The 55070-nt window shown below is 35.9% G+C and carries 54 protein-coding genes, 1 tRNA gene and 1 pseudogene; 26 read left to right on the top strand and 30 right to left on the bottom strand.

Translation table 11 applies throughout. The features are described 5' to 3' along the window. The 3 genes from PLI06_03315 to PLI06_03325 form a co-directional block, all read left to right on the top strand. A partial coding sequence (locus PLI06_03315; protein ID HOI76625.1) for a hypothetical protein occupies positions 1-491 on the top strand: 491 nt, incomplete at its 5' end. A gap of 101 nt (positions 492-592) precedes the next feature. Next, positions 593-1639 (top strand): hypothetical protein, encoded by a 1047-nt coding sequence (locus PLI06_03320; protein HOI76626.1) that lies wholly within the window; start codon positions 593-595, stop codon positions 1637-1639. A 70-nt stretch (positions 1640-1709) separates the two neighbouring features. Continuing rightward, positions 1710-2723 carry an AI-2E family transporter gene (locus tag PLI06_03325; GenBank protein ID HOI76627.1) on the top strand — a complete coding sequence of 338 codons (1014 nt, stop codon included), beginning with the start codon at positions 1710-1712 and terminating at the stop codon, positions 2721-2723. 8 nt (positions 2724-2731) lie between these two features. On the opposite strand, the gene PLI06_03330 is transcribed toward PLI06_03325, so the two are convergent. The 4 genes from PLI06_03330 to ppsA form a co-directional block, all read right to left on the bottom strand. Then, entirely contained in the window at positions 2732-3091 is a 360-nt protein-coding gene (locus PLI06_03330; protein HOI76628.1) for a hypothetical protein, read from the bottom strand. Positions 3092-3135: 44 nt separating this feature from the next. Next, positions 3136-4323: an aminotransferase class I/II-fold pyridoxal phosphate-dependent enzyme gene (locus tag PLI06_03335; GenBank protein ID HOI76629.1), complete on the bottom strand. Its 1188-nt coding sequence runs from the start codon at positions 4321-4323 to the stop codon at positions 3136-3138. Positions 4324-4480: 157 nt separating this feature from the next. After that, on the bottom strand, positions 4481-5104 hold the full coding sequence (locus PLI06_03340) for a cytochrome c biogenesis protein CcdA (GenBank protein ID HOI76630.1): 624 nt from the start codon (positions 5102-5104) through the stop codon (positions 4481-4483). 3 nt (positions 5105-5107) lie between these two features. After that, positions 5108-7549 carry a phosphoenolpyruvate synthase gene (gene ppsA, locus PLI06_03345; protein HOI76631.1) on the bottom strand — a complete coding sequence of 814 codons (2442 nt, stop codon included), beginning with the start codon at positions 7547-7549 and terminating at the stop codon, positions 5108-5110. Positions 7550-7699: 150 nt separating this feature from the next. Between ppsA and PLI06_03350 the strand changes: the two genes are divergently transcribed. Then, the gene (locus PLI06_03350) at positions 7700-9037 is read left to right on the top strand and encodes a hypothetical protein (GenBank protein ID HOI76632.1); all 1338 of its coding nucleotides are present in this window, start codon (positions 7700-7702) and stop codon (positions 9035-9037) included. Here the strand turns inward: PLI06_03350 and PLI06_03355 are convergent, their stop codons facing one another. Next, the gene (locus tag PLI06_03355) at positions 9038-10618 is read right to left on the bottom strand and encodes a hypothetical protein (GenBank protein HOI76633.1); all 1581 of its coding nucleotides are present in this window, start codon (positions 10616-10618) and stop codon (positions 9038-9040) included. It abuts the gene before it with no gap. A 51-nt stretch (positions 10619-10669) separates the two neighbouring features. Here PLI06_03355 and PLI06_03360 point away from each other — a divergent pair, with 51 nt between their 5' ends. After that, positions 10670-11785 carry a CARDB domain-containing protein gene (locus PLI06_03360; protein ID HOI76634.1) on the top strand — a complete coding sequence of 372 codons (1116 nt, stop codon included), beginning with the start codon at positions 10670-10672 and terminating at the stop codon, positions 11783-11785. Here the strand turns inward: PLI06_03360 and PLI06_03365 are convergent. Then, positions 11782-12828 carry a 4Fe-4S cluster-binding domain-containing protein gene (locus PLI06_03365; GenBank protein HOI76635.1) on the bottom strand — a complete coding sequence of 349 codons (1047 nt, stop codon included), beginning with the start codon at positions 12826-12828 and terminating at the stop codon, positions 11782-11784. The two genes, PLI06_03360 and PLI06_03365, sit on opposite strands and share 4 nt — an antisense overlap. Positions 12829-12913: 85 nt before the next feature. On the opposite strand from PLI06_03365, the gene PLI06_03370 reads away from it, so the two are divergent. After that, positions 12914-14029 carry a polyprenyl synthetase family protein gene (locus PLI06_03370; GenBank protein HOI76636.1) on the top strand — a complete coding sequence of 372 codons (1116 nt, stop codon included), beginning with the start codon at positions 12914-12916 and terminating at the stop codon, positions 14027-14029. Positions 14030-14034: 5 nt separating this feature from the next. Here PLI06_03370 and PLI06_03375 read toward each other — a convergent pair whose 3' ends face one another. Continuing rightward, the gene (locus tag PLI06_03375) at positions 14035-14541 is read right to left on the bottom strand and encodes a KH domain-containing protein (protein ID HOI76637.1); all 507 of its coding nucleotides are present in this window, start codon (positions 14539-14541) and stop codon (positions 14035-14037) included. Positions 14542-14710: 169 nt separating this feature from the next. Between PLI06_03375 and PLI06_03380 the strand changes: the two genes are divergently transcribed. The 6 genes from PLI06_03380 to PLI06_03405 are packed head-to-tail and all read left to right on the top strand — an operon-like array spanning position 14711 to position 20826. Continuing rightward, positions 14711-15727 (top strand): homoserine dehydrogenase, encoded by a 1017-nt coding sequence (locus tag PLI06_03380; protein HOI76638.1) that lies wholly within the window; start codon positions 14711-14713, stop codon positions 15725-15727. A gap of 12 nt (positions 15728-15739) precedes the next feature. After that, a complete protein-coding gene (locus PLI06_03385; protein ID HOI76639.1) occupies positions 15740-16492 on the top strand; it encodes a fumarylacetoacetate hydrolase family protein in 753 nt (250 codons plus the stop codon). 13 nt (positions 16493-16505) lie between these two features. Next, a complete protein-coding gene (asd, locus tag PLI06_03390) occupies positions 16506-17588 on the top strand; it encodes an aspartate-semialdehyde dehydrogenase (protein ID HOI76640.1) in 1083 nt (360 codons plus the stop codon). Positions 17589-17596: 8 nt separating this feature from the next. After that, positions 17597-18142, top strand: coding sequence for a hypothetical protein (locus PLI06_03395; GenBank protein ID HOI76641.1), 546 nt, complete (start codon positions 17597-17599; stop codon positions 18140-18142). A gap of 32 nt (positions 18143-18174) precedes the next feature. Continuing rightward, positions 18175-18966, top strand: coding sequence for an energy-coupling factor transporter transmembrane component T (locus PLI06_03400; protein HOI76642.1), 792 nt, complete (start codon positions 18175-18177; stop codon positions 18964-18966). 57 nt (positions 18967-19023) lie between these two features. After that, positions 19024-20826 carry an AAA family ATPase gene (locus PLI06_03405; protein ID HOI76643.1) on the top strand — a complete coding sequence of 601 codons (1803 nt, stop codon included), beginning with the start codon at positions 19024-19026 and terminating at the stop codon, positions 20824-20826. Here PLI06_03405 and PLI06_03410 read toward each other — a convergent pair. Beyond that, entirely contained in the window at positions 20820-21494 is a 675-nt protein-coding gene (locus PLI06_03410) for a metallophosphoesterase (protein ID HOI76644.1), read from the bottom strand. The genes PLI06_03405 and PLI06_03410 overlap by 7 nt on opposite strands. Before the next feature lie 59 nt (positions 21495-21553). Here PLI06_03410 and PLI06_03415 point away from each other — a divergent pair, with 59 nt between their 5' ends. After that, on the top strand, positions 21554-24328 hold the full coding sequence (locus PLI06_03415) for a DEAD/DEAH box helicase (GenBank protein ID HOI76645.1): 2775 nt from the start codon (positions 21554-21556) through the stop codon (positions 24326-24328). Here the strand turns inward: PLI06_03415 and PLI06_03420 are convergent. From PLI06_03420 to PLI06_03460, 9 genes are all read right to left on the bottom strand, one after another. After that, entirely contained in the window at positions 24314-26254 is a 1941-nt protein-coding gene (locus tag PLI06_03420) for a hypothetical protein (protein HOI76646.1), read from the bottom strand. The genes PLI06_03415 and PLI06_03420 overlap by 15 nt on opposite strands. A gap of 21 nt (positions 26255-26275) precedes the next feature. Then, the gene (locus PLI06_03425; GenBank protein ID HOI76647.1) at positions 26276-27775 is read right to left on the bottom strand and encodes a hypothetical protein; all 1500 of its coding nucleotides are present in this window, start codon (positions 27773-27775) and stop codon (positions 26276-26278) included. After that, a complete protein-coding gene (locus PLI06_03430; GenBank protein HOI76648.1) occupies positions 27762-28841 on the bottom strand; it encodes an MMPL family transporter in 1080 nt (359 codons plus the stop codon). The genes PLI06_03425 and PLI06_03430 overlap by 14 nt, the downstream gene beginning before the upstream one ends. A 1-nt stretch (position 28842) precedes the next feature. After that, positions 28843-29925 (bottom strand): MMPL family transporter, encoded by a 1083-nt coding sequence (locus PLI06_03435; protein ID HOI76649.1) that lies wholly within the window; start codon positions 29923-29925, stop codon positions 28843-28845. Further along, positions 29922-30269 (bottom strand): PadR family transcriptional regulator, encoded by a 348-nt coding sequence (locus tag PLI06_03440; GenBank protein ID HOI76650.1) that lies wholly within the window; start codon positions 30267-30269, stop codon positions 29922-29924. The genes PLI06_03435 and PLI06_03440 overlap by 4 nt, the downstream gene beginning before the upstream one ends. A gap of 72 nt (positions 30270-30341) precedes the next feature. Next, positions 30342-31652 carry a 3-hexulose-6-phosphate synthase gene (hxlA, locus tag PLI06_03445; GenBank protein ID HOI76651.1) on the bottom strand — a complete coding sequence of 437 codons (1311 nt, stop codon included), beginning with the start codon at positions 31650-31652 and terminating at the stop codon, positions 30342-30344. Then, positions 31642-32400 carry a phosphopantothenate/pantothenate synthetase gene (locus tag PLI06_03450; GenBank protein ID HOI76652.1) on the bottom strand — a complete coding sequence of 253 codons (759 nt, stop codon included), beginning with the start codon at positions 32398-32400 and terminating at the stop codon, positions 31642-31644. Before PLI06_03450 ends, hxlA begins: the two co-directional genes overlap by 11 nt. An 8-nt stretch (positions 32401-32408) precedes the next feature. Next, the gene (locus tag PLI06_03455) at positions 32409-33296 is read right to left on the bottom strand and encodes a pantoate kinase (protein HOI76653.1); all 888 of its coding nucleotides are present in this window, start codon (positions 33294-33296) and stop codon (positions 32409-32411) included. A gap of 9 nt (positions 33297-33305) precedes the next feature. Then, positions 33306-33839 carry a flavodoxin domain-containing protein gene (locus tag PLI06_03460; GenBank protein HOI76654.1) on the bottom strand — a complete coding sequence of 178 codons (534 nt, stop codon included), beginning with the start codon at positions 33837-33839 and terminating at the stop codon, positions 33306-33308. 57 nt (positions 33840-33896) lie between these two features. Here PLI06_03460 and coaBC point away from each other — a divergent pair, with 57 nt between their 5' ends. Further along, entirely contained in the window at positions 33897-35129 is a 1233-nt protein-coding gene (coaBC, locus tag PLI06_03465; protein HOI76655.1) for a bifunctional phosphopantothenoylcysteine decarboxylase/phosphopantothenate--cysteine ligase CoaBC, read from the top strand. Here the strand turns inward: coaBC and PLI06_03470 are convergent. The 3 genes from PLI06_03470 to PLI06_03480 are packed head-to-tail and all read right to left on the bottom strand — an operon-like array spanning position 35119 to position 38572. Continuing rightward, complete coding sequence (locus tag PLI06_03470) at positions 35119-36075, bottom strand: transglutaminase-like domain-containing protein (GenBank protein HOI76656.1); 957 nt, start codon at positions 36073-36075, stop codon at positions 35119-35121. The two genes, coaBC and PLI06_03470, sit on opposite strands and share 11 nt — an antisense overlap. Before the next feature lie 54 nt (positions 36076-36129). Continuing rightward, positions 36130-37617, bottom strand: a complete 1488-nt coding sequence (locus tag PLI06_03475) for a radical SAM protein (GenBank protein HOI76657.1) — start codon at positions 37615-37617, stop codon at positions 36130-36132. Positions 37618-37657: 40 nt separating this feature from the next. Then, positions 37658-38572, bottom strand: coding sequence for a hypothetical protein (locus PLI06_03480; GenBank protein ID HOI76658.1), 915 nt, complete (start codon positions 38570-38572; stop codon positions 37658-37660). 129 nt (positions 38573-38701) lie between these two features. Here PLI06_03480 and PLI06_03485 point away from each other — a divergent pair, with 129 nt between their 5' ends. Further along, a complete protein-coding gene (locus PLI06_03485) occupies positions 38702-38959 on the top strand; it encodes a hypothetical protein (protein ID HOI76659.1) in 258 nt (85 codons plus the stop codon). A gap of 29 nt (positions 38960-38988) precedes the next feature. Continuing rightward, positions 38989-40761 (top strand): ribosome biogenesis/translation initiation ATPase RLI, encoded by a 1773-nt coding sequence (locus PLI06_03490; protein ID HOI76660.1) that lies wholly within the window; start codon positions 38989-38991, stop codon positions 40759-40761. A 2-nt stretch (positions 40762-40763) separates the two neighbouring features. Here PLI06_03490 and PLI06_03495 read toward each other — a convergent pair whose 3' ends face one another. Together PLI06_03495 and PLI06_03500 are read right to left on the bottom strand one after the other, a co-directional pair. Next, entirely contained in the window at positions 40764-41153 is a 390-nt protein-coding gene (locus PLI06_03495) for a DUF126 domain-containing protein (protein HOI76661.1), read from the bottom strand. 4 nt (positions 41154-41157) lie between these two features. Continuing rightward, positions 41158-44007 (bottom strand): UPF0182 family protein, encoded by a 2850-nt coding sequence (locus tag PLI06_03500; GenBank protein HOI76662.1) that lies wholly within the window; start codon positions 44005-44007, stop codon positions 41158-41160. A 106-nt stretch (positions 44008-44113) separates the two neighbouring features. Here PLI06_03500 and PLI06_03505 point away from each other — a divergent pair, with 106 nt between their 5' ends. Beyond that, a complete protein-coding gene (locus tag PLI06_03505) occupies positions 44114-44305 on the top strand; it encodes a DUF2281 domain-containing protein (protein HOI76663.1) in 192 nt (63 codons plus the stop codon). Further along, a pseudogene (locus PLI06_03510) lies at positions 44290-44627 on the top strand (type II toxin-antitoxin system PemK/MazF family toxin). The gene PLI06_03505 and the pseudogene PLI06_03510 overlap by 16 nt, the downstream one beginning before the upstream one ends. 26 nt (positions 44628-44653) lie before the next feature. Here the strand turns inward: PLI06_03510 and PLI06_03515 are convergent. The 5 genes from PLI06_03515 to PLI06_03535 all read right to left on the bottom strand — a co-directional run bounded on the left by PLI06_03515 (position 44654) and on the right by PLI06_03535 (position 48508). Next, positions 44654-45601: a biotin--[acetyl-CoA-carboxylase] ligase gene (locus PLI06_03515; protein HOI76664.1), complete on the bottom strand. Its 948-nt coding sequence runs from the start codon at positions 45599-45601 to the stop codon at positions 44654-44656. Beyond that, positions 45598-46155: a hypothetical protein gene (locus PLI06_03520; protein HOI76665.1), complete on the bottom strand. Its 558-nt coding sequence runs from the start codon at positions 46153-46155 to the stop codon at positions 45598-45600. The genes PLI06_03515 and PLI06_03520 overlap by 4 nt, the downstream gene beginning before the upstream one ends. Next, positions 46148-46951 (bottom strand): OB-fold nucleic acid binding domain-containing protein, encoded by an 804-nt coding sequence (locus PLI06_03525; protein ID HOI76666.1) that lies wholly within the window; start codon positions 46949-46951, stop codon positions 46148-46150. Before PLI06_03525 ends, PLI06_03520 begins: the two co-directional genes overlap by 8 nt. A 43-nt stretch (positions 46952-46994) precedes the next feature. After that, positions 46995-47918, bottom strand: a complete 924-nt coding sequence (locus tag PLI06_03530; protein ID HOI76667.1) for a Fic family protein — start codon at positions 47916-47918, stop codon at positions 46995-46997. A gap of 125 nt (positions 47919-48043) precedes the next feature. Further along, on the bottom strand, positions 48044-48508 hold the full coding sequence (locus PLI06_03535; GenBank protein HOI76668.1) for a hypothetical protein: 465 nt from the start codon (positions 48506-48508) through the stop codon (positions 48044-48046). A 171-nt stretch (positions 48509-48679) separates the two neighbouring features. Here PLI06_03535 and PLI06_03540 point away from each other — a divergent pair, with 171 nt between their 5' ends. The 7 genes from PLI06_03540 (at position 48680) to PLI06_03570 (ending at position 53090) form a co-directional block, all read left to right on the top strand. Further along, the gene (locus PLI06_03540; protein HOI76669.1) at positions 48680-49123 is read left to right on the top strand and encodes a winged helix-turn-helix transcriptional regulator; all 444 of its coding nucleotides are present in this window, start codon (positions 48680-48682) and stop codon (positions 49121-49123) included. Beyond that, positions 49108-49713: a hypothetical protein gene (locus PLI06_03545; GenBank protein HOI76670.1), complete on the top strand. Its 606-nt coding sequence runs from the start codon at positions 49108-49110 to the stop codon at positions 49711-49713. Before PLI06_03540 ends, PLI06_03545 begins: the two co-directional genes overlap by 16 nt. Before the next feature lie 8 nt (positions 49714-49721). Then, entirely contained in the window at positions 49722-50132 is a 411-nt protein-coding gene (locus PLI06_03550; protein HOI76671.1) for a hypothetical protein, read from the top strand. Then, the gene (locus PLI06_03555) at positions 50132-50425 is read left to right on the top strand and encodes a hypothetical protein (GenBank protein HOI76672.1); all 294 of its coding nucleotides are present in this window, start codon (positions 50132-50134) and stop codon (positions 50423-50425) included. Before PLI06_03550 ends, PLI06_03555 begins: the two co-directional genes overlap by 1 nt. A gap of 10 nt (positions 50426-50435) precedes the next feature. After that, positions 50436-51179, top strand: a complete 744-nt coding sequence (gene gvpD / locus PLI06_03560) for a gas vesicle protein GvpD (GenBank protein ID HOI76673.1) — start codon at positions 50436-50438, stop codon at positions 51177-51179. Positions 51180-51194: 15 nt separating this feature from the next. After that, the gene (locus tag PLI06_03565; GenBank protein HOI76674.1) at positions 51195-53006 is read left to right on the top strand and encodes a PINc/VapC family ATPase; all 1812 of its coding nucleotides are present in this window, start codon (positions 51195-51197) and stop codon (positions 53004-53006) included. 11 nt (positions 53007-53017) lie between these two features. After that, a tRNA-Arg gene (locus PLI06_03570) sits at positions 53018-53090 on the top strand. 11 nt (positions 53091-53101) lie between these two features. Here PLI06_03570 and PLI06_03575 read toward each other — a convergent pair. The 3 genes from PLI06_03575 to PLI06_03585 form a co-directional block, all read right to left on the bottom strand. Next, positions 53102-53356: a type II toxin-antitoxin system RelE/ParE family toxin gene (locus PLI06_03575; protein ID HOI76675.1), complete on the bottom strand. Its 255-nt coding sequence runs from the start codon at positions 53354-53356 to the stop codon at positions 53102-53104. A 49-nt stretch (positions 53357-53405) separates the two neighbouring features. Beyond that, positions 53406-53642: a hypothetical protein gene (locus PLI06_03580; GenBank protein HOI76676.1), complete on the bottom strand. Its 237-nt coding sequence runs from the start codon at positions 53640-53642 to the stop codon at positions 53406-53408. A 115-nt stretch (positions 53643-53757) separates the two neighbouring features. Further along, positions 53758-53955 carry a hypothetical protein gene (locus tag PLI06_03585; protein ID HOI76677.1) on the bottom strand — a complete coding sequence of 66 codons (198 nt, stop codon included), beginning with the start codon at positions 53953-53955 and terminating at the stop codon, positions 53758-53760. Positions 53956-54348: 393 nt separating this feature from the next. Between PLI06_03585 and PLI06_03590 the strand changes: the two genes are divergently transcribed. Beyond that, positions 54349-55070: site-2 protease family protein (locus PLI06_03590; protein ID HOI76678.1), on the top strand; the 722-nt coding region annotated here is incomplete at its 3' end.

Below are 55070 nucleotides of genomic sequence, written 5' to 3' on the forward strand. Positions count from 1 at the left end.
CTTCAGGAGCCACAGTCTCCTCAACTGCAAACGCATCAAATGACGTTACAATACTAGGAAAAAATCCTTTACCTGAAAACATATTATTTCCTGGGGTAACTTTAGAAAGATTAATTCTTCCCTCTGGACCAATCCCAATAGATGGCTCGATTGGTGCTATAATTGACACTGGAACTAGTATTATTATAGATGGAAAGGAAATTCCTGTACTTGAATTATCTGAAGGAACAAAAATAATAATAGGGCAAGTCAATAATAAAGGATTTTTAACTCAAACTGATGCAACGATTAAATTTGAAAAATTGCCTCAAGGAATCTCCATCGGAATAGATCCACAATCTCAAAAGATTAAAGCACATAGTACAGGTAGTTACATACTTACAATAAATGTTTCACCTGAAGTTCCTGAAGGAGAATACTTGATTACTGTGATTGCTTCTACAAGAAGGGGCGTATTAGATACAGACACAATTAAATTCGTAATTAGTTAATTTGAATATTATTTCTATTATTTGTGAAATTCTCAATTTTATTTAAGTTATTTCTCAATTTAGTCAAAACATTTATATATTTCTTAATCTAAAAATTTTCGATGAAACAAACTTACATTATTTTGATTTCTAGTATAGTGATAATTTCACTTTTACTAGGTTGTGCCCAAACTCCAAAAGAAGTTAAAGATGAGCACGGATGCATTACGTCTTCTGGATACTCTTGGTGCAATGCTTTGCAGAAATGTATAAAGGCCCCAGAAGAATGTGTCCAGCCTTACGGTAGTGACAGAGATGAGCATGGCTGCATTGGTAGCGCCGGATACACTTGGTGCGATATTAAACAGAAATGCATCAGACCTTGGGAAGAAAACTGTTCTAAAGAAATACATAAAGATGTGCATGGATGTTTGATTGACGATGGAGAAGTATGGTGTGCATTAAAGAACAAGTGCATCAAACCTTGGGAAGAACACTGTTCTGAAACTAAACCTGTTGGCGGAGACAGGGATGAACATGGATGCCTAATTGCCGCAGGCTACCAGTGGTGCGAATACAAACAGAAGTGCTACAGGTCTTGGGAAGAGTCATGCACTCCAGATCCACCAACACCACCAATAGGCGGGGATAGAGACGCTCACGGATGCCTAATTGCCGCAGGCTACCAGTGGTGCGAATACACTCAGAAATGTTACAGGCCTTGGGAAGAATCCTGTACGGCGCCTAAACCAATAGGTGGCGACAAAGATGAACATGGATGCCTAATTGCTGCAGGCTACCAGTGGTGCGAATATACCAAAAAATGTTACAGGCCTTTTGAAGAAACATGTAGCATAGGTGGGGACAGAGATGAACATGGATGTCTCATCGCAGCAGGTTACCAATGGTGTGAATACACACAGAAGTGCTACAGGCCTTTTGAAGAAACTTGCACAATCGGTGGAGATGTCGACGAGCACGGATGCAAAGAATCAGCAGGCTACACATGGTGTGAGGTCAAAAACAAGTGCATAAGGACATGGGAAGAGTCATGCACAATCGGCGGAGACGTTGATGAGCACGGATGCCTTGTCGCAGCAGGCTACCAGTGGTGTGAAGGTCTTAAAAAGTGCATCAGACCTTGGGAAGAAGAATGCCCAACTGATTGATAAAATTATTTTATTTTTATTTTTTAAATTAATAAATAACTTTTTATAATGGCTATAGAATATAGTCTTAATGGATAAAATCTCATACATCAAGATTACAATATCTGTAATAGTCCTCCTTATGGGGCTCTACTTGATATATCCAATTATTCCGGGGCTTATAGGGGGGTTTGTATTTGCGTATGCATTCCTTCCAGTCTATAATCAGATATTTAACAAAACAAAAAGAAATGGCTTATCTGCCGCACTTACAACTCTTTTTATATCTGCCCCAATACTCATTACAATTCTTTATGCAGTTTTTAAAGCGCTCGCTGAGCTTAAAGTCATTACAGAAATAATAAAGAGTGGCTCTTCAGTTTCTATTCTTGGCATTTTTGGAATAAATATATCTGACTCTCCTTTTTATGGATTTATCACTGAAACTTTTCCTAGGTTAGTAAATCTAACAGAAGTTTTTTCAAGATCGGTGCATGAACTGCCTTTAACATTAATTAATATCTTAATCTTGTTCTTAGCCCTTTACTACTTCCTCCATGAAAGATTAGTCATTGAAGAATTTATCAGTAAAATAATGCCTCCTCACTACCACAGGGATTTATTAGAAATTCTTGAGCCTACAAACAAGGTGATTAACGGGTTAATTTATGGAAATGTAATGAGTGCACTCATAATTGGACTACTTGCAACTATTGGTTTCCTTGCGTTGGGTGTGCCTTACTCTTTTTTATTGGGGCTTTTAGTTGGGCTTGCAGCATTGTTGCCAGTGGCAGGACCTTGGACAATTTACATCCCTGTAGGATTTTACTTTCTCCTTGTGGGTGATTTATTCAGAGGATTAACCCTTTTAATATTTGGAGTCGTAGTCCTTGGAGTCTTATACAATTTTTACATATTCCCAAAGCTTGGCGGGAAACAAGCACAACTTCATCCGTTTATAGTCCTAATTGGTTTCCTTGGAGGCGCATATATGTTAGGGCCACTCGGTATTTTATATGGCCCTATCATATTGGGACTCCTAAAAGGACTTGCCGAAGGCATTATCAAAGAAAGCTCTACTAGAAAAAAATTTTTCAGACTGTAGTCTTTTTTCTATCGCCTGAATATGTACCTTGCGGGACTTCTACCCAATCCTATTTCAAATTTGCAGTTCTTGCAAACTTTGCCAATTGTCGTTGATCTGCCAAATAGGTCTTGGGAGATAATATCTTGAAGGTCTTTTCCACAGAATGGGCACATTTTTATCTCTTTGCCCTTACGGGAGTGGACCTGAACTCTTATACCATATTTTTTAGCAACTCTTCTTATCCTCTCTGCCGAGACTCTAACCTCATCTTTTTCAGATAGCTTTTTTCTTACCTTTTCAAAGAGTTCATTTTGCGAGTGAATTACTATGTCTTCTCTTAGAACCTTCTTAATAGCATCAAGAATTTGTGGGTCTGTAGTCCGCATATATAATATTAGAAATTTAAAATATAAATGATTATCTCTAAAAATCATTTTTTAGTTTTCATGAAATCTTCAAGTCTCGAAAAGGCTTCTTCCATGGTGTCAATTGGGGGTAGAAAAACTGATCTGAAATGGTCTTTTCCATAGATAGGGCAAAATCCACTACCGTGGACTAAAAGAACCTTTTTCATTTTTAAAAATTCATATACAAACTCTTTGTCATCCTTCCACCTTTTATCTAAATCAATTTTTGGAAAGATATAAAGTCCGCCCATTGGCTTAGTTGTGCTTATACCGGAAATCTCGTTTAATCTCTTGTAGGCAAATTCGCTCCTCTGCTTTAGCTTTGAAACCATTTCTAATACGTATTTTTCACTACCCTTATATGCTTCAATAGCTCCAGCCTGGCATATAGAATTTGCAGAAATTCTTGCACGAAGTTCCTTCATTATCCCTTCTTTTATATCAAACAGGGTATCCCAGTTATAGAATGCCATATAACCGACTCTCCAACCAGGCGCAAGGTAAATCTTTGAAATGCCGTTGAATGTGATTATTGGCACTTCATCAGTCATGGAAGCAGAGCTTACAAAGGAATCATCAAAGGTAATCCTATCATATATCTCATCAGAAATAATAAACAAATCATGTTCTATTGCGATATCCAGTATCTCTTTTAGGGTTTTTTTAGGATAAATGGCGCCAGTGGGATTGTTTGGATTAATTATAACTATACACTTTGTCCTTTCAGTTATCTTTGATTTAAGGTCTTGGACATCAATATTCCACCCATCTTTCTCGATAGTTCTATAAGGAACTGGAGTTGCACCAAAAAAAGTTGCATAAGCGGTGTAAGTTGGATAACCTGGACCTGGAACTAAAACTTCGTCCCCTGGTTCAAGAGTAGCTCCAAAGACTAGATTTACCCCTTCAGTCACACCTGAAGTTACAACAACATCTTCTAGGTATATTTTTCCATTATTTTTAGATTCCCTTTCAGCAATGACTCTTCTTAATTCTGTGTTTCCAAGAGAATCCTCGTAACCATTATAACTACCTCTGGCCGCATTGATGATGGCATCTACCATAGGCTCTGGAGTTTTAAAGTCAAACTTCAGAGGGTCTCCTATATTTAATTTTAGTATCTTGTCCCCTTTAGATTCAAGTTTTCTTGCATATTCAACTACGTCTCGAATTGCATAACTTATCGTTGACGATCTTTCTGAAACGTTCAATGGTATCACCTTCTATCCAGCTATTGAAGTTTGATATATCCCTATTTAAGTTTAACTATTATATTAGAACATAATACTAAAAATTAAAACAAATTATAAAAATTGTTCTATAATATCTATTATATTAAACTAATGTATATTCATAAGATATTGATCTTTAGCCATAAACAAACAAATATAGATAATACGCACCAATTAGGACGAGCATTATCCCGCTTATCTTATCCAAAGATTTTGAATATTTTTTAACAAAGTCTTCTACCCTCTTTAGTCCAAAAAATGAGGAGATAATAATAAGTGGAGCACCTACTAAAAATGAATAAATTAAAAGCGAGATTGAGGCAATGAAAATATTATTTTCTAACGATACTATTGATATAAGGGATATCAAAAGGGGGGCAGCTCTTGCTATAGTTATTAGGCCATATGAAATCCCATATGTATAAGGAGTTGAGCCGTAAAAATTCCTCTCCTTTTTTACAGATAATATATAACTTATTTTTATTATTCTCAATAGGATTAATCCGATAAATATCGATATTACCGCCCCTAGAAGAAATCCTAATTTAGTATCTGAATTAAAAATCGAAGAAACTCCAAAATTACCCAGTAGTCCAAGAGGTACAAAAATTGTTGCAACGCCCACAGAAAATAAAATTGCATTGAGTGGTGCACGCTCACCCAATATTTTTGGAAAAATAGGAATAATAAAAAAGAGATTCAACGGGCATAAACCGGCTGTTATCCCCAAAACAACAGATGAAATTAGCGATTCAAACATTAATTATATGAACCCCATCTCTTTTTCTTTTTCCCAAACGTTTAGTCTAGTTTTTATGACTGTGTCGGGATTTAAGCTAATTGAATCAATTCCACTTTCAACTAGGAAGGATGCAAATTCTGGGAAGTCCGATGGAGCTTGGCCGCATATACCAATCTTCTTATGCTTTGATTTGACAACTTCTATTGCCTTTTTTATCAGTCTTTTGACTGCAATGTTCCTTTCGTCATATATGCTTGAAACAAGCTCTGAGTCTCTATCAAGTCCAAGGGTAAGCTGAGTCAGATCATTTGAACCAATTGAGAATCCGTCAAATATCTCGCAGAATTCATCTGCAGCGAGTACATTTGAAGGAATTTCACACATTACATATATCTCAAGACCATTTTCACGTTGCACAAGTCCAAACTCTTTCAAAGTGTTTACAACTTTTCTACCTTCGGCAGGTGTTCTACAGAATGGAACCATTATCTTGATGTTATTTAGCCCAATCTCTTCTCTAGCCCTCTTAATAGCTTTACATTCAAGAGCAAATGCCTGCTTGAAGTTTTCATCATAGTATCTAGAGGCACCTCTCCAACCAATCATTGGATTGCTTTCTTTAGGCTCATAGAATTTCCCGCCTATAAGATTTTCATATTCATTTGATTTGAAGTCACTTAGACGAAGAATGACATCTTTAGGATAAAATGCCGCTCCAATCATCGATATGCCATATGTAAGCTTGTCAATATAGAAATGAGTCTTTTCTTTGTATCCGCCTGTTTTATCTTCTATCTGTTTTATGGTCTCTGCAACTTGCATATCATACCTTGATTTTTCACTTAACTCTTCAAAGTTGACAAGGGCCATTGGGTGGATCCCTATGTAAGAATTAATAATGAACTCTTCTCTCGCTAATCCAACCCCATCGTTTGGTATCTGTGACTGATAGAAAGCCTTTTCAGGTATTCCGACGTTCATCATTATTTTAGTCCTTGTTTCTGGTAGTTTCTGTATGTCAATCTCTTCTACTTCATACTTTAGCAAGCCGTCATAAACTGCTCCAACTTCACCTTCTGCGCAGCTTACAGTCACTTTCTGCCCATCTGACAAAACTTCAGTGGAGTTATCAGTTCCAACGATACATGGTATTCCAAGCTCACGCGATACTATAGCCGCGTGACAGGTTCTGCCACCCCTATTTGTCACAATAGCGCTTGCTTTTTTCATTACAGGTTCCCAATCTGGGTCGGTCATCTCTGTTACAAGGACCTCTCCTTCTCTGAAAAGAGAAATCTCCTTGGGTGTTCTAATAATATGGGCCATTCCCTGCCCGATAAGATCCCCAACGGCCTGCCCAGTCACAAGCTTCTTCCCTTTTTCTTTCAATATGTATGTCTTTATGGTGTTAAAATCTCTTTGAGAATGAACTGTTTCAGGCCTTGCTTGTAGAATGTAAAGCTCGCCTGTATTTCCATCCTTTGCCCATTCAATGTCCATGGGCGTGTACTTATCTTTTTTAGAAGAATAGTGGTCCTCTATAATTACTGCCCACCTAGCAAGCTTTAGAACATCTTCATCAGAAATTGAAAATTTGTTTCTTTCTTTTTCATCGACCCTAATATTTTTTGTGCCCTCATTTGGGTCATCAGAATAGATCATTCTCCTCTGCTTTGCACCAAGTTTTTTATTAATTATTGATTTGTAACCTTTCTTTAGAGTTGGTTTAAAGACATAAAATTCATCGGGATTTACAGTACCCTGAACAATATTTTCACCAAGACCAAAAATGGAAGTAACTAAAACTACATCTTTGAAACCAGATTCTGTATCAATTGTAAATATAACTCCACTTGATCCTGTATCGCTTCTTGCCATCTTCTGAACGCCTATTGAGAGTTTAACTGAGAAATGGTCAAACCCCTTATCATGTCTGTATGATATGGCTCTATTAGTAAAGAGGGATGCAAAACACTTCTTACATGATAAAATCAAGGAATCTGGGCCGGTAATGTTGAGGAAAGTTTCTTGTTGGCCTGCAAACGAAGCATCGGGAAGGTCTTCAGCAGTTGCTGATGATCTCACGGCAACATCGACATTTTTCCCATATGTATTTTCTAGCTTACCATAAGCCTTAATTATTTCCTTCTTTAGCTCATCGGGAAATTCTGCTTCAATTATGGCATGTCTTATTTTTTCTCCTCTCGTTGCAAGATTTTCATAAATATTTGTATCAAGGTCCTTTAGAATCTCTCTTATCTTTTTCTCTATTCCAGCATTCTTAAGGAAGTAATCATAAGCATAAGACGTAATGGCAAATCCTTCGGGAATTTTAATACCCTTGCTTTTCAAGTTCCTTATCATCTCACCAAGAGATGCATTTTTACCACCTACAAAAGGAATATCATCGATATCTATCTCTTCAAAAAATAGGATTAATTTATGTTCCTTGTCTTGGGGCATAGTTACACCTGGACCTCTTCTAAAAACAATCCTTAAAAAGTTTTGGATATTTATTTAAAATATAGAGTTTATATATTTTTGATAATAATTTTATTGGCCTATTTACGAATAGTTTTAAATAAAAGAAAAAATAATCTGTTTCGTGGTCATATGAAATTTAAAATTATCGCCATATTAATTATTTTACTATTCTCTATGGGAACGATATCCTCGGCATTGTCTTTAGAGTTTGAAAGTAATACAATTCACAAGGATGAATTTGATATATTACAAGTAGTGGCAAATGATGTAGAAGGTGACGGAAATTATGAGATCCTTGCTTATACCGCCGGTAAGAAATTTCTCTGCCTTGATGATAAAGGAACTATTAAATGGACTCTAGAATCGAATAACTCTTTTTCGATGATGAAGGTTATGGATATTTATGACTCCCCCGGAAACGAGATTATATTGGGGACAGAAAATAGAGTTGTTTCCCAAAAAGAAATATACAACGCATTAGTTTACTTCCTTGATTCTAAAGGAAATGAAATTGTCACGATACCAGTTTTGGGGTCAGTGTTAGATGTAGATATAGGGGATGTTGATTCAAATGGAACATATGAAACTCTTATTGGCGCTGATGATGGTAATGCATATCTTTTTGATGAAGGGCTTAATCTACTTTGGGATTACAAGACTAGAGGGTATAACTTTAGAACCCTTATTGTTGATTTAAATGAAGACAGCATAAACGAAATCATGATTATATCTTGGGATGATACTCTCATACTTGATGGATTTGGGAAGCTTACTAAATCTTACGATACAAAACATATCCTAAGAGACCTCTACCTTGACCGATACAACAATACGATTCATGTCTCCCGTTTTTTTAGGGAAGATTCTCAAAACTGGAAAGGAACAGTTGTCTACTCTTTAAACAGGAACTTAGTCTCAATGTGGGAATTTAGAACTGAAACTGAATCTAGCGCATCAACACTTTTTGATATAAACAACGATGCAAGAGATGAGGTAATAATTGCTGGAAACAAAGGGGAAATTATTGTTCTTGACTCAAAAGGCGCTTTCCTTAAAAGATTTGATCTTCCAGACAGAATATTCAAGATCGAGGCAATGGCAGATGAAAATACAAATTATTTAATTGCCGGGTGTAAAGACAATAATTTGTACATAATTGATTATAACACAGGAAGCATTGAATACAAGTTTCCAACTCAAGGATGGATTGAAACTTTCTATATCGAAGATATTAATGGAGATGGCAAGCAAGATATAATAGTTGGTTCCAATGACAATAATATCTACTTATTGTTCCAAAAGAAGGAAATAGTTGAAATTCCCGAAGAAGAGAACAAGACAGTTATTGATAAACCATCAGAAGAGCAGCCAAAAACTGAAACTAAGAATGTTCCCTTTGAAGAAGTCGGAATAATAGGTGGAACTTTACTGGGGTCCATTTATCTTGCTTTAAGGAAAAGAAGATAATTATTTATTCTTTCTTTTTACACTTTCTCTTTTAATACCTTGATCTCTTCTCTGTTTTGATACTTTCAATCTTTCTTGACTTATAGCAACATCACTATTTTTTGCTTTAATTTGCTGATCTTTTCTTCTTACAACTTTTCTCTTTGGTTTTTCTTTGGGCTTCTCTAAATTTGGCAACCTCTGTCTTGCTGAATTCAATATTATTGCACTTGAAAGTAAAATTCCAATATAAAGTAAAATATTAATCGAATTCTGGGCCAATCTTATCCTATTTTGAGTCAATATGTACTCAGTTGTAATAAAAATTAGAGATTTCATTGGGCCTTCTTTTAACGCAGCAGTTACTTTGGATTTAATACTCACCTTTTCCTGAAACTCTTCAGAAGACTGCCCTGTGTCTACATTAAAAGTAATTATGTGGTCTCCTGCTTCATTATAGCTTGCCTTAAATTTTAGTTCTTTAGTTTCTCCAACATTCAGCGCACCCTTCCATGTTCCTTCAACTATGTTTGCGCTTGAATTCTTTATATCAACTGTTAAATTATTGGCGCTGACCTTACCAGTATTTGCTAATGTGAAAGGTATCTCAAATATGTCCCCCTCCTCAGATTCGAGTTTTTTTGTCACAGTAAGGACGACATTTGGAGTATACCCTAAAAGAGTTACAGAAGACGGGTGGTAAATGCTTAATTTGACGTTATCGCCCACTATATCATTAACTTCAAAGATATAATTATTTATGCTTTTCAAAGAACGTTTTTTGATTACATAATCTTGATTCTCTGAATTTATTGTAGCAGATAGTGCAGCAGCATCAGTAATCTTAAAATCCATCCCGCCAATATTGCTCGTTTCTCCTTTTCTTAAAGAAATCTCAGATTTACTCAATGACTTTATATCTGAACTTGAATAAACTATAAACTTTATACCGGTATCAGTCTGATTTAGTACTTTTACCATAATAGAATCAAAAGGTAGTATATCATCAGATAATCCATATAGAGTTTTTGAATCCTGATTTTTTCTAACATTTACAATAAGTCTACTATCGCTTCTATTGATGTTCATTGAATATATATTGTCCCCTTCTCCAAAATATAATAAAAAAGGATTTTCACCCATCTCTCCAGAGTAAACAAGATTCATACTTCTAAGGACATCTTTCTGCGTATAATTTATTTTGAAGTTCGCGGCACCTTGGTCAAAGTAAATCGTAAATACATAGACGCCCTCAAATTTTATATCTTGAAAATCAATATTTGTAGGATAATCTCTTAATTTGACAATATCTGGCACTACTACGGTCTTTATGACTTCATTTGTATACTTATTTTTTTGTAAAATATTAAGTTCGATTGTATTAATACAAGAAGACACATATAGATCTTTATCACAAACGTCAGTATCGACGAGCCTTATTTCATAATTATAAATATCGCCCGATAGGGTATATGATTCATTTTCTTTTTCGTAAAGATGTATCATTATCGTTACTTCTTTCTTTTCATCTGCTCCGAGGACAAAATTTATCGAGCAAATTAGCATCAAGCAGGTAAAAACTGACAAAAAACGCCTGTTCATTAAAGAAATATACGGGGTAACGCTTAAAAGACTTATTCTATACTATCTTTCATGATGAAGAAAGCCTTACCATTATTGCTTATTTCATTGATTTTGCTACCTTTATATGGGGCGGCGGACGCCGACCCGAAGGTGGAATTAGCTTACCCTAAAGAAACTGAACCCGGTAAACTAATCTATATTGATGTCAATCTACATAATACTACTTCCGAAATGCTTTGGGACTTGAAGGCAGTTATAGACCCAAGCGATATGCCCCCAGAAATTAAGAATTATATTAAAATAATAGACGCCGATAAGCTGTTTGTACCAGGAGATGGGGATCATACTATTAATGTTCAGGATAAAGTAAACATCAGATTATCGATTGAAACTACTGAAAATGCAGATGCTGGAACTTATAAAATTCCCTTGAGAATTAGGGGCGAGATTGGAAACTGCAGACAGGGATGTAAGCCTTATTTGCTTATGAAAGAAATTGAGTTCAAAGTTATTAAAGAATTTCCATCACTTAAAATCGAGTTATCATCTTATCCTAACGAAGTCTTACAAGGGCAGAACATAAACATTCCATTTAAGGTATCAAACTATGGTCTTGGTTACGGCAATAATATCAAATTAAGTGTTCCTACAAATAACAATTTCACTACATCTTTAGATGTAGATTCAATTGGGTTAATGCGATCCCAAGAATCAAGAAATGTCACACTCAACGTTGCTGCAAAAGGTGATTCTACCGCAGGAAGCTACAAGACAGATGTTATAGTTGAGTATTTCGATCCTTACGGAAATAAGAAGGCTACAACTGAATCAATCTCCTTTACAATAAAAGATTCAACATTAGTCAAAGATGCAGAAGAATACTATGCACAGGGAAATGAGTACTATACAAAGAAAAATTATTCAAAAGCCCTTGAGCAGTATGAAAAAGCAAAACAGTCATATCAAGACCTTGGATTAACAGCCAAAGTGGAAGAAGTTAGCGCAAGAATAGAGCTTGTCAAATCTTCAATCGAATCAACAAAATCAAGTATCTCCTCTTCCATTTATATTATGTTTGGAGTGTTGCTCAGTGCCGTTACAATGGAACTTGGAGTCCTAATTGGAACTTTGACCAGAAAACCAAAATCACCCAAATCCTCAAGTATACCCAAGAATGATTACTAAAGTGGGATGTACTCAGATACGACTCTTTTATATATGGGGTATTCTTTTACTATAGCTGATTTTATTTTCTTTGATAACTCTTTATTTTCAGATATTTCCTCCGCTACCGCCCAGTGAGTAAATACCTTGTCTCCATGTACTTCATACATCTTTTTAGAAATATTAAGCGCATCATTAAGATAGTCAACTATTTCTCTAACATCTCCTGATAGCTCACCCTTTACAATGAGACAGTCCTCAATCTCTTCATAGTATTTTTTGGTATTTTTTGCTCTTCTTTCCCATCTTCTTCTTAGTTGAATTGCATCTTTTAACACAGAGGAACAGAAATGAATTGATATTGGGAGATCTTCATACTTCTCTAATAGCCTGAACGATAGGTCTTTACTGCCTTTCACCATGCTAGTGTCACTATCAAAATCAAATCCTCTTTTAGAAAGATTGTCCCAATTTGTTTCTGTGTATTCAAATTCATTCAAATTAATAAATGAAAAGCCAGCAGATGGTGCCGATTCAATTATTGAGCACATCCTTTCAAAATCCCCCGGGATAGCTGGGATCTCAATCCCAAAATTAAAGTTCATATTGAGGATATTTTTTAGACCTTGTAGCTCTTTCTCATCTTTCACGTGAAATCTGATTTCATCAACATAGCCTTCTAATTTTTCTAATCCCTTAGATATTTTATCGGTACTCCCTGTATATAGATGAATATGGTGCTTACTATCCTTTTCCTTGATTAGTTTAGCATATTCAAGACATTTATCAATTTTTAGTAAGGGGTCTCCCCCAGTAAAACTAACTCCTTTTGATCTACATGCCTTTATCTCTTCTAAAACGTCCTCTTTTTTTTCTATTTTTCGTTCATTGATATATGATGCGTCCTTACCTTTTTTCTCATTTGATACAGGACAATAATAACAGTTTACATGACAGATTCCAGTAACAAAAAGTACTGATTTTTTACCTTCAATACACAATTTACATCCTTTTGACAGTTTTCCAGTGTAACTGGAGTTAGCATCAGTTATCTTTATTGACATCTACTGTAATTAATTTATCGGGCTTTAAAAGATATCTTCAAAACTTATTTAAACTAAAAATAAAAAATTTGTTAAAGGTGCGATAATGGACTTTATTAAGGTCACAAGCGAGCTCAAAAAAGAGGTAGAAGGCGAGATTAAGAATTTTTTTGAAGTAGAATTGAAAACAATCGATAACGATACACTTTGTGATTTCTATAAAGACATAAGGCACCACACCCTCCTTGGTGGAAAAAGACTTAGGCCGATAATGTGCATTATGGCCTATTGCGGATATTCAGAGTATAATCATGAAATTCTAAGGGCATCAATAGCATTTGAGCTCCTCCATTCTTCTTCCCTCATACTTGACGATGCTATGGATGAAGATGTTATAAGGCACGGAGAAAAAACTTTCAATGCAATTTATGCAGACAAATTTTTGAAGTCTACACGATTCGATATTAACCCCTACTATGACGGTGGCAATTGGATCAAGAAAGATGGTCTTTCTCAATTACTTATGATACAAAGGGCAATTTCGAGATACTCTTATGCACTTTCAGTTTTGGGCTCCAACATACTTTATGCCTTGAGTGTGAAGGCAATAAGATCAAGCGGATTCGATGCCACCATAATTTCAAAGGCAATGATAATGCATAGGGAGATGTACAAAATATTAAACGAGGGCCAGTTGTTGGACATCTTGATGGAACAGAAAGGCGGAAACGAAGACAAATACTTTGAGATGATTGACCATAAGACAGGAATCCTCTTCAAATACCCTTTAAGAATTGGTCTTCTTTTTACTGAAAAGGCAGACGTATACTCTTTAGATACATATGCTTTAAATCTTTCAAGAGCCTTTCAGGTCCATGACGACATACTTGGCGTCTTTGGAGAAGAAGGTACCACTGGAAAACCAGTTGACAGCGATATCAAAGAAGGAAAAAATACTTTATTAGTTATAAAAACACTTGAATGCGCAGATGAAACTCAGTTAAAGAAAGTCAAAGCTATATTAGGAAATAGGAACGCATCATCTGAGGATATAGCCGAAATAAAGGACATAATGAAAAGCTGTGGTTCTTTGGACTATTGTATCGAAAAAGAATCTCAATTGATTAAAGCAGCCAAAGAGTCTATAGACAAAAACATGAAAGAAGAATCAAAAATATTTCTAACTGAACTTTGCGATTTTATAATAAAAAGAAAGTATTAGAAAAATTATTCAAATACAATATCAACATTCTCGCCCGTGATCAACAAAAGTATTTCTTTAACACTTTTTGTTGCAATAGGAAGTTTTCTCTCAAATTCTTTTCCTAATCTGAGTCTTTTAATTATTGAACCATCAGGCATGTAAACAATGTTTATCCCATAAACTTTTGCCGGGTATAAAAGGTCAGAAGCAACTTTTTTAACATCTTTGCTTTCTTCAATAACCCTTATTTTTTTATTTAATTTTTTACTTAGTCCCCTTATTACATTGCCACCTTTACCAATAATACTTCCTATCTCTCCTGCTTCAATGAGTATGATTATCAGATTGCCAACCTTAATACTCCTCTTGAACTTTACATCTTTTAGTCCTTTATTTTCTTGAGAAAGCCTGTAAAGTTCTTTAGCTATTTCGAGGTCGTTGTCATTAAGTTCGCCATCTTTAATCTTTGCAGTACAACCTGGGCAGAGCATTCCGGTCTTCAAACAAATCTCACAAAAAGGTAGCTCCAAATCTCTTTCACCCTCTAAAATATAGCTTTACCTTCCTATCTTAAGCCTTTTTAAAAAGGTTTCGGTATTATTATTTTTCCTAATTGAAATAATAAAATTATAATTTCCCGAAACTCTTAAATAAAGAATAAAAATAGAGTATTCACTATATTTAAGAGGACTGTTTAATATGAAGAAAGTACGTTTGGGAGTCGTTGGTTTCGGTATAGTTGGTAAAGGAGTATGCAAAGTAGTAAGGGACAGAGCAGAGCAATACAAAAAGAAGTATGGTGTCGATGTCCGGATTGTATGCGTTGCCGACATGCTAAACTCAATTTACGATGAAAATGGAATTGACCTTGCTAAGTTGATGGATCATAATCAAGAAAGATCACTTATGATAAATTATCCCGATTCTTCAAAGGATAAAAAATGGAACGGGGAACAGGCAGTAGAAAATATGGATGCCGATATTGTCGTTGAAGTTACACCGACAAATATCAAAGACGCCCAACCGGGATTGAATCATGTCATGAAAGCCTTTGATAGAGGGATGCATGTTGTTACCTCAAACAAAGGACCTTTAGCGCTTCACTATGATAAAGTAATCAAGGCTAAAGAAAAGAGCGGAAAAGAATTAAGATATGAAGCGACCGTTGGAGGGACAATGCCTGTGTTAAATCTTGCGCAGGAAGCACTAAAAGGAAATGAGATTATTTCCGTAAAAGGCATATTAAATGGTACTACAAATTATATTCTTTCCAACATGGCGTTTGAAGGAAAAAAATTTGGGGATGCATTAAAAGAAGCGCAAGAGAAAGGCTATGCTGAAGCAAATCCTGCCCAAGATATTGAAGGTTGGGATGCGGCATGCAAAGCAACAATACTTTCAAACGCTCTAATGGGCAAATCAATGACTTTAAGCGATGTTAAAGTCAAAGGAATCACCGGCATAATGATGGAAGATGTCTTGGAGGCGAAGAAGAACGGGAATATCATAAAACTACTGGTAGAGGTTACAGAAAAGGGTGCAAAAGTTGAGCCAACACCAGTTCCTCTAAACTCCCCTCTTGCAGTAACAGGCACTTTGAATGTAGCTGTGTTTGAAACTGATCTCTCCAAGGACATAACTGTAATGGGAAGAGGCGCAGGCCAGATAGAGACAGCTGCGGCAATAATGAGCGACGTGTTTGCGATTGTTAGATAAGAAGGTGAGATAATGAAGCTCCTAAGGTACAACTACAAAGATAAGATAGAACAAGGAATTTTAGAGAACGACGTGATAAAAAAAATCAAAGGAGATTTCTTTTCAGGATTTGAAATAACTGAAAATGAGATCGATCCCAGTTTAGTTAAATTGCTCTCTCCAACAACTCCTTCAAAGATTGTGGCCGTTGGCCTGAATTATGTAGATCATGCCAAGGAGCTCAAAATGGAAATCCCTAAGAATCCCATCATGTTTATTAAACCAGCAAGCACTGTCGTTGGGCCTGAAGATCCTATCATATATCCTGAGACTTCAAATCAAGTTGACTACGAAGTTGAACTTGGAGTAGTCATAGGGCGAAGGGCAAAAAATGTTGAAAAAGATGAGGCAGGAGATTATATCCTTGGGTACACAGTCTTCAACGATGTTACCGCAAGAGACCTACAGAGGAAGGACATACAATGGACAAGAGCAAAATCTTATGATACATTTGCTCCAATAGGCCCTCTGATTGAAACTGATATAGATCCCTTTGATCTCCCAATATCGCTTAAGTTAAATGGAATCACAAAACAAGATTCTTCAACGAAGAACATGATATTTAATTGTTATGAGTTGTTAGAATTTATATCTGAAATAATGCCCCTTGAACCAGGTGATGTCATTGCAACTGGCACACCACCGGGAGTTGGCCCAATGAACAGAGGGGGCACAGTTGAGGCCAAAATAGAAGGAATAGGAGTGTTAAAGAATTACGTAATATGATAAGGTGAATAATATGGAAAAAATCAATGTAGGGGTAATTGGGGCTACCGGGATGGTAGGTCAAAATTATATAAGATTATTAGATAATCATCCATGGTTTAATGTTACATATGTTGCAGCATCACCAAAAAGTGCGGGCAAAAGCTATGAAGAAGCTGTAATGGGGAAATGGCAAATGATTTCAGACCCACCTGAAAATGTTCGAAAGCTTATCGTTAGGGATGCAAATGATGTAAGCCAAGCAATTGGAAAATGTGCCTTGGTATTCTCTGCTCTTGAAATGGAAAAGGAAAAAATCAAAGAACTTGAATCAGCATATGCCAAAGCTGGGATAGCAGTTTTTTCTAATGCTTCAGCCAACAGGCATGTCGATAATGTGCCAATGTTAATCCCTGAGATTAATAGTAATCATATTGAGATTATCCTTGAGCAAAAGAAAGCAAACGGTTGGGATAAAGGATTCATAGTTGTAAAACCAAACTGCTCATTACAAAGTTATATGGCTCCTGTTTATGCATTAATCAAGGCAGGATATGAAGTAAAAAGAATGATAATTACTACAATGCAGGCAGTTTCAGGAGCAGGATATCCTGGAGTACCCTCACTTGACATGATAGACAACATGGTTCCATTTATTTCTGGGGAAGAAGAAAAATCTGAAATAGAACCTCAGAAAATTATGGGAAAGATTGTAAATGGAAAAATTGTAAATGATACAAGTATGAAAATTTCTGCTCACTGCAATAGGGTTCCAGTAATTGATGGCCATACAGCATGTGTAAGCCTTGAATTCGGCGCAAAAAAACCTTCACTTGAGGAGATTAGAAAAATCTGGAAAGAATTCCGCTCTGAACCTCAAGAGTTGAACTTGCCGTTTGCACCAAAAAAGCCAATTATCTATAGAGAAGAACCCAATAGACCACAACCAAGAAAAGACAGAGACACTGATAAAGGCATGGCGGTAACTGTCGGAAGACTAAGAGAATGTAAAGTATTTGACATAAGATTTGTCTGCCTTTCTCACAACACAGTTAGAGGTGCTGCAGGCGGAGGAATACTAAATGCCGAGCTTCTAAAAGCAAAAGGCTACCTTTGATGATAAACATGGGGATTGAAGAAGATATACTAATACGTTTGAAGTCCGTAAAGGGTGTCCTAGACGCCTTCTTGCTATCGCCTGAAGACATAGATAAAATCAGAGAATTTGAGATTCAGGCAGAAAAGAATAAGGCTGCCGGAGGAATGATGGACTTTATCAATGAAGGTGTCTGGGAAGTTTTATCAAAAAGTGTAGTATTCCTAATTTTCATCGATGAAACTTTTTCAGATAGAAAACACGGTCAAAGCCTGACATTGATGAAAGACCCTTCGGGCAATATTCTTGGTAAACTATTAAGAAAGGATGAGATTCCAGAATATCAGAAACGAGGCGATGTCCTTTTTATGGGGGAGGAGTTTGTTATATTCACTAATGTAAGGGCCCAAGGCAAACCTTATTTTGTGATTCCAGCCCAAGAGTTAGAAGAACTAAACTATTTGAATGGAATTTCAGCAAGTCTCTGTGTACCAACGGACCTATTCTTTAAAGAGAAATACAACATCAAAGGAGAAAATCTTGGTACAGTAATTATAGGCACAGATAAACCCTAAAAGTTTAAATCTAAATCTTTTATTTACTTATTATGATTAAATACTCGATGTATGTCAAGGAATCTTCATTTTTTCACAACCTTGACCCCAGAACAAAAATAGTCATCCTTTCATCGATTTTTGGCCTTGCACTTTTATACAAAGATCCACTCTATCTTGGCGTCATTGCAGTTTCAGTCTTATTGATGATAAGATTTCTCTGTAAAATCAAAATTAGGAGATTGGCTACATACATAAGACCAATACTCCCACTTGTCTTAATGTCATTGATATTATGGCCTTTTTTCCAGCCAACAGGAAATATAATTTTTGAATACTGGAAGATACGTGTCAGTGAGGATGGCATACGGATGGGGCTTGCAATGACCTTTAGAATCTTTGCAATAATCACCGCAACTTTTCTTCTCTTGATGACAACGCTTCAGCGTGACCTTGTTCTAGGATTAATGAAATTCAAAGTTCCATATGAATACTGTTTGACTTTAGCTATATCTCTCCGGTACGTCCCTACGTTAGCAGGAATAACCTATACAATAATGGACGCCCAGAGGTCAAGGGGTCTGGAATTGGATAAGGGCCCAATATTCAAAAGAATAAGAAACTACATTCCAATTATTACTCCATTGATAATAGGATCAATAAGAATGGCTGAAGAGCTTGCAATAGCTATAGAATCAAGAGGATTTGGATACGGGGAAAGGACATTCTTAAAAGAAATATCCCTTAAAAAAAGAGATTATGCAACAATGTGTGTTTTTGTCTTGATTTTAGGACTTGGGGTCTATGTTCGATTATTGGGCTATGGTAGCATGGCATTTGTTTAATTATTAAATCTGATTAATTTGCAAACACTTTTAAAAGATTGAGTTCTATTTTTTTTTGTGAAATCTCCTGACGTAGAAAAGACAGAAAAGATTAGGGCATATCTAAAAGAAGAATATGAGTATTTTGATCTTGTTGAAATTTTAAAAGAAAAAGGATTTTCCCAAAAAGTCCTTGAAAAAGAAGAAATTAAACAACTCATATCCTCTTCCCAAGAGATAGTTAATCAGATTCAGCATGAACGGGGAATGCTAAAAAATGAAATTAAGATTTTTCTTGAAGGGCGCATCAATAGGCTTGAGCAGAGGATAAGAGAGTTAAATGAGCCTCCCTTTATGATTGGTATTTACGTAAGGCCACTTGACAAAGAAGGGATGCATGAAATTTTTGATTATGTAAACTATAGGATAATAGCCTATATGATTGATGATTTAGATATTAACAAAGGGGACAAGATAAGGTACAAGTTTATCGAGGCAAAGGAAGGGGGAAAATTTGTAATACTCGAAAGACACCCCGGCAAAGTTGATACAACACTTGGTGAGATAATAAAAATTGAAGGCAGATATGCAACAGTGAGATTTGATACTTATCATGAGATGATGCTAGACATAGGGGACTTTGTAGATTCAAAGAACGAATATCTCAAGGCTGGAGCCACAGTAACGTTGTTTGGAAATTCAAAAGATTGGGAGATACTCGATATAAAATCAAATGTTAAATATGGTGATGATCTTCTACTTGAAAAGAAACCTAAAGTTATTAGAGAAGAAATAGGCGGGCTTGACGAGGCCATTTTAGAGATTGATCAGGCCGTTGGTTCTGCATTGAGTTATGATTTTATCAAAGAAAAAGTCCAAAAATTAAAAATTGAGAGGACTAAAGGTATAATGCTTTATGGGCCCCCAGGGTGTGGTAAAACACTAATCGCACGTTACGCCGCCTCCATCTCTTCGAGAAATTTTATTAATGTTGACAAAGAACTTAGGAGCAAATGGTTTGGAGAGACTCAGCAAAACATTGAGGAATTATTCAAATATGCGGAAGAAAAGGCACCCTCTGTTTTATTCTTTTATGAATTCGATAGTCTTGTACCTGAAAGAGAATCAGGCTCAGAGGCTGCAAGACTTGAAAATCCAATAGTAAATAAATTCTTACAGCTTCTTGATGGTCTTGAGGAGATGGGGGATGTAATTGTTATAATAGCTACAAATAGGCCAGATATTATAGACCCTGCAATTTTGAGGCCAGGGAGAATTGATAAGCACATTCGGATAGGAAGGCCTGACACAAGAGACGCCGGAGAAAAAGTCTTGGACATATATCTAAAACCAGACCAATTAATCCCGCACTCACTTGAAATTGAAAAGTACGGATCAGTCAAGAAGTTTGCTGAAGTTATGAAGGACACCATATTGACTGAGCTATATGAGAAGAATAGAATATGCAATATAGAAAAACTTGGGCTTATCAACGTTCCAATAAAAGAGACAATATCTGGAGCAATGATAAAGAATATCGTAATACAAACAAAGAAATATTATATTAATAGACTTGATAAATATGCAAAATTAATTGATGTGATAAACAATATCTATCACAATAAACTGTACATTGAAAAGACATGCGAAGTCCTTTGTGCCCACATAATTAACGAATGTTACACAGTTTCAAAAGAGCTTGGAGAAACTGCTGATAAAGTAATCGGTGAAATTAGAAAAGACTTGGTATCAAGTATGTCTGAAAAAATTGAAGAGGATTACCTATTGAAGAGAATTGAAGAATACATTGATCAAAACGAAGGAATGTTAATCGGGGATGCAATCGAGGCGATAGATACGGACTGTGGAAAGGCTCAGTGATAAATATCCCCTACTTTACCCATATAGGTTCCGTCAAGAAGGTAACAATCAAAATTTTTTATTTCTAATCTGCCACTCTCAAAGTAAGGTCCGGGTATCTCTTCGTCTTTGTTTATTGATACACCTTCTATAACTGGATTAAAAGATGGCAAAATGATTATATTTTGTGGGCCTTCTATTCTAAGAAAACATTTCAAACGAGTAATCTTTCCGTTTGAGTCAACAAATTCAACTACGGGATGGATATGCCCCATAATCAAATTGCTACCTTCAATAAGGATGTGGCCATGAGTTAAAACATGGTCGTCTATTCTGAAGGATTTCATGACCTCGTTATCAACTATCTCTTCTATATTTCCATCATGATTCCCTTTGATCAGTTTTACCGGGATGTCAAATTCTAAGAATTTAGGTAGGTTTAATTTCTCAAAATAGGATGTAAATGGAAGATTGTGTTTGATATCCCCTAATAGTATAAGCTCCTCTACCTTTTTTCTTTTTATTATTTTTAATAAATCCGCCTTCATTTTTTGTCCGACATCTGGGATCTTAATCCCTTTTTTATAATACTCGTACTCTTTACCTAAGTGCAGATCAGCAACAACAAGATACCTCTTATCGGATTCAATGATTATAGCAGGCTTATTTATTACTGGATATAGGTCCATAATTTAAACCAATAAATTAAATTTAAAAATGCTTTGGTAAGTTCTAAGTAGGTGTGGTCATGAGTTTTGAACTTTTGGGGACAGATATTGTCAATGTATTAAAAGAATTTAATATTACGTCTCCTACTGATATCCAGAAAAGCTCAATTCCACAGATACTTGCTAGAAAAAATGTATTATTGATGGCCCCTACAGGCGCAGGAAAGACAGAGGCCGCGATTCTCCCGTTGCTTAAACTAGTCAAAGACAGCAATGTGCCAGGCATAAAGATTCTGTATATAGCCCCGCTCCGGGCCCTTAATAGGGACCTTCTATTAAGGCTTGAAAAAATAGGGGAAGCGATGGGAATTACAATCAAAGCAAGACATGGCGACACAATTCAGAGCGAGCGAAGAAGGCAGAGTTTGAATCCTCCGGATATTTTAATCACCACCCCAGAAACACTTCAAGCGCTTTTTACCGGAAAGAAGCTAAGAGAACATCTGAAATCTGTGCTCGCTGTTGTAGTCGATGAAATACATGAAATAGCCGAGGACAAAAGAGGTGTTCAGCTAAGCCTAGCTCTTGAGAGGCTTGAAAGATTAAAAAATGGGAGAATCCAGAGGATTGGCCTTTCTGCAACTGTTGGATCCAAAGAGGAAGTTGCAAAATTCTTAGTAGGAGAGGGGAGAGAAGTTGAGATAATCCAATCTCAGATAAAAAAAGAGTTTAACATTGAAGTTGAAACTCCTGAAATCTTTGAAGAAGATATAATGGCCGCAGAAAATTTAAAAATATCCCCTTATGTTGCATCATCGATTAGGAGAATTAAGGAGTTAATTGACGCCCACAAAAGCATTCTTCTTTTTGTCAATACCCGTCAAATGGCCGAAACTCTTTCATCAAGATTTAATTTGATGGAAATGAATTTTATAGATGTTCACCATTCCTCACTATCCAAAGAAACTAGGATTGATGTTGAAACTAGATTTAAGAATGGAGAAATCAAGGGCATAGTATGCACTTCAAGCATGGAGCTTGGCATAGATGTTGGTGCTGTTGATCTAGTTATACAGTATGGGAGCCCTAGACAGGTATCAAAGCTCTTGCAGCGAGTTGGCAGAGCAGGACACAAAACATATCTTGTTTCAAAAGGGATTATCCTTTCAAGTGATGAAGAAATATGTGAATCTGCAGTAATAGCAAAAAATGCATTAAACTATCGGATTGAAAGGTCAGAGATACCTGAAAAATCCCTTGATGTACTATCCCACCAGATAATAGGGCTTTCAATGGAAAGTAATGAAGTCTCAATTGAAGAAGCTTATTCTCTATTTAAAAAATCCTATCCGTATAGAAACATGAGCAATGAAGAATTCTGGAGGGTATTATATTTTTTAGAAAGCATAAAGCTGATTTGGATTAATAACGGAATAACTTACAAAAGATCCAAACAGGGCATGTTTTATTATTATGAGAACTTATCAATGATCCCAGATACAAAACAGTATAGAGTTGTTGAAGTTGGGACTGGATCATCCCTCGGTGTTCTAGATGAGAATTTTATCGTGTCAAATATTGAGGTTGGTGGAAACTTTATAGTTCGTGGTAGGACATGGAAGGTATTAAACATTGAAGAAGAAAAAATTGAGGTAACTGAAACTAGGTCTGTAGGTGCAATCCCTTCTTGGGAAGGTGAACTTATTCCAGTTCCACTTTTTGTCTCAAGAGATGTTTTTGAAATTTTTGATGATAAATTGAAGATAGAAGGATTGCCTTTAACTAACGATACAAAAAAAATCCTATATGAATTGCTTGACGAGCAATCAAAATACTTCTCTTACTCTAAGAATTCCCTAGTGATTGAAGATATAGGGGAGTTTGTCATCCTGCACGTCTTTAACGGTTCCAAAGCAAATGATACACTGGGTAGAGTCATAACATCTCTCCTGGCACAGAGATTTGGGGAATCTATAGGTATGAGGACCGATCCATACCATATAATGATAAAATTTCCTGTTGGAATCAAAGATGGTGGCAGCGTAGTAAAAAATACTCTTCTTGAATTAAATGAAGACCATGTAATACCTATCCTTGATATAGTCTTGAAGAACACACCACTGTTTGAATGGAAAATGATACAGATAGCAAAGAGATTTGGGGTTATAAGGGCAAATTCTGACAAGTACTTGATGAAGAACATATTAAAGCTCTATAGAAATACACCACTTTACGAAGAAACATTAAATGAGTTATACCACGACAAACTTGATATTGAACCTGTAAAGAAATTTATCTATGATCTAAAAAATGGAAAAATTAGTATAATTATCAATAAAAATACTGAGCCATCTACTTTTACAAGGTATCTGCTTGAAGGGTCTTCATTTGAACTTTTGCATCCAAAAAGACCTGATAAAGAGATTATAAAATACCTGAAAAAAAGGCTCCTCGAGAAACGAGTCACAGTTGCATGCCTTCACTGCAGAAAATGGAAAACAACTCTTTCTGTAAATAATTTTGAGGATAATCCAAAATGCCCTCAATGCGGAGCACGGTATGTTGGGATTTTGAGGAGACGGGAAGATTTAGAAATAGTCCATAAAGGTTACAAAGGAAAAATAGACGAGGAAGAAAAAAAGACCTTGAAAGAGATTAAGGATTCAGCGGATTTGATTCTTCCATATGGCAAAAAGGCCATAATAGTTTTAGCAGGGATTGGAATAGGTCCAAGAACGGCGAAAAGAATATTGGTAAAAGATAGAAAAAATGAGGAAGACCTTTTCAAAGACATCCTTGCTGCCGAAAGAGTTTATGCTAGGACCAAGATGTTCTGGCAATCAAACAAACAATAATTTCATTAGATCTTCCAGAGCATTATTTGTAGCCTCGCCGTTTCTGCCACCAACGATTAACACACTGTTTTCATAGAAGACATTTCTTAGGTATTCCCACTGACCAAATGATCTTGACCATAGAACCTTGGATGCACCTGCATCGTATAGGTCTTTTATTATGATATTACTGTTTTCGTTTCCAATCAGAATGAGGTTCTTCTTCACCTTGTCAGCACCAGTGACGTCTATGTCTCTTTTTATGAGAGAGGCGGGTTCAATCTTGACTGTTGCATCATAGAACAAATATAGTTTTGATTTTTTCTGGCTGACTTCAAGTTCTATGCCATTTCCATCCTTCTGCTTGTAGTTTGAGTCGAGTATATCCATCTTGAAATAGTTCTTTGGGCCGTATACTACTTGCGGGTCGCAACATGTTAGATCAATTTTGTCACACAAAATCACGTCAATTGTGTCATAGTTGCACTTTTTAAATCTTGGATGCAACGGATTTAAATCAAGAAAATCATCGCATGTCCCATATTTCCCGTCCTTTCCTGGATTAATGTAGACGGGTAAAGTAGCAGGGAATTTTATCGAAGCGTTGCATTCTTCTCCTGGGGTCTCAAATACAGGTATCTGCTGTTCTTCAGGAGATAGATTTCCATCACCGTTGATATCAACTCCTAAGGCGATAATATCTTCCCAGAGGTTTGATATCGTTAGATTATAATCATTGGGGTATGTAACAAACGGCATGCAACATGGTGTTTCTTCAATAGCACCATAATCCTTTAGAGAATAAACATCAAATTCTGCAAGTAGACTTTTATCTGCGCCTTCAAAGACTTTTATTCCATCTATATAAAAAACTGGTACCGTCCATATAGTTTCTTCAGTACCATCGATAACTCTAGTACCACGTTCAAATATGAGATATGGGTCATTCTCATACTGCTTCGTTGGAACAGTTGTAAATGAGCCATACCCTCCTTTAGGGTCACATAGGCCAACGCAGGTGCAGCACCTTGAGCTATTTGCATCCATCACCATTAAGAAGTCATTACTCTTGCCCGTAAAGTCAGATACTCTAAGATAGACTTTGTATTCACCAGAAAAGCTTCCTCCGCTTTTAACCTTAAAATTGCCGTCTTTAGAAGTTTCTTCAGTAGTTGGGCTGTGAATGTCAAGAAGGGTTACAGTGTACCAGCCGAATACCCTGGTGTCCCCTACATTAAATATAGTATCCGGTGAATAAATAGGAATGCCATAAATAAAGTAACTTATATTCTGATCTTTAGAGCGGTATACGCCGTTATTAATTATTGGGTATTCTTTTTCAAACAATCTAATTTTATAGGAGTTATAGGGTACATCATACAATGGCCCTCCACATCCAGCGAAGATCTTTCTTTGAAACGGTGTATGGATATATTTTACCCTGTATATTATATCAGATATATTAAAATCAAGACAATAATCATCAGGAACATCGATATCTGAAAGTTTAATGAATATCTCTTCATGCGTTTCGTTGTAATCAAATACCTTATCTCCATCGCCATATGGATACAAAGATGAAGAATACTTGTAGCCGTCATCCCACCATAGTGATTTCAATCCATCTGCGACCTTAACAGAATTCACAGATGTGTTAGCAGGATCAATTCTTATTACGTCGCTAGCATTCAAGTTCTTCAAAGAGACTTTATACTCTTCATAGATCGTGTTTTCAATTCTCTCAGTATGTCTGTTGGCAATAAGAAAAGCTAATTTTGACGCTGATATGATATCTGAAGATGTTGCCGTTTCACCGACGACTATCATTGACTTTACTGTGTCACCATCGAAAAAGAAATCATCTCCAGGAACTGAAGAGGAGCCTACATTAAATGGAAAAAATATAGAGAATAGAATAACTGAAAGAAGTATTAGGCCCCTTTTCATAGTCCCACCGATATCGATTCATTATTTTTTCTTTATATAATTGTTGTATCCGTAGTATCCTCCGATTAACAATACTATTATGAGCCCCACCATTACGGCAATTCTTATATTACTTACTGATTTCTCTACTGGTATATCTATGGTCTTTTGGAATAGGTATACGTTTAAGTCCTGCTTTTCTTTGTCTCCAACGGCCCTAATTCTAAGATTTAATTGATAGGTTTTTTCCTCTGCTATCGATTTGACATCGGTGGCCAATACAACTTCTGCCTTCTGCCCAGGTTCAAGAACACCAATATAATCATTTTTTGATGTGAAGTCAAACGGTTGCTCTGACCTTTCTATCGCCTCAACGATTATCGATTCTGCCTTTTCTTCCCCTTGGTTTTCTATTGTAAGGTAAATCTTTGCACTTCCTCCAGCTCTGACAGACTCTGGCATCAAGCGATATTCCGTTATCTCAAGTTCAGGTTTTCCTTTTATGTCTAAGTTTAATTCAAACTCTTCTTTTAGAAGATTGTTTGAAGAGTCTCTGTATTCAACAATTATTGGTACCATGTAAGTCATTTTCTTTGCATCTTTGTCAACATTTATCAGAAACTCTGCATCCTTTGACTGTCCGCCAGGAAGTGTCCCTAGATTGTATGAGCTTTCATAAGATTTTGATAATGAAAAAGGCTCTTTTAAGTCAAGGTAAGCCTTTACATATTTCGCACTTTCAGTCCCCTGATTTGCAAGATTTACCTTTATCTTTACATTTTCATTTCCAGACCTCACATTTTCGGGGGCAGATGAAAAATTAACTACCATTATCTCAGTTCTTCCAGAAACTCTTAGGCCAAACTGGATCGTATATGGTCTTGGGTAAGGTGTTGAGCCATCGTAAAAGTAAAGGACAAGCGTCATCGGATAATTGCCCGCTGTTATTTTTTCATTCGCCCTTAATTTAAATGAAAGTAACTTTTCCGTTCTAGCTTCAAGATCCCCAATATAAATAGAATCGGATGTGTTCTCAGGCATAAAAGGAACTATCGTACCAGCTGGTGGAACAGTCAAACTTGCTTTCACTGTGTAGGCTTTCATTGAACCTTCATTAGAAAGTAAAATTTCAAGATCAAAAGTCTCACCAGGCTCTACATTTAGCGGATTTGTTTTTACTTCATTAATTATAAACTCATACTGACTCCTGCCGATTTTATATCCAACAGGACCTTTGATTATTACATTCACCCCAACTTTAGAAACATCAATTAAATTAATCGTGATATCATTTGCTTTGAGTGATTCCCCTTCTGATATATAAACACCCAAAGGACTAACAGGAGCTGTTCCTTCTAGGACCATAAACGAGGCCATAGTGTTTTTATATTCGGTAAGGGCTACAGCATAAGGCCCAACAAATATAAACTCATTGTCATAAAGGTAACCTGAATAAATTACGGCATCTGTACTTGCACAAACGCTTGGTGCAAAAACACTAATTAAAAAAACTCCGATTAAAAATATACTAATCTTTTTCATTATATACCTCCATTTTTTTCTTGATTAATTTTTTTGTATCTTGAAATATTTTTTCTTGAACTACTAAAAAAGATGGGAGAAAGATAAGCGTGACACCCATACAACTGAAAACTCCAATGAATAACATCTTCCCCATGGTATCTAGTATCGATAAAGATCCCGTTAGCATTGCAATGAATCCAAATCCCGCAACAATAGATGAGACTACAATTGGTTCAACAACACCTTCCATTGTCTTCACTATTTTCTCAATAATTATTGGAGTCCTTTCAAGATTATATCTATTTATAGTCTGTATTGCGAAATCTATGCCTATTCCAGCCATCATTGAAACAACGCCAACAAGTTCGGAGCTTAAAGAAATACCCGCGAAGCCCGATATCCCCATCATCCACACTATTCCCAATCCAACGCATATCAAAGGCATTATACCATATCTTATGGATCTAAAGGTTAGAATAACACACAGCAAGACCCCTATCATACCAAATGTGGATATCTTTGACATTTCGGGCAAGATTATGTCCGTTAGTTCATTGTTCATCGCTATGTCGCCTCCGGGGAGTACAGTCAATGTAGTTTTTGAGATTATTTCTTTTACGTCGTCATATACTTGGATATTATCCACACCTTTCATAACATTAAGTCGTATCAGCATATACCCTAGGCTATCGGAAACTTCAAGCCGATTTTTGAGTTCTTCTTTTGGCAAGTATATTTCATCAAGCTTAAGGTCAAAAGAAGAGCCTTCTATGCCGTAGACATTCATAAGTTCTTGATTCAATAGATAGGCTTCCTTCAATATGTCTGGAGAAAATACATTTTCTGAGTTGATTACAACAATAATAGAGTTATACCTTTCAAATTTGTCCTCCATCTTCATGAATACTTTAATCTCTTCAATATCATTGGGCAGCTGGCTCATATCGTCTCCTTGTTCTATCTTGATGAGGGATATTCCAGAGCCTAAAATAATAGTTATAATAAATGATAATATAAGGAGCCTCTTGGGATTTTTCCCGTGAATATCTGAAAAATCTCTTATTAGTTTATCGTAACGTGACATATTACCACTTCCTCAAAGCCATAATTGAAGGTAAAAAAACTAAAGCTCCAATAAGACAGCTTATTATTCCTAAGGATAAAGCAGTTCCAAGATGGACCATCATAGGCATCGAAGAAAGCGCTAGGGCCATAAAGCCAGCGATTGTCGTTGCACTTGAACCTATGGTGCCCCGGCCAACGCCCGCAACCATAGCCACAACTCTTTCTTCATTTGGCTTGTCTTTTTTTGCCTCCTCGTTGTAACGTAATACCATAAATATCCCGTATTCGGCACCTAGACCTATGACAATAGCGCCAACACTAGCTGTTACAAGGCTTATTGGGATCCCAATATAGGATAGAATTCCTGCAGTCCACACTATCCCGCAAATAAGAGGAATAATAACAAAGAATGATTTGAATCTAAGTATTAAGCTCAGTAATAGGAATACAATTATTGCGGATATTGCCATAGTTTTCAATGAATCTTCTCTCAAAATTTTAAGAATAGTTTTATTTAACACAGGGGATCCTGTTACTGTATAATCCAAGCCGTATAACTGTACTTTTTCAGTTTCTTCCTCTACTATGTCGATTGCAGCTTGAATTTCCTCTTCGCTCCTTACCCCGCTCATCCTGACCATGACTATAGCTGACGTATAATCTTTTGATATCAATCCCGGTATAGTTTTTGCCACTTCCCTCAATGACATTTCATCTGAAGGAATATCTCTAAATATGGAATAATAGACAGTCCCGGGGCCAATCACGTCGATTATCTCTGGTCTGGAGCTTAACCTTTTCTCAAGCTCATATATACTTTCAAGACTTTGTTTGTTTCGTATATCGCCTACAACATCAAAATCAGTTTCCAATAGAATTATAATTCCTTCTTCTTCGCCAAATTCACTGTTAATGAGATTTTGAGTTTTTACAACGTCAAAGTTTTGGGGAAGTTCTTTCATGAAATCAGATTCAAACTTTAAGTTTAATGCGCCAAAGGATAAAAAAATAGTTATCAGTAGCATTGAGACTACAATAATCTTACTGTACTTGTATTCGATAAGTGCAAGTTTTCCAAAAAGGGTATCTCTTAGCTCTTTCATATACCCACCTCAAAAACTTCCCCCAGAAAATCTTCATAATTTAAGAGATCTCTTTTAAGATTGCCCATTTTCTGATTTAATCTTATATTTCCCTTCGGAGTTATTTTATAATATTTTTTACCTCTAGTTCCTTTATTCGTTTCTTCAATTAATCCTTCGGATACCCATATCAATATTTTAGGATAAATTAAAGCCGGAGACGGTTTCCAAGTGCCTTTCGACCTACTTTCAAACTCTTTTATTACGTCGTAGCCACATAGCTCCTTCTTGCTAAATAACCAAAGCCCGAATGTATCTAAAATATGAAAATAATGAAAACTATTGTGAATTTGTCTAAATGTCATATGGGCACCGATATATCATATAATGATATGTCATAAAGAGATAGATTCTATATAAATTTTTCGTTTTTGAATCTAGCCAACAATTTTTTCCCATTTTTTAAGCTTTAGCACTTTTGATAGAGTCGAGCCCCTCTTAATTTCTTCTCTTATCCTGTTTTCCTTTTCTTTGACATCAAGGCTCCTATTTATTATCTCTTGGGCTTCTTCTTGAGGAATTACCACAACTCCGCTGTCATCTCCTATTATATAATCCCCTTTGTTTACTTTAAGGCCGCCGCATACGACTTCGCATCCTATCTCCCCAAAGCCTTTTGGATCCCCTGCATCGGGGGTCTCATACCTTGCAAATACAGGAAAACGTATTTCTTTTAGGTCATCGATATCTCTTGCAGCACCGTCTATTACAATCCCCCCAAGTCCTCGGGTAAAAGCGCTCCAAGTTGCTAGCTCTCCCCATACGGCAATGTTGCCACAATTTGTATCTATGACAAGTATTTCTCCTTTCTCTGCTAGGTCAATTGCTTCAACTACCTTTGCCCAATCACCATTCATAGTTTTAACAGTCAATGCTTTTCCTGCCATCTTAAGTCCGGGTACAACAGTGTGTATGCCTTTCATTGCGCCACCTCTATGCATGGCATCTGAGACATTAGAAGAAGATACTTTTTTTAGGGCTTCTATTAGCTCTTCTTTTTTATATTTTTTAAATTCTAAACTCTCAATAGGTTTTGCGAGATCAATGCTCTTTCTGATTCTTTTTGTAGCTTCGAGAAGGTCTGAAGCCTTTGTAATAGAGCCACCAACAATAACTATGTCTGCCCCAGCAGAAACTACATCGGGAATATTCTCAGAATTTAATCCCCCGGCAGTTGCAATTGTAATGTTCACTGCCCCTTTTACATCTTTTATATCCTGCAATGGATCTTCTCCCTTCATCTGTTGGTCAATCCCAACGTGAATACAGACATATTTTGCACCCATTTTCTGAACTTCACTAGCCCTATCTACTTTGTTTTCGACATTGATTAAGTCAATCATAATCTCAGAATTGTACTTCTTAGCTGCTTTAATTGCCTCTTTTATTGTACTGTCATCAGAAGCACCCAATATTGAGATTATGTCGGCGCCGGCTTTTGACGCCATCTCAGTTTCAAAGTCACCTGTGTCCATTGTTTTCATATCTGCAATTATCTTCTTATCTGGAAAAATACGCTTTAGTTCTCTTATGGCTTCCATGCCCTCACTTTTTATTAGAGGGGTTCCTGCCTCAATCCAATCTATGCCTCCTGGGGCCGCTTCTTTAGCCATTGAGATGGCACGATCAAGATTTAATATATCTAATGCAAGTTGAAGGATTATTATACTAATAGAATCACCTTTCATTTATTTTTTCTTCCCAATGAATAAGATTATTTTTCATTATTTCAATCGATTTTTTAATATTCTCGCTATTGTCAAATTCAATATCTTTTTCAATACGTTTATCCTTAAATTTCTTTATCTCCTTAATAAGCCGGGGCATTGCCCTAACAACGTTGTCAACTATTGTTATATCAGAGCATAAGGAGGTCCTTGAAAAAGGATTTAGATCAATAGCTATAATCTTTTTCCCCATTTTCTTAAGTGCCAAAGCCCTGTCCCCATCTTCTAAAGGAACGATAACAACATCGGAATTGAAGATACCTTCTTCAGACACTTTGCCCCTTAGAGAATCAAGTCCCGGTATGGATTCATTTGCATTTTCTCCAACGCCTAGTATAGTTGTTGCGCCATATTTTTCCAATCTTTTTTTAATTTTAATTTCTCTTTCATAAGTCCTATAAAAAAGATTGATTTCTATTTTCAAAGGTACAATCTTTGATAGCTCAACAATGTCCCCTGGAACAAGACATGCGATATTCCCATTTACAGATATTACTGGGGTTTTAGCTTTGCATATCATGATGGCGGCAGCCTTTATCGCTTTATCTGCTTCTCCTGTAGTTCTTTCCCCTAATAAGTAGTCAAAAGCTTCTCCCCTACCATGTGCAGCTACCCCAACTTCTGAAAGAATACCTTCTTTCAGACAATCTTTTATTTTCTCCCTCAAAAGAAGCGATTCATAACGTGGGTGATTTTTTGATATATCCATTATAGCACCTATAATAAACCTGAAGCTATAGGAGAAACAATGATGTCTCCTTTAATATCTATTATACTTTCCAATACTCTATTTTCATCTTCTTTATTAATAAAGGTAAATGCCCCTTCTCCAATCATAATACCCGAAGCATCGTAACTATTAACTTCTCCAACGATCTTAACTAAATCCAAAATCTCTTGTGACATTATACCGGTTTTGTATGTAAAGGTCTTTGAGCATTGCATCAATCTTTCAATATTAGGCTCGCTAATAAGCCTCTTTAATAATTTACTTCCACATTTTTCGATTATCTTCATTTTTTCAGAATCTTTCAATACGCTTTCTGTTTTTTTCTTTCCAAGACTTATAGCCATTACCTTTAGATCATCCGAGGGGATATTTTCAATTATTCCATCAACACCTGGAGTTTTCCTTATCTCAGCACCTCCTTTTACTTCAGCCACTACATCCCCAAGACCGCTCAGGCTCTTGACTTCAGCCTCATGTGCAATTCTTATGCATTCTCTAGGCGAAATCTTTATCAAATCTTTAATTGAGAAGCAAATCCCAAGGGCGGCTGAAGCAGATGCCCCAAATCCAGATCCAATAGGAACATCACTCTCATGCTCTATTATAACATCTTTATTGAAGAAGTATTTTGGATATTTTTCTTTGATTATATTTAAGCATTTCAAAGATACCGGTGTGTTGTTTTTTATGGCCTTACTTCCATTTAAAAAGACATCAACTTTGCCACCACCTTCAATTATTTTAATTCTAGTCTTAAGGCCAGAAGAAAGTGAAACTCCAGCACCGGTTGATCCAGTTTTTAAATAGTCTTCACTAAAGAAAGGAACAAAAAACCCAGTTATATGCGAAGGAACATAATATTCTGAATTGTACATAAAATGCCTTTAAATCTCCTTAAGTTTACTAACAAACTGTTTACATCTATCTTTATCAAGTTTATTCATCACAGGCATGAAAACTAGGTCTTCTCTCTTGAGGGATTTGCCAATTTCATTAAAGAAGTTCACTATTCTTTCTTGATCTTGATCGTCAAGGATTTTAGGATTAAATACTCCACCCAGCACTTCCTCTAAAACTATATTTCCTTTTGGAAGTTCTCTTTTTATTATCTCTAGATTGAACCTACCGCCTATTTGTTTGCCTTGATATTCTGTTTCTTCGATATCGTTACATACAACAAAAATTGCTATCTTTTTTTCTTTAAGCTCATCTCTAAATTTTTCAATAAATTCACTTACACTTTTGAGAGGTTTATCATCATAATCTGGCGAACCTATTACCACAAACGAGTAATCATCAATAGACTCTACTTCTGAGCATTTTTTAACAACAATATCTCCCATTTCTTCGGATATCCACCTAGCAATTACCCCAGTAGAGCCATATTTTGTATCATAAACCAAGAGATTATTAGTCATTTACCCACCTATTCAATGTAGATAATAACAATTTTTATAAAGATTTAGGCCATTTGAATTGTGATGCATAGAAAGTCAATAAAAGGGAGCAAGTCAAGCAAGTTAGCCGGAAAAGGTATTGTATTAGGGATTACTGGAAGCATCGCCGCAGTCGAATCTGTTAAACTTTCTAGGGAGCTTATGAGGCATGGTGCAGAGGTATATGCAGTCATGAGCGGTGATGCAAAAAAAATAATCCACCCATATGCACTTGAGTTCGGTACAGGAAATCCTGTTGTTGATGAGATTACCGGCAAGATAGAACATGTTTCATATGCAGGGGAACATGATAAGAGATGCGATTTAATACTGATTGCACCTGCAACAGCAAATACAATTTCAAAAATAGCATCAGGCATAGATGATACACCAGTCACAACAGTTGTTTCTACAGGATTTGGTAAAATCCCAATTATAATCGTTCCTGCTATGCATAGTTCGATGTATAGAAATCCAATTATTCTAGAAAACATTGAAAAGCTGAAAAAATACGGTGTTGAATTTCTCACTCCAAAGTTTGAAGAAAACAAGGCAAAGCTTCCTGAAATAGATGATATTGTGACAGCAGTCATAAAAAGATTATATGTTAAAGATTTCCTAGGCAAAAAAGTATTAGTAACTGCAGGCCCCACAATAGAAAAGATTGATGACGTCAGATTTATTACAAATAAAAGTAGCGGATTAATGGGTATAAAGATTGCAGAAGAATTTGATATGAGGGGGGCAGAAGTCAATTTAGTATTAGGGCCCACCCAACTAAGTTCTTATGTTAAAACTCATCACGTTGAAACATATGAGGAGATGTTTAACGCTGTTATGTCGAACAAAGAAGTGGACATAGCTATTTTTGCGGCGGCGACATCTGATTTTCATGTTGATAATTGTTCCAGTGGCAAGATATCCTCAAATCAACCATTTGGTATAACACTCACCCCAAACAAAAAAATAATAGAAGAGTTTTCAAAAGAGTCAAAATCATTTATAGTTGGATTTAAAGCAGAGTATTCTGTTTCAGAAGACCAACTTATTAAAAAGGCTTATGACCGGCTCCAAAACTCTAACATAGATTTGATTGTTGCAAATGATGTTGGAAGAGAGATGAGAGGATTTGAGTCAAAAACAAATGAAGTCTTTATTATAGACAAAACAAAAAAGGTCTCCCACTTAACTTTAGAAGAAAAGGAAAAGCTTGCTGAAAAAATTGTTAATATAATAAAGAAATATTTAAATTCAAAAGAGTTTATTTGTTGATTTCGCTTTCTAGAACTGTTCCCTGCTCGAGAATCTCTATGGTATAAGGCTTACATCCTTTTCCTTCTAAATTGCTTCTATAGCAAGAGAAGTCAAGTTCTACTAGATCAACTGTTTCGTCCAAAGTCATGTAGTATCTTGATAGAGTTCCTATCTGTTGTCTATATGGGTCAACAGGTATCCATTTGCCATTAATGTAGAGTTCATTCCACGAGTAAGGTTTCCATACTCCACCTTCTTCAATGTCATAGTAAAGTCCGTATACTATTTTTGTTGGAATCATCATAGATCTCATTAGAGATGTATATAATGTTGTATATGGCCCAGATCCCAATGCTTTACTAGTAGATAGAGTTTCAGTTGCGCCTTGCATCCACCAGTATTCATAACCATTGCTTAAATATGGGCTTTCATCAACTCTAATTATGTCTCTTTGGTCTTTCATTATTAAAACGGCAGTTCCATATAAATTATAATCTGCGTCTTCTTTTGCATATCTTAATGCGATATTGTTACGCATATGCTCAGTCCAGTGGACCGTTCCAGTTCCCCAAATCCCTTCATCTAATTCTATTCCTACAACATAAGGTAAAACTTCTTCTGGAAAACTATTGAGTGCTTTCAAAGCATCTTCTTCAGTCTCTATAATAGGTATCCTAGTAGTATCATCAAATGTATAGGTCTCGCCGTATAAAGTAACTATAGCCTCAAGTCTCATTCCACTATCTCTAATTATGACGACCTTTTGTCGTGATGAATTTAAATCTGAAAGGTCATATGGCTGAGAAATATTAATCCTAGCCTTAAGATAAGAAACTGTTTTGCCAGTTTGCCCTGGCGTCGTATTAACATCTACACCATTTTCTTCTTTCTGTGAAACACACCCTGAGAAGGTAGCAATTGTAACTAAAAATATCAGGGCGAATACAATACTTCCTCTTTTCATATACTCACCAATCTTGAAGAGTTAAGGGCCTAATAAATATCTTTCGGTGAAATACTATTCGTCGATTGGCGTAGTTAACTTTTTTTCAATATTCTCTCTATGAATTGAATTGTAACTACAGAAAGGAATAAATGAACCGTCAGGCAGGGCATAATGTATTGCACATCTTTTCACTCGGTCTAGATCAAAGTTAAATGGATCCATAAAGTGCATAGTTCCAATAAATAGTGACTTATGATGGAGTTTTGCAAGATATTCTTTCCCCCCACCATTTAAAACGCCCTTTGTAATATCTAAAAGATTTAAGTCTTTTGGCATTTTTTCCTTATCAATAAAAGAGCTCATATCTTTTAAAATTCTTGATATCTCAATTCCTTTTCTTATTTTCCCGCCACATTTTATTTTTTCATTTCTTTCTTTGAGATATTCAAAGAATCCTTCAACATCTACAAATCTAGTGATAGGTATAAGTTTTCCACTCTCCACAAATACATAAGTTGCAACACCGCACTGGGGATGTGTTGTGAAGTGGGGCATAGATATACCTTTTAAAGATTCAACAAACATCGATACTGGGACTACAAACGGGATGGGATAAAAGTCTTCTTTTCCAATCTCTCCATTTGTTTGGGCTTCAATTAGTTTTACCAAATCTGTTATCGTTATCCTGTATTTTTTTATTTCTTCTTGGCTTGCACGACCGGAGAAAGATAGAGGCTGAAAGTTGATTCCTCTAACAACATCGAAGTTGTCCCTTCCAAAATATATTATGTCTCCAAGTTCTTGGTCATTTACACCTTTCGAGACGGTAGGAACAAGGACAACACTTGTTTCTCCGAAAGTTCTTAAATTTTCTATGGCTTTTTTCTTTTCCGGAAAAGTGTCATAGCCACGGAATTTCTTGTAAGAAGAGGGATTCAACCCATCAAATTGAAGATAGTATGTATTTATCCCAGAATCAATAACTTTTTTTAAATAATCTGGATCTTTAGCAAATCTTTTCCCGTTCGTTGCTACTTGAATCTGTGAAATGCCCATGCTCTTAGCCGTTTCAATTATCTCGGGCAGGTCATCTCTCAAAGTGGGCTCGCCGCCTGAAAACTGGACTGCAAACGGTGGATTTGGTTTTACTGAAGCTATTCTTTCAAGTATTTTTTTTATCTCTTCAAAGGAAGGCTCGTACAATCTTTTAGTTGCGCCCGCGCTTGCAAAGCATACAGGGCAACTCATATTGCACCTATTTGTCAAATCAATATTAACGAAAATAGACGGGGTCAAGTGATCTTGGCATAATCCGCAATCATAAGGGCATCCTTTATTCTTATTTGTTGTTATTTCAACAGAATTTTCGGCAATCTGGTCAAGCCTTTGAAGCCTTTTATAATACTCAGCATCATCTGAAAGGATATCTGAGAAGAAACCGTGCTCTTGGCACGTTTTTTCCATTAAAATTTGTCCTCCAAAATCTTTGATATCGGCTTTAATTCTTTTTTGGCAAATCGGGCATATGGAGTCAGTAGTACGTATAAGTTCAGAGGACAATAAAGCACCTTACGAGAAAGAAATGAAATTATTTAAAAAATTATCTCTTAAACAGGCGTATCAAGAATAAAATAACTGCAATTATCGCAACAATCGATAGAAACAGAAAAAAATAGAAGAGACTAGGGTTCTGGGTATTGGGCTCTTTAATAACTTCATTATTCGCTTCAGTAGTATTGAGATCTTCTACCTTTTCCTTTTCAATTACATTAATTATTATATTCTCATAAGTTATTCCCTCTTTGCCTGCGGGTTCTTGGAATCTTGCTATAACTATGGAATTGAAAGAAGTTCTAGAATCATTTTCATCAATTGAAATACTTATTCTATCCAAGACTTCTTCTCCAGGATTTAGATGGGCAAAGTTAACTATTTCATCGGATACAACGTCACCTTTAATCTCTACTTTGATATTCCTCATCTGGATTATCCCGATATTTTCTAGTTTGAACGGTATTTCTAAAGTTTCACCCTTATTAGTTGTGAAATCATTAGCGTCTAATTTTAGAACAGCTTCGGCCCGTTTTTCTATAATTGTTATCTCTACAGGCTTTTCCAAGTAAAAAGGCCTGCAACCTCCCCTGCATGCGCCTTTACCACATTTCAGCACAATGTTAAATTTCGTTTGTTTTAAGGGAATATCTCCTTCAAAGGTCAATACAAATGTTTCTTTGATACTCTGACCAGGTTCAATAATTGAGAATTTGAAAGGATTATTTTGATAGTCTCTGCTCGATTGAATGTAAGCCTTGTATTCATCCATAAATAACTCTTCAATCATTATTGTTCCATCCCAGAGCCTATCGTTTGATTGATTTATAATCTCAAATGTGATCGCTATCTCTTCCCCCTTTTCTACATTATTTGGGTATGATAATTTAAGGTCAACATACTCAGCCGATATGGGATAAGCAATAAAAGAAAGAATAATGGCAAATAAGAATAATCTCTTCATCAAATCACAAAAATAATATCTATTTATCCAATTTAAGATTTACGAATATTATATTTGACATAAAATATGTCGGACCATAATAAACTTTTTAAATGTAACACTTCTCATCTCTTTAAATGGTGAGTTTTTATGGATGACAGTCATAAAATAGGGCTTGTTTTTGCTTTAACTGGACTTATAGCAGGTGTAATCTCGGGGATGTCCACACTACCTGGTTATGCGAGTATTATCATAGCTTTTGTTATATTCTATGCTTCACAGTACCTCGTTAAGGTCATTGGCGTTGATATGACAAAATATGGCACCGCAGGTAGCATCTTAAAATCAGGAATTTTTTCATTTCTCGGAAGCTGGCTAATGTTTTGGATAATCTTATTTAATGCTTAAAATTTATTATTTTTTTTCAGGTGAAATCTTTGAGAATTGCGGTAATAGATTATGATAAATGCCAACCAAAAAAGTGTAATTTATTGTGTCTTAATTATTGTCCTGGGCCTAGAATGAACGAAGAGACTATTATAGTCGATGAAGTAACAAAAAAACCCATTATCTCTGAGGTCTTGTGCACTGGGTGTGGCATATGCATTCATAAATGCCCTTACAAAGCAATTTCCATAGTAAATTTGCCTGAAGAACTTTCTCAGCCAATACATCAGTATGGCCCAAATACCTTTAGGCTTTATCGATTGCCAATCCCAAAAGAAGGAAAGGTATTGGGTCTTATAGGCCAAAACGGAGTTGGCAAGACAACAGCAATTAGGATTCTTTCAGGAGAGCTTTACCCAAATATGGGAGATTATGCCTCAAAAGAGATGAAAAATCTAACCTCTTACTTTAGAGGAACAGAGCTCCAGGGGTATTTTGAAAAAATTGAGGCCAAAAATATTAAGAGCTCACTAAAACCCCAATATGTGGACAAACTTTCTCAAGTTGTAAAAGGAAATACGGGGGAGCTCCTTGAAAAGGTTGATGAAAGAGGGATTTCAAAAGAGCTTATCCAAGAACTCGGTTTAAACGATGCCTTAGACAAGGATATTTCTGTGCTGAGCGGGGGAGAATTGCAAAGGGTTGCTGTAATTGCTTCAATGTCCAAAGACGCTGACATTTATTTTTTAGATGAGCCAACATCCTATCTTGATATAAAGCAAAGGTTAAATGTTGCCAAATCAATAAGAAATCTCGCAGAACAAAAAACTGTTGTCGTAATTGAGCACGACCTTGCAATTTTAGACTATTTGAGCGATAATATTCACATCCTTTATGGGCAACCGGGGGTATACGGAATTGTTTCAACGCCACTTGGGGTAAGAGTTGGAATCAACATGTACCTCGATGGCTACATAAAAGAAGACAACGTTAGATTTAGAGAAGAATCAATTAAGTTTTATCAAAAGGAAGAAAAATCTCTAAAATCAAAGAAGGTGCTTTTAGAGTATCCGTCATTTGAAAAGAATTATGAAAGCTTTTCACTTAAAACTGAAGGTGGAATCCTCCACAAGGGTGAAGTAATTGGTATTGTTGGGCCAAACGCCACAGGTAAGAGTACATTTATCAAAATACTTGCTGGAGTATTAGAGCCTGACAATGACAATAAATTTGAAACAGAACTTAAAGTGTCATATAAGCCTCAATATATTAAAAGAGAGTATGAGGGCACCGTAAGGAATTTGCTATCGGAAGTTGCTAAGGAGAAATTTCACACAAATATCTACAAAGCTGAAATACTAAGGCCTCTTGATATAGATCCTATTATAGATAACTCAATTTCAGAACTTTCTGGCGGGGAATTACAGAGGGTGGCAATAGCTACGTGCCTATCTCAGGATGCAGACTTGTATTTATTTGATGAGCCTTCAGCATACCTTGATATTGAGCAGAGACTTAACTTTTCAAAGGTATTGAGAAGATTTATAGGCGATAAAGGATTAATGGCGGTTATAGTTGAACATGACTTAGTTTCTTTAGACTACACTTCAGATAAAGCAATTGTATTTTCTGGAAGGCCAAGTGTGTCCGGAATAGCCTCTTCACCACTTTCTCTTCGTGATGGAATGAATAGGTTTTTGAAAGAGATTGGAATAACATTCAGAAGAGAACCTGGATCTGGAAGACCACGATCAAATAAACTTGACTCCCAAAAAGACAGAGAGCAGAAGTCATCTGGCGAGTATTACTACTTCAAAGAATAAAATCAAAGCAGTTCTACTGTTCCCAGGTCACCATCGACTTTGACTTTTTTCCCTTCTTGAATACTCTCAATGTCTATCCTATCAACCATTGGAACGTCTGAGATTATTGCACCAACTGACACTATTGTTTCTGCTTCTCTGTTTATTATGGCTAGGGGTGCAACACCATTCTTTTTCAACTGGTAGATAACATAGGATCCGACAGTTGAACCCTTTCCCATTGGAAAGACAAATATTTTATCCTTTATACTCTTACCACAGGCATTGGAATTTTTGTCCATTATGACTCCAGTGTTTGGGTCAACCCCTCCAAGAAAAGAAATTGGCGAGGTACTCTTCAATACCTCACCTTCTGCTAAACCTTTGGATATCTTTCTTCCACTCAAGATCATTTGATTATCCTTCTAGTGATTCAAGTTTATTAAGTATTGAAACAATCTCCTCAGTAAGATTCTTGTATTCTTCGGAACCTGGTTGTAAAGATTCTCTTTGGATATATATCTTAATCAAGGATGCAACTAGGTCTTCCTTTTCTCCCGTCGGGGTAACTACAGGCTTTTCATCAGTTGGTTTTGTGGGTGTCACGGGGGTCACAGTTATTTTTGAGAAGAGATCCTTCAACGCATCATCAACAGTTTGGCCTCTACCAAATGTCATTGACCTTGGGTCTATTGCAACGATGTCCCAAAGATTGACAGATTCTGCCCTTTGAACATATACCGAAAGAAGATATAATGGAACTGTCTTTTCCTTGTAAGTAAAGGGATAAAGTATCATGTTTCCCTGTCTTTTAGTTTCAGCCAAAAGCCTGAACTCCTCTTGATACTGACTGTTCAAAAATTCCTGTGTAATTCTCTTGCCTGTAATTTTTTCTGCCGAGATGTCAATAGCATAGAATTTTGCTTCTGAATTTTCGTCATCAAGGTATCCATACATAAGGGATGTAAGTTCTCTTGATTCAGCTCTTCTCAAGATCATTTGTAAAAATGCCGCATATTCATAATTTTCAGTTTTTGGATTTTTGGCAATGATGTTGTATATGAAATCTGTATATCTCCCGACGTTGTCCCCTAAATCAAACTCGTAGAAATTTGTCGCCTCGATATACTCTTTTGGATCTGTTATGTGGTAAGTTGTGTAGGCATCAGAAACGTAGTGGAAATAGTCATCAGGTGCCCTTAACTGGGATCTAACTTCAGCAGGGATTTCACTGCCGTCTTTAATCCATGGGTATATTTCTAGATATATATCCTTAAAGACGTCATTAGGCCCAACATAATAGGTTAATACCTCCCCAGTTTGCATATTTGTAAGGACTCTGGCTACGTTTCTCTTGTAATCAAGATTTATATAGGGCATGTAAGTTCCTGCATCAAGCCTTAAATTGTAATCTGTTAAAAAGTAAGGTTCATTATTGTACAATACTATGTAACTATCTAGATCCCTTTCAAACTCTTCTGGGAGATAAATTGAATTTCTCTCGTCTAAAGACCTGTATGGAACATAATCAAGCGATGCGTACTCTGACCAGACGCCGTAACCTTCAAGCCTAAACAAAGTTAATCCACTAATGTTTATTGTATCGACATTTAGGGTTTGAAGATTGTCTCCAAGGTTTGTCGCCCTGTCCTCCGCCAAGTACATGTTTGTTGAATAGGAATTTGTAGTTACAGTTTCTACCTCAAGCCCGTCTGAATATACATAATCAAGCTGTCCTTCTCCAAAATAAATCTTAGAAGGTATATTTGTTATTTCTCTAGTGTTTGAGTCCATGATGATTATATCATCTGTTCCAACATAGAATAAGTTCCTATTGTAGAAGTTATCTGTGACAGGCGTTTCTGGTTTTATTGTCTTGTAGGTGGCCCAATAAATCTTCTTTTCTTCTGGATCGAGGAATAAATCAGTATCAGATATAAGATAATACCTGGGGCCAAGCTGTGGTCTTGCAAGTACATATGCTGTAACATAGTCCCAAACTCTGGCTCTATCTATCAGGTAACGATTTTCGTTTAGGAAGTCCTGCACCACCATATTCTTAATTTCTGTCTGGGGCAAGATGTCCACGCTTATTCTCTCAACATTTTCAACATAGGAGACCCATCTGTTTGCGTTGATTTCTCTCTGGATGTAAGGGGTGTTTAGTAGAGGATTTCCTGCAACACTTCTACTTAGCAAGAATCCCTTTACTCCAGCGGCAGCTGTCGGTGAAACTATTAAAAGTATTACCAAAATTGCTATAATCCCGCGTTTACTAAAGAATCTTTTCTTGTAATCTTCAACGTTTGCTTCAGTGAGTTTCATATCTGCTATGCTCTTTAATGTGGGCATAAAGACTAGTGCCGCCACAAGTAATGCGGCCTTGACAATCCCGGGCATGAACAATGCTACTAGGGATATCCCGCTCATTATTCCAAGTTCTGTTCTATCCCTTGAAACTACAAGATTCATTAATCCAATGCCTACAAGAATCAAGGATTCAATAACCCAACCAATCTGTAGGAAATCAAGTATTCCAAACTTGACATAATCTGGATTATAGATATAGAATGTGAATACGTTACTGAAAAAGAGAAGTGCTGAGAATGCAACTAGGGCGAGAAATAAGATTACTGCAGTTACGGTCATATGTGTTTTTTCTAAAACAATTTCTTTTGGCTCTTCTCTTACTGTCCCATCCTCAAAAACTCTGCCCAATCTCCTAGCCCTTTCGAAGAATAGATTTGCGATGTAGGGAAGTGCCACTACCAAGGTCAAAAGGAAAAGAATGCCTTTCCCTATATTGATCAGATTGAGATAGAGGTAGCTTTGATAGAAGCTGTCTGTGTTATATATAAAATCCATGATAAGTGGTCTTGTAATTTCAGGAAGCTGCTGTAAATAAAGGGCGTATCTCAGATATAGAACAGGGACTGGCATGAAAATAAAAATCAAAAAGAATATTAGGAGATAGATAAGCTTTCCAGCAGTATTCTTTCCAACTTCCTGTTTTATTAAGTTTCTTAGTGGCGTCACAAAGAACATTATCAAAAATATGATTAGGGCCAAAACTAAACTCCAGACAACGCCTATAGCATAAAGAGAGAGCTTTACCATAAACTGCTCATAAAACAATGTGTAGAGAACTTTCAAGTTAAAGTAGAGTGGAATTCCAAAGAAGTATCCAATTACTAGAGCAAAAACAATGAAATATAATAATCCTTTAGGGTTAAATCCCTTTCCATTTTTTTTAGATTCTTTCTTCATAATCTTCTATATGGATTAATCCTTTAAATAATTTACCCGGTTAAATGGTAAATCATTTAACCAAAGATATTAATACTACTTTAACTATCTCTTGCTTGGGGATTAAATGAGCATTAAAGATTTAGTTATTAAAGAAATAGAAAAAACTCCAGAACCAATACTCGAAGAAGTATTTGATTTTATAGTTTTTTTAAAAAATAAATCAAATATTGTTCCAGAAACTGCAATTCTTAGTGAGTCTTCATTGAAAAAAGATTGGCTAAAACCTGAGGAGGATGACGCTTGGGCATATTTGTGAAAGGCGATGTTGTAGTAGTGCCCTTTCCATTCTCTGATTTGACACAATCAAAAGGAGGCCTGCTTTAGTTTTGGCATCGCCACCAGGTGACGATATTATTTTATGTCAGATTACTAGCCAAAAAGTAAAGGATAATTTTGCTATTTTGTTATCTTCTAGTGATTTTAATGATGGCGAAATAAATCAAGGGAGTAATATAAGACCAAATAGAATATTTACGGCCGATGAAAAAATCGTCCTTTACAAAGTGGGTAAGATAAAAAGTGAAAAAATTAACGAAGTAATAAGGATAATAATGGAATTATTATCGGCTAACGAATAATTTGTTCAATCAAGATTTGTAAATATTTATCTTAAAGACACATCCCCAGAATAAACCTTAATCTCTTTTTCCTTTGTCTGTAATATCAATGCACCGTTCTCATCAATATCTTTCGCCAAACCTTCAAAAGATTCATTTATCCCAATTATCTTAACATTTTTACCGAGCGTATCTGAATTATCTTTCCATCTTCCAATTATCAAATCAATTTTGCCATTTAGATATTCTTGATAAATTGAGTCATAATGCTCTAAAAAGGATTTCAAGAATAGTTTAATGGAAACCTCTTCTTTCATTTCTATTTTTAGTGAAGTTCCGTTTTCTGGGAGAATCTCTTTTTCTGTATTTAGATTTATCCCAACCCCAACAACGATATAATTTATCTTTTCCATATCGGCTGAAAGCTCTGTTAGTATGCCTGATATCTTTTTGCCTGAAATTAAAACATCATTAGGCCATTTTATCTTTGCATTAAGATTTTTATTCATAGAATTTAATGTTTCAACAAGGGCCAATGAAGATACTAAAGTCAATTGAGATGCTTTTTCAGGTGAAACATTTGGCTTAAGAATAAATGATACATAAATTCCCCCCTTAGGCGAATACCATCCTCTTCCCCTTCTGCCACGGCCCGATGTCTGCATCTCTGATATTACAACTGTTCCTTCGTTTTCTTCCAACGCTATCTGCTTTGCCTTGTTATTGGTCGAATCTACTTCTTCAAAGAATAGGATTTTTTTCCCAATAATCTTTGTATCAAGCAATCTTTCTAGTTCAAATTTTATTTGTTTTTCAGGGGATTTGATAAGCTTATATCCTTCGTTGGTCTTTGACTCTATTTCATAGCCAAGTTCTCTAAGCTTTTTGATATGCTTCCATATAGCTGCCCTTGAAATCCCAATCTCTTTAGATATTTCTTCTCCAGAAACATAACTGCCTTTTTTCTCAAGGATTTCAAGTATCTTTGACTTCATTCTTTCACCTGAGAAAAATTAAAGTAAATTTCTGCGCCGGTATTTAATTTTATGCTTAATCTGTGATCTCCCTGAATGCTATATTCAATTTCTTTTTGGATAAGTCTTTTTTCATTTGTTTTTACAAATTCATTTCCTTCCAAGATTTTATCTCCATCAATATAAACAATGTAAGAATAATTTTTGTCTACACCTTCAAGATTTTCTATAGTGAAATCAAAATAGATGAGTCCATTTGTTTTTTTAGTATAGTTATACAAAAGTATTGATTTATTATTAATCAAGTTAACGGTGTATCCTTTTCCCTTGACAAAAAAAGTATCTCCCGGATAATATGAATTTAGGCCATCAAGAGTAACTGCACCGTTTTTTATTTTTAATTTGGCACCTTCAAGATTTGAAGTATTGTTATCATTTTCTAGTATTGTAGTGTTGAAGTAAAGCCTTGTGAAACGCTCTTCAGAAATTTTGACCTCGCTAAAAGACAGAAGAACAAACGCAGAAACGAAGATGAAGGAAAAGGCTAATGCATAGAGGACATACCTATCATTCACTTATCTCAAACCCGTCTTCCTTTGATTTAATACGATTTTCATCCACCAGATCTTTTATGGCAAGTTCAACATCAAGCTCATCAATACTCAAAACATTTGATATCTCTGACTTTGATATTTTAGGATCGGTCTTTAATAGCTCATAGACACTTTCCTTTATCTCTTCTTCATCAACGTCTTCGTAAAATGACATGTCGCCTTTCTCTTTTCCAGTTTCGTTAGTTAGTGCTTCTTCAGAGACCTCTTCCATAAGCTCTTCTATCTCTGTCTCTTGAAGTGCTTCTTCAACTTCAGAGATATTTACTTCTTCAGTCACTGCTTCGTACGTCTCTTCTTTTTGATAAAGGACAGGTTCTGGAGAAGAATAAGTATCTATTTTATCAGTATATTCAAATGACAAGCCCCTTTCCATAAGCTCTTTTATTCTTTTGGAAAGTTCGAGTTCTCTATAAAGCCAGTAGTTTGGTGTGGCGGATATTATAATATCTGGCACAAGATAAATTTCATCTTGAAATTCTCCCACCCTTCCGATTATGTCAACAATCTCGCCTCTCTTGAATTTATCAAGAAGCTCGATTTTGTCTGACCATGCTTTTAATCTTGCGGTGGCAGTTCCATCGTCAATTGTGAAAGAACCATAGGTATTCTCATTGTTTCTATAGGAATCTATTATAGTGCCTATTATCCTAGCTTCTTTTGATTCCCCAAAAGGAGTGGAAAGTAAAACTCCTCCCATCTCGTCTTTTTTTAACTTACCATTGACAAGGTCAATAATCCTCATCTTGTAGGCTATCATTCAATGCTTTTTAACTTGAAAGATATATAAGAGTTTCTTTAGATTATATCTCAAGAAATGTTTCAATATATAGATCAAGCGCTCTTTCTACATCTTTCCCAATTATCATCGTCAAAGGTCTGAAGTCTCCTCTATCGGCCTTTTCCAATGCAGAGTAATATGCCCTTCTTTCTTCTTTTCTCAGTATGGCCGGAGGAAATCCCCCCCTCATTAGTCTTAAATTCATAAGAAGTCGTGCCAGTCTTCCATTTCCATCAATAAATGGATGTATTCTCACAGTATCATAGTGTATTTTAACTGAGGAATAAATTGCATCAATCCCTTTGTCCTGATTGTTTAGCTCTTCATATACTCTTTTCATTAATATTGGAACATCTCTCCACTTTGGAAGTTTTAACTCTGAGCCCTGTATAAATACGTTTGAACGCCTGTAAAATCCGGCGTTTTGTGGATTTATTTTATCAAGAATTACGGCATGAAGATTTAGGACATCTATTTCCGTTATATTTTCTCTTTTATCAGCTATTTTTTCTATTAATTCGATAGCCTCTCTATGATTTGTTGCTTCAAGGTGTTCTTCTAGTGATTTACCGCTTATAGTAATTCCTTTTCTTATCACAAGCCACGTTTCGCGCAGTGTCAGCCTGTTCCCTTCTATTGCATTTGAATGGTAGCTCATATCAATTTCAAACTTGTCTTTTATAGTATTTAGAACATCTTCGGATAGAGGTCTTAGATTGCTTAGCGTCTTGAATTTATTTTCTAGCCTCTCTTTAAGATCGTTATCTAGCCAATTGTTATAATCAATTTGAAGGGCGATATTCTCTGATTTTATATACTCTTCAGCCTCTTTAAGAGATGGGAAGTATTTCAAGACTTTTTGTATGACTTTGTTGCCTTCTCTTTTACTTTCGACTAACTCGTAATAGTAACTGTTGCCTTTACTCTTTTTTCTGATAAAAGCCATAATAAATGTAGTGCCTACTAATATTTAAAATTAACTGCTTTTATTACCTGCTACAAAATATATAAGAGTTTCTTTAAATTTAGTTAGAAAAGAAATAATAATTAAAAAATAAATAAATTATTTATTTATGAGTCTGTGTATGTGTGTACTACGACTCCTGTTGGTAAGTTTGTACCTTCTCCAATGTCATAACCGATTGTGAAAGTTCTTGTAGTTCCTCTTGCAGGCTTTGTAGTTCCACCAAGTGTATATTCGAAAGTTGCTGTGTTACCAGTTACAATTTTATTGTCGGCAGTGATACTCCTGTCTTGCCCATTGCTAGCTTTTATCGAAGTGACACTAACATTTGCATTCGATGCATTTCTAAGTGATATGTAGTATGTTAATTCATCGTTAGCTATATTTGCTACCTGTAATTCTGCCCCAAGCGCACCACTTGCAGCTTCCTGAACTGATCCCTGTGACTGCGTCTGGAAAGATCTAAACCAAATAAAGTATGCTCCAACGGCTGCAACAGCAACTGCGACTAATAGCATAGTTGCAATAACTGGTGATACAGCCTTTCTGTGTTTCCTAAAAAATTTCATCATTTTTTCATCCTCCATTTTTACATGGACAATAATGAATAGCTTTGAATTGTTTTTAAGTGTTTCGGTAATTCATGTATAATTCGCAATAATAAAATATATAAATAATTTAATTCCAATATTAACAAAATAAATTGCGATAAATTTAAATAGTATGGAATTTAATTCATTATTATGAAAGATATTGATCAAAAGATTATAGATGTCATGAAAGAAAATGCGAGAATCTCAATAACTGACATCTCAAAAATCACTAATATCCCTGACACCACTATTCATTTCCGCTTAAAAAAGCTGAAAAACGTCCTAAATTACAGGTTAACCCTAAATCACAAAAAACTTGGTGAAACTTACTATATGATTGAAATAATCCCGGAAACTTATGCAATCGACTCAATTACAATAAAAAAGGCGGAAGATTTATTCGAAAGATTGAGAAAAATGGAAGGAATATTGTTCGCTGTCAAACTCAAGGATTCTTTTATGCAGATAGGAAAGTTCTGCGCCATATACTCTGGAAATGAAAAACCAAAGCTAGACCTTCCAGGGATAAAAGTTGCAACAATAAGTGAAATAGATAAAATCTGGGGTGAAATCGCCCTATGCTCAAAGAGCTAGAACAGAACAACATACTTCTTCTAGGGGAGCCAGAAACTGGAAAGGAGTATTTTGGCAAGGAATTAATCAAGGGCGATTTAATCTATGTTGGCATAGACAAAAGCCCTCTAGAAATAAGAGAACTCTTTAAGCCGAAATTCATTATCGATTGCTATACTGAACGGCTTGGCATCAAAAGCTCTGAAAAATACCACATCTCCTATGCCTATGATTTAGATGAAATAATAAGAAATATCTTCATGGCAAGGGAGGAGACTGGGAAGCACACGACAGTAATCATAGACTCCCTATCGCCTTTGATAGTCACATTAGGTCTTGTTCCTGTATATAGGTTTCTCCAGAGACTATTTGCAATCGGGAGAGAAAAAAAAGCTAGAATAATAATTCTTCTCCACAAAGGCATGCATAAAGATGAAGTTGAGGTATCAATCAGACACCTAGCCGAAGCTACATTATTTCTAGAGCGGGCTATTGAAATGGGTGAAGAGATATTCTATGTCGATTTTGGTAAGCTTTATAGCGGAAACTATAAAAGAATAAAGTATCGTATAGATAATAATAAAGTAATATTTGATAGATTTACAATATAAGGGATTCCATGGTAGACGTACTGTTTTTGGGGATTGGAACGGCCATCCTACTATTTTTCACGGTAGAGCTTATCACATTCATTTTGTTTAACACAACAAACGACTACAAGTCAAAAACAATGTATTTTATAATGGGGGAAACTTTTTCCATAATGGGATATCTTCTTTTATTCATATTTATCTTAAGCTCCTCAGATATTCTAAACGCACTTTTGAAGTTCTCACCTGCCTCATATCCTGAAATTGCCAGATCATCAAGTATTCTAATCTCAATTTTCCTCTACACAATTCACATCATACTCCAGTTCAAATACAATCTTGAAGAAAACGATCAGAAGAATCAATATATGATTTATTTGATAATTGGCGTCTTAGGCTACATCTTTTACCTTTACGGACTTATGGCGGGGGTGAGGTAATGAACGAGACTTCGCAGAGCATACTCCAAGCATCAATCATAATGTTTGCGGTATCTCTATTTTTGGCGCAGTATGCACTCATATCGGAGTATGTGTACAGCGAGTCACTATCCGTTTTCCTATTAATATCAAGCATAATCTTCATGGGGTCATTTATTACTGCGTTTAAATCTTCAAAGCTAAAGGAGGAAAATATAAGGAAGGAAGCATTTATTAACACATCTTTTAGTGTATTCATATTAGGGCTTGTAATAATGATACTTGCATTTTTCCTAGTTACGTTAAGAATATAGGTGAGAATATATGGAAGATAGGGTAAAGACAGGAATTAAAGGTCTTGATGAACTAATAGGGGGAGGCCTCCCAAAAAGCTCATCAATATTGTTATCTGGTGAGGCAGGAACAGGAAAGACTATATTTTCCCTGCAGTATATCTACTCTGGTGCTAAGGACTTTGGAGAAGCCGGCATTTATGTAACGTTTGAAGAAAAACCTGAGGAGCTTAGGAGAGAAGCGCTCCAGTTCGGATGGGATCTAAAAAAGTATGAAGATCAGAAAAAGATAGTCATCCTTGATGCTGCATCTTTAAGAGTAGGAGTTCCAACAGATGAAAATTTTTACGTCAAAAGTGATGTCGATATAAAATCCCTTCTTTCAAAATTATACGAGATAGCTATGGATATAGACGCAAAAAGAATTGTCATAGACTCTCTTCCTGCATTTTTCTTTTCTAATGAACCTGAAAAAATGCGCGATGATATCTACATGATGGGAAGAGTCCTAACGGAGACAAAGGCAACATGTATTCTAATAACTGAGATAATAAATAATCGGGGATATTCCAGATTCGGATACGAGGAGTTCATAACAAGAGGGGTCATCACAATGCATCTTGTTGAGGGAGAAAAAGCCATGCCCAGGATGGCAGAGTACAAGAGAGGCATATTCATTAGAAAGATGAGAGAGACAAATCACAAGATAAAGCAGTACCCCTTTTCCATATCAAAAGAGGGCATAGTCGTATACCCACAGGGAGAAATATACTAGTCCTTGTTGATTCATATGATAGCGGTACCAGATACATCCGTTGTTGTCGACGGTAGATTCAAGGCCCTTTTGCGCGATGCTGTTTTTGTCAAAGATTTAGAAAGAATTGCCATAGCCGAAGCCACAGTCGCCGAAATTGAGCATCTGGCAAACGAGGGGAAATCCTCCGGTATATCTGGCATTTCAGAGTTAAAGGCCATATTCAATATTTCAAAGGAGATATTCGTACCTTTAGAATATTATGGCAAGAGGCCAACAAGATACGAAATTGCAGGTGCAAAAAAGGGGGATATTGACGCCATAATCAGGGAAGCCGCAATGGATCTAGGTGGCACCCTTATCACAGGAGATTTAATACAAAAGGACATTGCCGAGGCCAAAGGTATACAGTCGATTTTTCTAAAGCCCTATAAAAAGGTAAAACTTAGGATTGAAGATTTCTTTGATTTAGAAACTCTTTCTGTTCACTTAAAGGACGGGATAACACCTGTACGAAAAAAAGGAAAACCAGGCTCAATAGTTTTAGAAAAATTTGATAGAGTTTATAGTGAGGACGAGCTAAAAGAGATATCTCTTGATATCTTAGAGAGGGCAAAAACTACAAGAGACAGCTTCATTGAGCTAGATGAAAAAGGGGCAAGCGTTGTCCAGTTGCAAGAATATAGGATAGTCATAACTTCGCCACCGTTTTCAGATAGGTTTGAGATTACTGCTGTAAGACCTGTAAAAAAGCTCACTCTAGAAGAGTATAATTTACCTGAGCAGCTAATGAAGAGGCTTGAAACTGCAGAAGGCATTCTTATTGCCGGTGCGCCTGGAATGGGTAAGTCTACATTTGCTCAAGCCATAGCAGAGTATTATGCATCTTTAGAAAAAATAGTAAAGACTATGGAAAAGCCAAGGGACCTAAATGTTCAGCCTGAGATAACTCAGTATACTGCACTAGAGGGTGATATGGCAAAAACTGGAGATATCCTTCTTTTGGTAAGGCCAGACTTCACAATCTTTGATGAGATGAGGGTCACAAATGATTTCAAGATTTATGCTGATATGAGGTTAGCGGGTGTTGGTATGGTCGGCGTTGTCCACGCGACAAAGCCTGTTGATGCTATACAGCGTTTCATAGGAAGGATTGAGCTAGGTATTATACCACAGCTCATTGACACCATTATCTTCATAAAAAACGGAGAGGTAAATTCTGTTCTAGAATTAGAATTTCTTGTGAAGGTGCCCCACGGTATGAGTGAGGCTGACCTTGCAAGGCCCATAGTTGAGATAAAGGACTTCTACACAAAGACACCACTCTATGAGATTTATACTTACGGGGAGCAGGTTGTAGTTATGCCCCTAAAAGCCAGGAGAAAAGAGACATCCCCCATGAAAAAATTAGCCTTATCTAAGCTAAAGGAAAAATTAAATGCAGAGCTTGGCATACCTTTTGAGCTTGAAGCAGTTTCAGATTCTAGGATTGCGCTATATGTAAAAAATGACGATATACCCTCTGTAATTGGAAAGGAAGGCAAGAACATAAGGGCGCTTGAAAATGCAATAGGATTTTCAATCGATGTAAGGCCAATGGAAAAGACCCAAGAGAAGGGAAAAAAGGGCAGAATTCCGGTAGATGTTGACTTCAGGGAAAAGTATGTTCTCATAAATGTTGAAAAAAAGTTTGCTCGAAAAAATGTCAAGATATTCCTAGAAGATGATTATCTTGAGGAGATTAATGTTCCAAAGTCTGGAAAAATCAAGATATCAAACAAAAATCCAATCGCTGAGCAGATCGAAGACGGCATTATGAATGGTAAAAACTTATATATAATACTATAAAATCCGATTTGGGACCAGTGGCCTAGTGGATATGGCGATAGCCTCCTAAGCTATAGGTCGGGGGTTCGAATCCCCCCTGGTCCGTTGCTTTTTAATTATATGTTTTTGTAAATATTTTTTCTATGGCCTATATGAGTTACATTAATAACTTTACTTTGATCATTAATATCCGCTATAACTCTATAGTCTCCAACTCGAAGCTTATAATCTTCCCTACTTACTAATTTTTCAAAATAGTGATGTGGATTATCTTTTGTAGAGATAATTTTATAGTAAATTCTGCTTTTAATATTTTCTGATAAACTATTAAGAAAATCAATAGCATCATAATCAAATTTAATTAGATACATCTACTTTGAAAATATTTCAAAGTTAAAAAAGTTTTCTGACGTTCGAATATTACAATCCAAGCCTTAATATTGCTTCTTCTTCTGTTAAAAAATAGCCTTTTTTTATCCTTTTTCTTGCCTTTTCAATTGCTTCGATAGTTTCTAGGCTTAGTTCTCTATTATCCTTACAGTTCTTTACAATATACAAAATTTTTTTTATAACTTCGTCATAGCTTTCATTTTTATATTCTCTAAATAAATCTATTTCCTGCTTAGTTTCTTCATGGATTTTGATAGTAGTGGCCATAACAACACCTGTATACTTTGGTATACCTAGGTATATAAAATTATTGGAAGCTACGCCATTATATATTTGATTACAATTTAATTCTGGAGACATTAATAAACTAAAAGTACTTCTCTTATTTTCTTAATCTATTAAAATAATATCGCTCCCCATTTCCTAAAATGAAAAAATTTCCTTCTTCGTAATCTTTTCTTGATTCTGCAATTGAATAGATATATGTCTGACTCGTAAGAGCCAACATGTCTTCCTTCAAATCATCCATGACCTCTTTTATAATATTTGATAAAAGCGAACGAAACTCTTCAACAGTCAAATCTTTTATTTTTGTTTTAAATATTGGAGAAATAAACTCACCATCCTTGAATTTCTTTTAGAAATTCTTCCTTATTCATAGAGATAATTCGTCGTTATCTAACTCTTTCTATACTTTGTCTAATTCCTTTAAAATACGTCTATCTACATCATTCATTTAATGCCCCTCTAGCTAAATTTACTAAATATATTAATCTTTTCACCTATTTTTGTTAACGGTAACTTAAAATCTCTTATTAGAATTAGTATTCAATTCAAATCAACCAAAATTATATAAATGTACCTAATTTCTTTAGCTTGGGAGCCAATGCAGTATAATTTCTCAAAGGGTACAAAAAATTTTTTGGCTCCCCCAAAAACTAAAACTTATAAGTATTACTTCTAAGGACAATCTATGCCTTGGAGTTTAAAGTTTGGAAGTATACTAGGTATTCCGATAGAGCTTCACATCACGTTTTTACTGCTTCTTCTGATTTTTTCGATATTTGGATTCATTCCTTTACTGGTCATTGTCCTGTTATTTGCTTCAGTTTTAGTGCATGAACTGGCACATTCGCTAGTTGGAAGGCATTATGGCGCTAAGATTAAAAAGATTACCCTTTTCCCCATAGGGGGGGTGTCCCAGATGGAGGCGATACCAAAGGGGCACGAGTTTGCGATAGCTGTGATTGGGCCCCTTACAAGCATAGCTCTGGGCGCAGTATTATTCTTATTTGGATCTCTTTTTGGGCTCAGCATATATTTTGACCTAAACTGGGTTGAGTTAACTTCATTGAAAGACATAGTCAGAATTGTGATGTCCCTTAACTTCTTGCTTGGCATATTCAACATAATCCCTGCATTCCCCATGGACGGAGGCAGAGTCCTAAGGGCATTCCTAGCTACAAAGATGGACTACCTCAAGGCAACAGAGATTTCTGTTAGGATAGGTCAAGGTCTTGCAATAGTCTTTGCATTTGTCGGCGTTTTTTATAATCCCTGGCTTATTATAATCGCCTTTTTCATATACATGGGGGGTATGGGGGAATACCAGTCAACCCAGATGTCATCAGCGCTCAAAGGGATAAAGGTAAAAGATCTAATGGTAAAAGATGTAGTTACAGTTTCACCAAACGA

Source organism: Methanofastidiosum sp., from assembly GCA_035362715.1.
In the GTDB taxonomy this organism is placed as follows: Archaea; Methanobacteriota_B; Thermococci; order Methanofastidiosales; family Methanofastidiosaceae; genus Methanofastidiosum.

Coding starts and splice junctions, on each gene's coding strand:
- PLI06_03540 (HOI76669.1), top strand. CDS start 48,680: ATGAAAGATATTGATCAAAAGATTATAGATGTCATGAAAGAAAATGCG.
- hxlA (HOI76651.1), bottom strand. CDS start 31,652: ATGAAAGGTGATTCTATTAGTATAATAATCCTTCAACTTGCATTAGAT.
- PLI06_03550 (HOI76671.1), top strand. CDS start 49,722: ATGGTAGACGTACTGTTTTTGGGGATTGGAACGGCCATCCTACTATTT.
- PLI06_03545 (HOI76670.1), top strand. CDS start 49,108: ATGCTCAAAGAGCTAGAACAGAACAACATACTTCTTCTAGGGGAGCCA.
- PLI06_03495 (HOI76661.1), bottom strand. CDS start 41,153: ATGATCTTGAGTGGAAGAAAGATATCCAAAGGTTTAGCAGAAGGTGAG.
- PLI06_03530 (HOI76667.1), bottom strand. CDS start 47,918: ATGGCTTTTATCAGAAAAAAGAGTAAAGGCAACAGTTACTATTACGAG.
- PLI06_03535 (HOI76668.1), bottom strand. CDS start 48,508: ATGATGAAATTTTTTAGGAAACACAGAAAGGCTGTATCACCAGTTATT.
- PLI06_03350 (HOI76632.1), top strand. CDS start 7,700: ATGAAATTTAAAATTATCGCCATATTAATTATTTTACTATTCTCTATG.
- PLI06_03320 (HOI76626.1), top strand. CDS start 593: ATGAAACAAACTTACATTATTTTGATTTCTAGTATAGTGATAATTTCA.
- PLI06_03515 (HOI76664.1), bottom strand. CDS start 45,601: ATGAAGTCAAAGATACTTGAAATCCTTGAGAAAAAAGGCAGTTATGTT.
- PLI06_03450 (HOI76652.1), bottom strand. CDS start 32,400: ATGGATATATCAAAAAATCACCCACGTTATGAATCGCTTCTTTTGAGG.
- PLI06_03370 (HOI76636.1), top strand. CDS start 12,914: ATGGACTTTATTAAGGTCACAAGCGAGCTCAAAAAAGAGGTAGAAGGC.
- PLI06_03580 (HOI76676.1), bottom strand. CDS start 53,642: ATGGCCACTACTATCAAAATCCATGAAGAAACTAAGCAGGAAATAGAT.
- ppsA (HOI76631.1), bottom strand. CDS start 7,549: ATGCCCCAAGACAAGGAACATAAATTAATCCTATTTTTTGAAGAGATA.
- PLI06_03355 (HOI76633.1), bottom strand. CDS start 10,618: ATGAACAGGCGTTTTTTGTCAGTTTTTACCTGCTTGATGCTAATTTGC.
- PLI06_03460 (HOI76654.1), bottom strand. CDS start 33,839: ATGACTAATAATCTCTTGGTTTATGATACAAAATATGGCTCTACTGGG.
- PLI06_03455 (HOI76653.1), bottom strand. CDS start 33,296: ATGTACAATTCAGAATATTATGTTCCTTCGCATATAACTGGGTTTTTT.
- PLI06_03425 (HOI76647.1), bottom strand. CDS start 27,775: ATGAAAAAGATTAGTATATTTTTAATCGGAGTTTTTTTAATTAGTGTT.
- PLI06_03330 (HOI76628.1), bottom strand. CDS start 3,091: ATGCGGACTACAGACCCACAAATTCTTGATGCTATTAAGAAGGTTCTA.
- PLI06_03415 (HOI76645.1), top strand. CDS start 21,554: ATGAGTTTTGAACTTTTGGGGACAGATATTGTCAATGTATTAAAAGAA.
- PLI06_03555 (HOI76672.1), top strand. CDS start 50,132: ATGAACGAGACTTCGCAGAGCATACTCCAAGCATCAATCATAATGTTT.
- PLI06_03420 (HOI76646.1), bottom strand. CDS start 26,254: ATGAAAAGGGGCCTAATACTTCTTTCAGTTATTCTATTCTCTATATTT.
- PLI06_03575 (HOI76675.1), bottom strand. CDS start 53,356: ATGTATCTAATTAAATTTGATTATGATGCTATTGATTTTCTTAATAGT.
- asd (HOI76640.1), top strand. CDS start 16,506: ATGGAAAAAATCAATGTAGGGGTAATTGGGGCTACCGGGATGGTAGGT.
- PLI06_03505 (HOI76663.1), top strand. CDS start 44,114: ATGAGCATTAAAGATTTAGTTATTAAAGAAATAGAAAAAACTCCAGAA.
- PLI06_03525 (HOI76666.1), bottom strand. CDS start 46,951: ATGATAGCCTACAAGATGAGGATTATTGACCTTGTCAATGGTAAGTTA.
- PLI06_03360 (HOI76634.1), top strand. CDS start 10,670: ATGATGAAGAAAGCCTTACCATTATTGCTTATTTCATTGATTTTGCTA.
- PLI06_03435 (HOI76649.1), bottom strand. CDS start 29,925: ATGAAAGAGCTAAGAGATACCCTTTTTGGAAAACTTGCACTTATCGAA.
- PLI06_03440 (HOI76650.1), bottom strand. CDS start 30,269: ATGACATTTAGACAAATTCACAATAGTTTTCATTATTTTCATATTTTA.
- PLI06_03380 (HOI76638.1), top strand. CDS start 14,711: ATGAAGAAAGTACGTTTGGGAGTCGTTGGTTTCGGTATAGTTGGTAAA.
- PLI06_03395 (HOI76641.1), top strand. CDS start 17,597: ATGGGGATTGAAGAAGATATACTAATACGTTTGAAGTCCGTAAAGGGT.
- PLI06_03340 (HOI76630.1), bottom strand. CDS start 5,104: ATGTTTGAATCGCTAATTTCATCTGTTGTTTTGGGGATAACAGCCGGT.
- PLI06_03485 (HOI76659.1), top strand. CDS start 38,702: ATGGATGACAGTCATAAAATAGGGCTTGTTTTTGCTTTAACTGGACTT.
- PLI06_03385 (HOI76639.1), top strand. CDS start 15,740: ATGAAGCTCCTAAGGTACAACTACAAAGATAAGATAGAACAAGGAATT.
- PLI06_03470 (HOI76656.1), bottom strand. CDS start 36,075: ATGAAAAGAGGAAGTATTGTATTCGCCCTGATATTTTTAGTTACAATT.
- PLI06_03325 (HOI76627.1), top strand. CDS start 1,710: ATGGATAAAATCTCATACATCAAGATTACAATATCTGTAATAGTCCTC.
- PLI06_03430 (HOI76648.1), bottom strand. CDS start 28,841: ATGTCACGTTACGATAAACTAATAAGAGATTTTTCAGATATTCACGGG.
- PLI06_03480 (HOI76658.1), bottom strand. CDS start 38,572: ATGAAGAGATTATTCTTATTTGCCATTATTCTTTCTTTTATTGCTTAT.
- PLI06_03500 (HOI76662.1), bottom strand. CDS start 44,007: ATGAAGAAAGAATCTAAAAAAAATGGAAAGGGATTTAACCCTAAAGGA.
- PLI06_03410 (HOI76644.1), bottom strand. CDS start 21,494: ATGGACCTATATCCAGTAATAAATAAGCCTGCTATAATCATTGAATCC.
- gvpD (HOI76673.1), top strand. CDS start 50,436: ATGGAAGATAGGGTAAAGACAGGAATTAAAGGTCTTGATGAACTAATA.
- PLI06_03565 (HOI76674.1), top strand. CDS start 51,195: ATGATAGCGGTACCAGATACATCCGTTGTTGTCGACGGTAGATTCAAG.
- PLI06_03400 (HOI76642.1), top strand. CDS start 18,175: ATGATTAAATACTCGATGTATGTCAAGGAATCTTCATTTTTTCACAAC.
- PLI06_03365 (HOI76635.1), bottom strand. CDS start 12,828: ATGTCAATAAAGATAACTGATGCTAACTCCAGTTACACTGGAAAACTG.